We start from the raw sequence: 57,671 nt of genomic DNA on the forward strand, positions 1-57,671 counted from the left end.
CCACCCATCCACCCCCCCACCCATCCACCCATCCACCCCCCACCCATGCCCCTCACCCCCCTCAACCAACACGCCTGCTTCGGCGGCACCGTCGGCTACTACAGCCACCCTTCGAGCACCTGCAACTGCGACATGCGCTTCGCGGTGTTTGTGCCGCCCCAGGCTCAGGCTGGCCCGGTGCCGGTGCTGTTTTACCTGTCGGGGCTGACCTGCACCGAAGACAATTTCACCAGTAAGGCCGGGGCGCAGCGCTACGCCGCCGAGCACGGGCTGATGCTGGTAGCCCCCGACACCAGCCCGCGCGGTGAGGGCATTCCTGATGAGGCCGATGCCTGGGACTTTGGCACCGGGGCCGGGTTCTATGTGGATGCGACCGTTGCACCCTGGAGCGCTCACTACAACATGTACAGCTATGTAGTGAGCGAACTACCGGAGCTGATTGCAGCGGAGTTTGCGGTGCGGCGCGATCGCATGGGCATTTTTGGCCACTCCATGGGCGGGCATGGAGCGCTGGTGTGCGGGCTGCGCAACCCTGAGCTGTTTAAGTCGATTTCGGCCTTTGCCCCAATCGCTGCCCCCTCCCAGTGCCCCTGGGGCCAGAAGGCATTTTCAGGCTATCTAGGTGCAGATTCCAATAGCTGGAGGGCCTACGATGCGAGCGAATTGGTCAAGGAGCACGCTCAGAAAAACCGCACTATTTTGATCGACCAGGGCACCGCTGACACTTTTCTAAACCAGAATCAGCTGCTGCCCGAGGTCTTTGAGGCGGCTTGTAAAGAGGCTGGGCAGCCCCTAATTCTACGGATGCAGCCTGGGTACGATCACAGCTACTTTTTTATATCCTCTTTTATGGCCGACCACCTGCGCCACCATGCCGATGTGTTAACAAAAGGCTAGGCTAGGGAAGACTTTCCAGGCTGACGTTTCGCGTAATCAGGAGACCCGTATGGTGAAATATTGTGCTGCTGCCCTACTAGTAATGCTGGCGTGGCTAATGCCAGGAACGGCCTGGGCTAACCCTGTTGCTCCGCTGCTGGCCCAGTCGGCCAGCGTTGAGGTGGTTGACGTCACCCCAGCCGCGATCAGCGATAGCGAGATTCCTACCTTTGCCAGGGTTTATCAAAAAGTGCAGCTCCTGCGCCTGCGGGCCGAGCAGGAGATGGCCAAGGCGGTGGAGGACGAAGGGCTGAGTATTGAGCGGTTCAATGCGATCGCAGAAACCCAGCTGACTGGCGCTGCCGAAAGCCCCGACGACATGGCCAAGGTCGCCGAAAGGGCCAAAATCTCGAAAAAGGAAGACAAGCAGTTTAAGGCGGCCGTAGACCGTATTATTGCCATTCGCCAAAGCACCGAAGCCGAGATGGAAAAAGCGATTGAAGCCGATGGCCTGGCGATCGACACCTTCAACAGCATTCTGGAGCAGTCGGCCGACGACACTGACCTGCAGCGAAAAATTAGCGATGAGATTGTGAAGCAAACTCTGGTGACAGCAGACTCGGCTGCCCAGGCTGAATAAGGGGCTATTGCTGCCAAACCCTTGGGGTCAGATCCGAAGCTCAACCCTAGTTCAAAAACAGGTCGTCTTGCAGGGGCAAACGCCGTTTGCCCCGTCCACCCACGGCTCCTACCAATATTCGGAATTAGGAGTAGTTATCTCAGGTTTTATGAGGTTATGTAAACCTCGCCCTGAGCCTCAAGATTATGGCGTCACAATGGCCTCAAGCGCTTGCTTGCGCTCACCTTTTAGAGGGCTATGATCATGGTGCCTTTCTTTAAAGCCGCCGCCGAAGTCGATACCGAAACTAAGATTCTGCAGGCGGCGCTGAAGCTGTTTGCCAAGCGGGGGTACGGAGCCACCACCACTCGCGAACTGGCGCAGGTGGCGGGGGTAGCCGAAGGCACCCTATTTCGCCACTTTGAGAATAAGAAAGCCATTTTGGTCGCGGTCGCCAGCCAGGGTTGGGTTGAAATTCTCACCGATCTGCTGACCGAGCTGAGCGAAATGGCCAGCTACAAAGCGATTGGTCAGGTGATGCAGCGGCGCATGCTCAATCTGCAAAAAAATTCGGCCCTGATGCGGGTGTGCTTTATGGAGGCGCAGTTTCACCCCGAGCTGCGCGAGCAAATTCAGACCGAAGTGATCGGCAAGATGATCGACGTAGCCGAAGCCTTTTTTCAAACTGCGATGGATCGCGGCGTCTATCGCCCCATGAACGCTCGCATGGTAGCGCGGGTGTTTTTGGGTATGTTCACCGTCGCCGGGTTTAGCCAAGACACCCTCGGCGATGAAGCCGCCTCACCCCAGTCGATGAAAGACCTGGCGGAGTGCTTGACCGACATTTTCTTGAATGGAGTGCTGGTCTAAGGCAGTCGAAAGGATCTGAGGGTAAGGGGGCGTTTCCTGAGCGGAGTCGAAGGAAGTGCCCCCTTATTCTCTACCGTCTGCCTTGGCCAAACAAAATCTTTTTCGCCTCCTCGGTCATGATCGATTCGGAGCTGATGGTTTGGGCCATTTCGTAGGCTCGCTGCACGGCCGGGCGGGCTTGGATAGTCTCGAACCAGCGCTTGAGGTTGGGGAAGTCGTCTAAATTCTGCTGCTGAGTCTGGTAGGGCACAATCCAGGGGTAGCAGGCCATGTCGGCGATCGAGTAGTCACCGGCAATGAACTCGCGGCCTTCAAGCTGGGTGTTGAGCACGCCGTAGAGCCGCTCGGTCTCTTTGACGTAGCGGTTGATGGCGTAGGGAATTTTTTCGGGGGCGTAGCTGCCGAAGTGGTGGTTTTGACCCAGCATTGGCCCCAGGCCGCCCATCTGCCAGAATAGCCACTGCATCACGTTGGCGCGATCGCGCAACCCTGTGGGCAAAAACTGCCCCGTTTTCTCGCCCAGGTACTGCAAAATTGCCCCCGACTCAAACAGGCTCAGGGGTTCACCGCCATCGGCGGGCTCGTGATCGACAATGGCGGGGATGCGGTTGTTGGGGGCAATCTGCAAAAAATCAGGGGCAAACTGCTCGCCCTTGCCGATGTGAATGGGCTTGATGGTGTAGTCTACATCGGCCTCTTCGAGAAAAATGGTGATCTTGTGGCCGTTGGGAGTTGTCCAGTAGTACAGATCGATCATGGTAGGTATCCTTGCAGGCAAAGCACAGGGGTAGACCCAAACAGCCTAAACCAAGTCCTCTGTTGCTGAAAAATTTAGTACAATTGAACTATAAAGCTGTGCTCGGTGCTAGTACGCTGAACGTAAACTGTTCCTGATAAAAGCCAGGGAAGCCTGCGACCGCTCTGCGGTGAGGATGCATTATTTCTTTCGATTTTGTTTTTATCCGAATTCCCATCTGGCCTTAGAATCAAGCGATAATTTTGGACTCGCGCCCGTTTGTTAAAGCCTGGCCCACAAAAGCTAGCCCACAGCCCCAGAGGATGACTCGTTATGGCCATTATTGCCCTCAAAGCCTGGTATCTCGAAGCCTACGAGCCGGTACGGGATCTGGAAAAGCGTCCCCAAGACCTGCGGCTAAGCAAAAATAGCCTGCTGAAGTCGGCGCTGCGGGCTGACTTTTTAGACGACAGTGCCGATGTGAAGCAGTCGGCCTGGTTTCAGCGCTACCTGGATGGCGAAACCGTGGAGTTTTACGTTGAGGGCAGCGGCGGCTATGCGATCGCCAATATCGACTTGACCAGCCACGAGATCTACTTCACCAAGCTAGAGGTAATGGCCCACCTGGAGCCTATTATCTACTTCTGCTATCAGCAGGAGTACAGCCAGTCGGCGGAGGTGCTGCACCAGGCGCTGACCGACGCGATCGAAAGCCTGAATAAGCGATCGCGCGTTGCCCTTACGCTGGAAGTGTCAAATCGCCTCAGCGACGGCCCGGCGCGGCTAAACAGTGCCCTGACCCGCAAAATTCGCAAATCGCTATTGTTTGTGGCCGACGGCACCCCAATTACCTCGGTAGAGGGCAACACGAGTTTACTGGTGCCCAGCCCCAACGTGTGCGTAGAGATGGGCTACGCCCTTCAGGCCAAGCCCGCCGAGCAAATTTTGCTGGCCCAGATGGAGCGCCCTGACATTGTTGGGCAGTACCCCTTTGACCTACCCGCCCAAAATCGGCTCACCTTTAAGACCAAGGGCGACATTGGCAAGCAGCTGCCCAAGGCGCTGGAGCAACACTTATCTCGCTTTAATCTTTGGACCTAGGGCGATCGCTACTGTAGAGCCAGCAACAGCCACCCGGCTAACACTGCTGAACGCTACGACTGTTAAGCGGATGACGGCGCAGGTTTGGGCTGGTGGCTTAAAGTAAGGAAAAAATTGCCCTAAGCGCTTGCCCTAAGGAACCTCTATGCTAGACGCCCCCGACTTGCTGAGACTGCTGCACCCGTTTTTGGCCGTTACGGTGGTGATGCCGCTGATCGGTGTAGCCGTTTACTTTGCCGTACAAACTCGCCAGCGCCGACTGGCGGTAGTTAACAAAGCCAAAACCAACATTGCCCCGATTGTGGGCAAAGAGCACGTGCGGGTGGGGCAGTGGTTGGCTGGGGCGGTGGTGGGGCTGGTGCTGCTGGGGCTAGCTCATCCAATTTTTAAGACCATCGCCCGCGAAAATGCCTGGGCTTCAGACCCGTTTCGGGTGATCTTTGTGGTGGCCATGTACCTGCTTACCCTGGCGGCGCTGGTGCTGCTGTATCGCTCTAGTGCCCGCCACTGGCGAGCCATCTTCGCCACCCTAACCGGCATGGGCCTGTGGCTGTTGGGCATGCAGCCGGGGGTGTTTCGGCGCGGCTACGAGTGGCAGGTTTCCCACTTTTACCTGGGTATGGCGGCCGCGATGCTGATGATTTTTGCCCTGGCCACCCTGCCCGAAATCTATAAGTCAAAGCGCTGGCGGCTGACCCACGCGGCTCTCAACACCGTTGCGGTGCTGCTGTTTATCAGCCAGGGCATTACCGGCACGCGCGATCTGCTCGAAATTCCGCTGCACTGGCAGGAGCCCTTTATCTACCAGTGCGATTTTCAAAATAAGAGCTGTTGAGGGGGCGATCGCCCTACGTCTCTCCCAAGCCCGCCAGCACCAGGCGCAACAGCATGGGCCGCACGTTCTCGGGTTTAGGGACCTTGCTTTAAATTCGTGGTTGAAGCGGTAATCTGAGGAGTATGGTTGAGGCAATTTTTCCGGTTGACGAGGTGAACCAATGGAAAGAATCGTTGTCCAAGAGATTGAGGTTCCGAGTGCCAGCCTGGCAATGCGATCGTTGCCACGCCTCGATTTTGCTGATGCGTTTAGATGTCAGCTTCCAGATGATCAACTTCAAAACATCGATTCAGTGACACGAGCAATTTTCTTGACAATGCCGCGAGCGATCGCGCAGCTGTTGGAATTTCGCAATGTCATTGTTCGCCCCTTTGGTCTAAAGACATCGATTGATGCAGCTCCATCCAGTAGTCAGGAAGAACTTCAACCGGGAACAGCCGTTGGCGCATTCGAGATACTCGGCCGTAGGCAGAACGACGAGATTATGCTCGGCGAAGATGATAAGCACCTAGATTACCGAGTCTCGATCCAACTGGAACGTGGGGAGAAAAAATGCTGGGTGATTGTTTCAACTGTGGTCAAGTTCAACAACTGGCTGGGTCGGGTTTATTTTGCTCCGGTTAGGCCAGTACATAAAATTATTGTTCCAGTCATGATGAGGCATGGGTTGGAGCGTTCAAAAAGTAGGGCATTAGGCGAAATGGCATAACAATTTTGTTGCGCACTGCCCGCAATAAGTCTCCATGACAATCGCATTGGCAAATCAACGCATCGAGATTTAACCGATGTGTTCGTGGAGTTTCTGAATTAGGTCTGTTAGTCTGCTAGGCCTACTCCCAGCATCAGCAATAGAAACGAATAAGAGATAGAGCAGTAGACTAAAAGTCCTAGATTAACACTGGCTACAGCTCGCCCTATCAGCAGAGGTTGCCACCAGACCAGGGTTGCCCCGATTACTCCAATTCCTAACGCAAGCACCATTAGGATCAAAGGGGTAATGCTAGTTAGTAGCCAAAATCTGAGCATTACACTGAGTCCCAATAGCATTAGGCTCGTGCCTACACCACTGGCTAAACTGGCGATGGTTCGGTTGGCTCGCTCGTAGGTTTTCCAAGCGGTCAACTTACCCAAAAGAACAGCAGCTCCAGCCCCAGCACCAATGGTTAAGACTGTTGGCAACGGGGGGCCGTCAAACCATCCCAACCAACCAGAAAAACTCGGTAGCAGCACCAAAAATATGCCATAGCTTAAACTGGTTGTGGCCACGCCTGCGTTTAACCCGGTTACCTCGTTTATTCTGCGTTGGCTATTGAACCAGGCTACGAGACAACTCAGAATTGCCGAGGCGATCGCTACTTTTTGGGTTAACCCAAACCAACCCGATTCTCCTACTTGATCAAAGGGATAGGTACGCCGAATAGCTGCCATCTGTGTAGCGCTCAACCCCAAAGTAGATGAGAATCCAGCAATGGGCAGTGCCCCAGGTCCATAGTCGTAGGATGCGCCACATTCGAACGGATTACCGCCGTAGGTCGCCTGGCACGTCACACCGGATGCAAAGCTAACCCGCTCACTGGTGGGGTATTGCATGGAAATGTTTAAAGGTTGCCCTTCCACTGTGGCTGTGCATTGATCGAGCTTATCGCTTAGGACGCAGGTAAATGCACGTCCTGGCAAAGTAAGGGTTTCTGCTGGAGGAACGCCCAGTTGTGCGTAGGCAATTCCGCCTTCAAGAACCGCAGGCGATGCCGCCACCAGTTTTACTGTGACGCTAATTACAACAGCGAGTAGTACGCCAACTACAAGCCACGAACCATAGCGAATGATACGCATCTCGCGCCTCTGTTGACCGATATGAGTTAAGACACTAGATTCGTTTGAAGTGCAATGGAGGCAGAGTGTTCCCTGATAACCCGCATTCTCAATAAAATTAGCGGGAGTGCTGTGACAATGCCAGCTTGCTCTTTTTGATCTTAATTGTTTAAGGATTGTCTAAGAACCGCCGCCTACCTGACACAAGCTATGCCATGGGCCAGCGAAAGGTTATCGCCCCTGTGCAGCCGAGCCACTAAACCTATGGGGGAAAACCGATGGCAGCGATCGACGACCTGAGTTCGCCGCAGTTTTACCATGGCACCAAGGCCGACCTGAAACCGGGAGACCTGATTGGGACCGGCCATAGCTCTAACTACGGCAGAAGAAAGACGGCCGCCTACGTCTATTTGACCGCCACCTTGGATGCAGCCATCTGGGGGGCTGAGCTGGCCCTTGGCGAGGGACCCGGCAGAATCTACCTTGTAGAGCCGACTGGCCCGATCGCAGATGACCCCAATTTGACCGACAAAAAGTATCCGGGCAACCCGACGAAATCATACCGCTCTCGCGATCCGCTGCGGGTCGTGGGCGAGGTTACAGATTGGCAGGGGCACCCGCCCGAAGTACTCAAAGCTATGCAGGACAACCTTGAGCGACTTAAGCAACTTGGCATTGAGGCTATTGAGGACTAAGCGCGATCGCTTCACCGCCCCAAGTTACCAGCGCTGACGCCACAGGCCAGCAAAACAGACTAAACAGCCGATTTTAGTGGCTTGGCGCAGCGGCGCTACAATCTAGGCATTGCTGGGGTAGCTGTCTAGCCGTAGGGCTCATGGTAAGTAAGGCGATCGCAAAGAGTTTGTCTCGGTGGGGTCTGCCCCGGTGGGGGTGGTTGAGCATTGGGCTAGCTTTGCTGGCTCTGCTCTTTTTAGATGCGATCGTTAACCTTGAGGCCGAGCGCCTCTGGTTTGCTGAGGTCAACTACCTGGAGTTGTTTTGGGTGCGGCTCGGGTCGCAGCTGGTGCTCGGCCTGATCCCCATCTTTTCTACCCTGCTATTTACCTGGAGAAATCTCACCCTGGCCGATTGGGCCAAGCCCCTAGAAGCACCGAGCGATCGCGTCTCTCGGGCTCGCAGTCTGGGGCTGAGTGGTCTGCTGCTGGTGGGGACTACCCTGAGCTTTTTAGTCGGGGTGCAGCTCATTTACCAAGGTCAAATTGCCGGGGGCTTTTGGCAGCAGACGGCTACCCTTTATGACTCCAGTACGCCGCTGCCTCTATGGCCCAAGCTGCAGCTGTTCAACGTCATTGGCCAAATTTTTATTACCCAACCCTGGCTGGTCATTGCCATGGTTATCAGCACGGTGGCGTTTCTGATCTATCCCCGACAGCTGGGGCGACTGGCGGCGGTGTTGATGAGCCTGGGCTACGGACTAATTTTGGCTAAGCAGTGGCCCTCGGTGCTGCTGGCCCTCAAACCAGTGCCCTACAACCAGGTTGAGCCCATCTTCAACCGAGATATTTCCTTCTATATCTTTCGCCTGCCGGTGCTGCACCTGCTGGAGTTTTGGGTGGTAGGCACCCTGTTTTTTACCCTGGTTAGCGTGTATCTGGTCTATCTTCTAGCCCACAACACCCTTAGCCAGGGGCGGTTTTATGGCTTTTCGCAGCAGCAGCAGCAGCACCTGTACACCCTAGCCGGGCTGCTGTTTTTGGCCACCAGCTTTAGTCACTGGCTGGGCCGCTACGAGGTGCTTTTCTCCCGCGAAGGGGTAGTGTACGGAGCGGGCTACACCCATATTCACGTGCTGCTGCCCGCCAACTGGATGCTGGCCATTGTCACCCTGATTTTGGGCCTGGTCTTTTTGCTGCGGGGGCGGATGGGGGCACGGGGCTATGTTAACCCCATGCGGGAAGGGGCACGGGCGCGCGTGCAGGGCTCAACCCTGGGCTGGTGGACGGGGTTTGGGCGCACCAGCCTGCTGGTCAAGGGCATCTGCGGCTACCTGGTGCTAACGGTGCTGGGTCTGGTGCTGGCTCCCATGGTGGTGCAGCGGCTGGTGGTGCAGCCCAACGAGCTACAGCGAGAGCGGCCCTACATTACTAACTCCATTGCTCTTACCCGCTCGGCCTTTGATCTAGAGGCGATCGAGTCAGAGCCCTTCGACCCTAGCGGTGATTTGACAGCTGCAGACTTAGAAGAAAACGATCTCACCCTAGAAAATATTCGCCTGTGGGACTCGCGGCCCCTGCTCGATAGCAATCGCCAGCTCCAGCAGATTCGGCTGTACTACGAATTTAAAGATGCCGATTTTGACCGCTACAACATTCTGAACCAGCAGCGGCGATCGGAGCGCCGCCAGGTAATGATCTCGGCCCGGGAGCTGAACTATGAGCGGGTGCCCGAGATCGCAAAAACCTGGGTTAACGAGCATTTGGTCTACACCCACGGTTTTGGTTTCACCATGAGCCCGGTGAATACCGCTGGCCCCGACGGGTTGCCCACCTACTTTGTGCGCGGCATCGACAATATTCCTAGCAGTGAGGAGGTGCGCCAGAGCATTCCGGTTGGCGACCCGCGCCTGTATTTTGGCGAGCTAACCGATACCTACATCATGACCAACACCCAGGTGCTGGAGCTCGATTACCCCAGCGGCAACGAGAATATCTACACCACCTACCTGGGCCGGGGCGGCATTCGTTTGGGCAACCTCTGGCGGCGACTGCTGTTTGCCCGCCACCTGTTTGACTGGCGCATGCTGTTTACCGAAGACTTTACCGACAATACGCGGCTGCTGTACCGTCGCAACATTGCCGATCGCGTGCGGGCGATCGCGCCCTTTTTGCGCTTTGACACCGACCCCTACCTGGTCACGGTCGATATTGACGATGCCTCTAGCGGGTGGGGCACCGGCCCTGTCCACGGCAGCCGTGCCCCCGCCACCGTTGACTTCGACACGTTTCGCGATCGCGACCCCAACTTCATTGCCGAAAACTTTAATGCCCAGAGCGGCGAGAACTACCTCTACTGGATTATCGACGCCTATACCGTCAGCGGCCGCTACCCCTACTCCGACCCTGGCGACAACGATTTCAACTACATTCGCAACTCGGTCAAAGTTGTAGTCGATGCCTTTAACGGGTCGGTGAGCTTTTTTGTCTCCGAGCCCAACGACCCCATTATTCAAACCTGGACTCGCCTGCTGCCCAACATGTTTGAGTCGCTGGAAGCTATGCCCGACAACCTGCGCGCCCACATTCGCTACCCGCAGGACTTGTTCTCGGTGCAGGCCGATTCGCTGATGACGTACCACATGACCGACCCCCAGGTGTTCTACAACCGGGAGGACCAGTGGCGCGCCCCCAGCGAGATCTACGCCAGCGAGACTCAGCGGGTAGAACCCTACTACCTGATTATGAAGCTGCCCCAGGAGGACACCGAGGAATTTGTGCTGCTGCGGCTGTTTACCCCGGCCCAGCGCAACAACCTGATTGCCTGGCTGGCGGCTAGATCAGACGGCGATCGCTACGGGCTCAGGTTGCTCTACCGCTTCCCCAAACAAGAGCTGGTCTTCGGCCCCGAGCAGATCGAGGCCCGCATCAACCAGGACCCCGAAATTTCTCAGCGCATCTCATTGTGGGATACCCAGGGGTCGCGAGCGCAGCAGGGTAACCTGCTGGTAATACCGATCGAGCAGTCGCTGCTCTACGTCGAGCCGCTGTACCTGGTGGCCGAGCAAAACCAGCTGCCCACCCTGACCCGGGTAATTATGGTCTACCGCAACCGGATTGCCATGGCCCCCACCCTACAGGCGGTGCTGTCGGCAATATTTTTAGAAGAACCGGAGCCCGCAGTCCCTATTTTGCGCGATCTGGGCGAAGACGCCCCCGACGACAACCCAGTGCCGGGGCTGCTCGACATCGAAACCCCCTCCGGCGCACCGGCCAATGAGGGTGAAGACCTCGCCCCCACCGCACCCGATTCGTAGCCAACGGAGGATTTAGGGCTGTCTGAGGCTAGCCCCAGACGGCCGAGACGGCTATTCTACAAAACGATCGACACTCCCGTCCTGGGGCGAGTCGTCAATTTCAGCCGAAGTTCTGATGCCGTCAGCATTGCCACGACTGACCCAAAAATAGGCTAGGGGCTGTAACCCCTGATGGTTGAACCATTGACGGCTAATTGGTGACAGCCCCTAGGGGCGATCTAAAAACTGCTCGATCATCTCTTTGGCGGGTTCGACCATGGCCCAGGTGCCATCGGCCTGACGACGCAGGGTGGCAAAGGAAACGCTATCGCCGCTGCCGATGGGTTCGCCCTGGACGAGGTCGCCTAGCTTGGCCTGGCGCAGCCCGCAGACGCGAAACAGGTAGGCGGGCACATCGGGGCTCGACAAGATTACGCAGAGATCGCCCTTGCCTTCGTCGGGCTGCACCTGACCGTCGAAGGGCATAAACACACGCTTGCCCTGGATGTCGAGGGTGATATCGCCCAGGCCGCTCTGCACCTGGTACCCGGCCAGGCGATCGCCCGGCTGCAGCGCCCACTTCTGAGACAGCGTAACGTTGCGGGGGCCGGGATTGGCGCTAGGGCCGGAGCAGCCCCAAAGGCCGCCCAGTAGCACCAGGGCTAAGACTCCCAGGCGACGGTTTAACCGATTTTTCCCCTGATCGCGATCGCTCACCATGTGCCTTTGCCGTGCGCCCTGCCTAAACCCGTAAGTTGCGAACGACAGGTTGCAACCTGTTACCCGCAAAAATACGCTTGAACTAAAGTTCATACATACTGAATTATGCCACGGATTTTTAGGGGCGGTGCAGTTTCCCGGCCCAGCGCCGTGACGTAGGGCGAAGGGAAGGCGCTAGGATAATAACGCTCTCTGGAAGGCCCACCGTGTTTATCAGCGTTGTTACCCCCACCTATAACCGCCAACCCGTCCTAGAAAAATGCCTCCGTGCCCTGGAGCAGCAGGTCTACGACCCGGCGCTGATTACCGACTATGAACTGGTGGTGGTGGACGACGGCTCCATCGACGGCACCCAAGATTGGCTGCGGCAAAACGCCGCCGAGTTTCCCCATGTGCGGCTGTTTGAGCGCAACCACGGCGGTGCGGGGGCGGCTCGCAACTACGGGGTTGAGGTGGCTCGGGGCGACACCATTGCCTTCATCGACAGCGACGTAATTTTGGTACCGGGGGCGCTGCAGGCCCACGCCCAGGCCCTGAGCAATGCCTACCAGCGGCTGGGGGACGATCGCGCCTTTAGCGCCGGTCGCCTGGTCAACACCTGCAACTTCGAGCAGCCCACCACCGAACCGGCCAAGGTCACCGATTTTTCAAACGCCTTTTTCGATACGGCCAACGTGGCGATCGCCCGCCACTGGCTGCTCACCGCCGGCCTGTTTGACCCCGATTTTCGCCTCTACGGCTGGGAAGATTTGGAGCTGGGAGTGCGGCTTAAGAACCTGGGTGTTTCCATGGTCAAGGTGCCTGAGGCCCTGGGCTACCACTACCACGCCCCCTTTGCCCTCGATCAAATTCCTAAAATGATTGATCAAGAAATTCAGCGGGGCCGCATGGGGGCACTATTTTACCAAAAGCACCCCACCCGCGAAGTCAAGATGATGATTCAAATGACCTGGCTGCACCGCATTTTGTGGGGCGTGCTCACCGCTGGCGGCAGGCTCAATGAGAAAACCATGGCCCCCCTGCTGCGCTGGCTGATCGACCAGGGTAAATCCCAGCTGGCCCTGGAGCTGGCGCGAGTGTTCTTAAACTGGTACACGGTGCAGGGGGTGTATGCGGCCTACAGTGAGCTGCAGCGGGAAGGGTGAATGGTCGGGTAGATGAGTGGTTGGGGGGATGGGGGCAGGACAGACCAACTGCCCCCAACGGGTTTATAGCAAAAACATTTCGGCGGCGCTGGCGATCGCCATAGCCAGCAGCGCTACTGAAACGTATTGCATAACGGGTGTTTTGTGCTGGCGTCGCCGTTCGGCAGATCGCAGCGCGCCTGAAATGTGGGGAGCACCCAGCAGGAAAAAGAACAGTTGGAGGATATCGACCTTCCGCCGTTCCAGAGTCAAGGGGGGTTGGGGATGCATCGGTAGTTCTCCTTTGCGATTAACACAGGCTCAGCCAGATGTGGCCAGGCACAATGTAACACAATATTAAAAAATGTTGTGTTATGGCGCAATGTGATCGACTCAATCAAGTCGGCACAGGGCCAGTGGGCAGCAGCGGCTGCTACCAGAGGTCACTCAGGGGGTCGGGGGGTAGCGGTGAAGCAGCATCAGGGGAGCGGTGATGGCAGGCCGCGGCCACCAGTTCGGCCAGGGCCTGCCCCACCCAGCGGTTGCCCTCGGCGCTGAGGTGAATATGGTCAAAGTACAGCGGTTCGTAGCGGGTCTGCTGAAACCGAGGCAAAAAATCGAGGTAGGGCACGCCCTCGGCCAGGGCAAAGGCAGTGAGGCGCTGGCGGGCAACGCGTTCGTAGTCGCGGGGGCCGTCGTCTTGCAGCTCGCGGCGCAGGGGGGTCATGGCGATCGCCAGCCGCCCCCCGGCGGCCTCGACCACCTGCTTTAGCTGGCGAATAGCCTCTAGGTTGACGCCGACGCGATCGCCCCCCTGGTCGTGCAGGGCCTGCAACTCAGCGCTGGGGGTATATTTGCGGCGGCGGCCCAGGGCCTCCCACAGAGCTAACGGCSGSMRRYRKRYSSSSWRCKSKGRGTTGCNNMSSMSSTSMWMGMYSWGGGGGGCGATCGCAAACAGATCGTCAGTGTTGAGCACCAACAGCACCACCTGGGACTCAAAGGTGCCAAACCGCAGCACGTAGCCCAGTTCGTTGCGCGGCCCCCAGGAGTTGGCCGAGGCGTTGAGTACCTCCACCTGCTGAAACTCGGCGGGTTTGATCGGTTCCAGGGCGGCCTGCAGCTTGAGCGACAGCAGCTCGGCCTGGTCAGTCCACCAGCCACCATTGACAATCGAATCGCCCACCATCAGCACCCGCAGGGTGTCGGCGGTGCGGTGTGGCGCAATGGCTGGCCCCCGCATGGAGTAGGCGTTGACGGCAATGCGGTTGCCCCGCCGCCGCAGGTTCTGGTGGGGGGCCAGCCGGTAGCCGGTGCGGGCATCGGCCACATAGAGGGGTGGGTTGCCCAAGCCATACCTGACCCGCAGAAAAATTTCCGCGACGGCGAGGGTCAACGCCCCAATGGCCAATACCCAAAGCACAATTTTTACCAACGTTCTGCCGATCGCAGCACCAGCATTTTAGTCACAATCCTGACAGTTTGGGGCACTGGTTTGCCAGTCTAAGCCCCAGTCTAGGCCACAGATTGGCTTCGTCTGTCGGCAAGGCTTTCGATCATCAGCCTAATTGTGTATCTGTGGGCATCCAGGGTCATGCCATCCAAACCCAGGTAGTTAGGATCGGTACCCCAGTTGAGCACCTTAAGAATGAGTTCGACCGGCGCTTTAGCATACATAGAGCGGGCAACGGCTAGCACGCATTCTGCCAAGCTCGTTTTGAGGTTTGCCTCAGGGGTTTCAGGGTTTTCGAGCAGACGCTCCACAGCGGCTAGCCGAGTTTCGAAAGTTTGAGGACAAAACGGCATGGCCGGAGACACAATAAAATCTCCAGAACTATCAACTCGACTAGAAGCTTTTTCAATTGCGTTGACCAGCATGTTGGCTTCCGTGGGGTCATCCCAATCGACCTGTCCCCGAAAGAACCCTTCTTCATAACCCGCTGGAGAGCCTTGAAAATAAATGGGAAGCCGTTTGCCAGACTGAAGAATTTTATGCAGAGCAATTTCGAGGGTTTCTACCGGCCAGCCCAAGTTGCGACAAACCAGAAACTCTAACTGCTGAGGTTGAGCAATAGCCAAACTGTTCAGTAAAAGACTGACGGCCTCATGAACATTTTGTGCACAAATATATTTATCTGGGGCGTGGATATTGACAATTCCACCCTTTTCTACCTTGCGATTGTACTGCTCGCAAACGGAACTATTGTCTAGCATGTGCGTAAATCTGACCATGCCGTAGGTGGTAGAGCCATGCTGAGTTGCTTGGGTAAAGAGCCACTCGCATACTTTCTTTGTGGCGGCATAGACCTCACCGGTAATATAGCGAGAAGCTTTGCCGGTAGAAGAAAAAATGCACTGCTTTACAGCGTATTTTTCACACAGACGAATTACATTTCGTGTGCCAAAAATATTGGTTGTAATTGCCTCTCGAACCTGCTGTTCGGCTACGTATGGCAGGCGAATCGCCGCCAGGTGAAAAATCACATCGGGTTTTTCAGCAGCAAAAATCTGATCGAGTTGGTCAAAATCTCTAACGTCAGCTGTGTAGTGTACTTTTTGTTGTTTTGAAGGGGCTGCGGCGGAATGCGGTGTAGAACCCTGATCGGCAACATCTACAACGACTATCTTTTTGACCTTAAAGCCTTCAAGGGCCTGAATCAAATGGCTTCCTACACATCCTCGGCCGCCTGTTACGACAACTGTTGCGTCCTTGAGCCGAGCTTCTACAATGTCTTTGTGACAGTAAACTCTGCGATTCCACACGTCTTCAAAGGGATCGGCCTGAAGCTGGCCGGCCGCCTGGTAAGCTTGAATAAGCTGATCGGTTAGCAGGGTTAGCTTGCTGAGCACTAAGTCATCCTGGGGCTGGGGAGAACCTGCTGGTACCAACTGCTTAATTGCGTTAATAATCGCGCCTCGCTGATTAGCTGAGGAAATTAGATCGGTGTGATCTGAGCGAGTGTCTAATACTGGGACCATTTCTGAAACCGGGCTGCGATTAGAGTAAGGCATGGTAGTAATAACCTAGCAAGGTAAGACTAAAGCTATAAAAGGGGAAATAACAAAACTTTGATAACCTTTAAAGAGTAAGTAAACCTTGGCGGCTGTGTCGGTACAGGTCAATGGCTCACACCCATTAAATTAGAGTTTTGTCTTTTTCTGAAAAAGGATGGCTCGTGGTCATGGAAGCTAGGACATCAGGAACTCTAAAAACGTTCGCGTATTGAAATATTGGCACCAAGAAACAACCCACCTAAAATGGCAGCAGCCATACTAGATCAGCAAAGCTAACGTATCAGTAAACGGGAATCATAAAAGCTCAGCAAAATCTAAGAGAGTTCCTAGATTTTACTAAGCCAAGATTAACCTATGCGTGCCATCCAATTTTCAGAGCGGCTATAGAGCCGCAGAGATCTTTATTAGAAAAGAACGATGTGTAAAGACTTTATGCATGCGCCAGAACTCAAACAGGCCAAATATTGCGATCGCGCGTAAATTACGAATTTTTTTAGGGAGGGCAGAACGTTTGGATGAATGTAGCCATCGCCAGAGCGGTTAGGACATAACTTGGATCTCCTGAGGCAATGGCTACACGCCATGGCGCTATCCCAGCTTTTGCCACTGGAAGAGGCCGTTGTCCTAAGCGCGATAGCCATCGCTATATTTTGTCGTTTTACACTCACGAAGCAATTTGGCTTGTGACACCTCACTCATTGATGCTGAAAGCACTGCGGAGCAAACGCCGTTTGCTCTAGGCCTGAACAGCGGTGGTATAGCCCGTGGTAGGACATAGCAAAGGCTGTGCAGCGACGGCTATCAGCCGGTTCGCTAACCGAGTTTTGGCACCCGAGTTTTGGCTAAAGACGGTTGCCGATGGCCGTGAACTGACCAGCGCTGTAGATCTACGTTTCTACGAGTTCACGGAACCAGTTATCGCTCCACAGTTCGTCAAAGGCCGGTTCGGTGCGGGCCTCTTCGCGGTAGTCCGGGTCGAGGCGCACGGCCTGCTGTAGCGCTTCCATAGCGTTGTCAAACTGGCGCTGCAGGGCGTAGCAGAGGGCTTTGTTGTAGTGGGCTTTGGGGTAGTCGGGGTCAAGGGCGATCGCCCTATCAAAGCTCTTGATGGCGTCGTCGTCGCGGCCCAGCTTGACCAGGGCCAGCCCTCGGTTGTCCCAGGCTTTGGGGGCCTCGGGGTTAAAGCGGGTGGCCTTGTCAAAGCTGACGAGGGCATCGTCGTAGCGCTCTAGCTCGATTAGCGAGAGGCCTCGGTTGAGCCAGGCGATCGCATCGTTGGCCTGGTACTCGACCGCCTTATCAAAGGAGTTAAACGCCTCCTCGTGCTGCTGCAAAATACCGTAGGACACGCCGCGATTGACCCAGGCTTCGTGGTATTCGGGGTGAATTTCGAGGGCGCGGTCAAAGGCGGTAATGGCCTCTTCGCGGCGCTTCAAGCGGCTCAGCACCATACCCCGGTTGAGCCAGGCTTTGGCGTCGTCGGGGGTAACTTCGGTGAGCTGATCGAATACGGTCAGGGCGTCTTCGTGGCGGCGCAGCTCGCGCAGAACCAGGCCTTTCTGCATCAGCGCCCCGGTGTGTTTGGGCTCTAGCTCTAGGGCGTGGTTAAGAGAGTCGATCGCCCCCTCGAGCTGCTCTAGGGCCTGCTGGGCCTGGGCGCGGTTGAGCCACACCTGGGTGTTGACGGGCTGAATGTCGAGGGCTTTGTCGTACTCGGCCACCGCCAGGGCGTAGTCGCCGTCGGCCAGGTAGCGATCGCCCCGGCCAATGTACTCATCGGCGGTGAGAAACAGCTGGGGCCGGTTGGTCTCCAGCCGACCAATCTTGTCGGTAATTGTCTCGAACTGCTGCCGCGCCTCGCTCATAAACGAGTCGGCCAGGTACTGGGGCGACACTTCGCCCAGGCGGCGCATAATCTCATCTTTTTGATGCTGGGCCTCGGCCTGAATCGCCTCCAGCCGCACTCGGTAGCTCTGCTGCAGGTCGCCCAGTCGGCCCAGGGTAACCTCGCGACCCGCCTCAATGTCGGCTTCGAGCTGGGCAAAGCGCTCGGCCATCTCGGCCATTAGCCCGTCAAGCTGGGTGCGGGCGGCGGCCTCGCGCTCGGCGGTGGTGGTGCCCAGGCTGGCCAGGTCTTCGCTGAGGCGGGCATCAAAGCTGTCGATTTTGTCGAGGACGCGATCGCGGCGGGTAAAAATCGTCTGGCGCACCTGGTTCAGCTGCTCGGTAAAGGCGGCTTCCATCGCCCGCAGCCCGTCGAGGATCTGGGTCTGCTGCTCACCCGTGGCCTCCTGCAGCACCCGCGCCTGCTGGCGAAAGGCGCTGGCGGTGGCGTCGATATCGGCCAGCAGGGTCGATCGCTGAATTTCGGCCTCGGTGGCCATCTGGCCCAGCTGGTTCTGCAAGGCCTGGGCAGCGCGCTGAAAGTCGTCGAGGGTGTTTTGCTGGCGGGCATCGACCTCGGTGCGGGTGGCGGCAAAGCGTTCCAGGGCTTCGTCGGCGGCCCGGCGCAGGTCGCCCAGCAGCATGTCCTGTCGGTTTTCAATCTCGACTTTATGGCCGCCGAACTGGGCCAAAAACTCGTCGGCCTGGCGGCGCAGGTCGGCCAAAATGCGGCTGCGCTGGCCATCGACCTCGCTGCGCAGGTTGGCAAAGCGCTGGGTGAACTCATCGATGGAGCGCTGAATGGTTTGCAGGGCCAGATCGCGCTCGCCCAGGGCGCTGACCTGCAGCTCGCCCAGCTGACGGCCAATCTCGTCGGTCTGGGTTTGCAGGCGGCTGAGGCTGCTCTGGCGCAGGGCATCGAGGGCTTCGGCAATGGCAGCAGTCTGGCGCTCAACCTGGTCGCTGGCCTGGGTGGTGAGCTGCTGGCGCAGATCGGCCAGGGCCACCATGACGCGATCGCGCTCCTCCTGCATAGCCTGGGTCATGGTGCCCATCTGGTCGGCAAAGCTGGTTTCGGCATTGCCAATTTTTTGCAGCACCGCATCCTGGTGCACTTCCACATCGCTGCGCAGGCGGTTGACATCGCGCAAAAAGCCGGTCTGGTTCTCTTCTAGGGTGCGAAACACCACATCGCGCTGGAGCTGGGTATCTTTGCGCAGAGTGGTGATCTCGTCGTCGGCCGCGGCCCGTAGCCCGGTCAGGTGGCCGACAAAGTTGGCCTCGGTGCTCTCCAGCTTCACCTGCAGGTCGCTCAGGGTTGACTGCCAGTCGTTGATGGTGCGGGCCTTAAACTCGGCCAGGTCATCCACCAGCCGGTTGAGCACCTGCTTTTTGGTAACGGCTTCTTCTTGAAAGCGATCGGTGCGGCTGTTGAGTTCGGTGGCCCGCTCTTTGGCCTGGGTCAAAATGTAGTCGAGGTCGCGGGTGGCGGTTTGAATTTTGGTTTCTAAATCGGTGATGTCGTTGATCTGGTTGCGAACGACTACCGAGACCTCTTGAATCACCGATCGCCGCATCAGCCAGAGCATCACCACCCCCAGGCCCAGCAGCAGCACCAGGGTGCCCAGCATGACAAAAAACAGCGTGGTGGCGCGGCGAAAGGCCAGGTCGGCCTCGGTGCTGAGCCGCTCGATCTCGGCGGTGGTGGCCGCCTGGGCCAGCAGCACGGGCTCCTGGGCTGGGTCAGGGGTGGCGGTTTGGGCAGCGACCCGTTCCGAAAAACCGGGCTGAATCACCACCCCACCGCTGATTAACATCAGCACCAGCAACAGCAGGGGACGGGGGACATCGGCCAGGGAACGCATGGGCTGCCTCATCAGGACTTTCCTAATGGAATATGCCTAGGATACCTGATACTTCAGGGGGTGAGGGCAGCGGAAGCTAACATTCACCCCTGGGGGCAGGCCCTCTGCTGCCTTGCCAGCGGCCCTTTTGCTAGCGGCCATAGTTGTAGCCGCTGGGCAAGATGGTGGTGCGATCGCAGCAGCTCTGGTCTAGATCGACCCCGGTGGCGCGAAACAGGTTGCAGCGGCTGAGGGTAGCCTTGGTGAGGTCGGCCCCCTCCAGCCTGGCCCCGCTGAGGTTGGCCCCGCTGAGGTTGGCCCCGTGCAGGGTCGCCCCCTGCAAATCGGCCCCGCTGAGGTTGGCCCCAACCAGGCTGGCTCTGGTTAGATTGGCCCCCCGCAGGTCGGCGCGGCCCAGGTCGACCTCACTCAGCACCGCCCCGGCCAGGTCAGCGCCATAGAGGTTGATGTTGCCCAGGTGAGCTTTGATCAGGCTGGCCCCGGCCAGTTTGGCCATACTGAGGTTGCCGTAGGGAATGTAGCAGTCATCTAGGCAGCTGCCCTGCAGCTCAATCTGGCGCAGGTCTACCTCGAATAATTCAGCTCCGGTCAAATTGACTCTTGAAAAACACCGCTGACCGTTTCTATATGCCGCCAGTAAAGCCTCTTTGGTAAGTTGATCCATCGTGTGTTGAAGTAAGGCTGTGAGCCTAAGTATTTGTGCTCAACAAAAGAACACCTGCCAATGTAATCGTTTACGTTTCGCAACAACAAAGCGTTAATGATGTCTTCAGGTTTTTAGGAGGGCCGGGATAGCTATCCCCCTAGACTTCATTCCTCTCTCCCCCTGGCCCCATGCCCGATCGCCCAGGCTTGTATAGAATCTAGACAGCCGTCTGCAAGCTGCGATCGCCCAACTGGCCATGCCCGACGCTCTGGTTTCTATCGCTCAGCACTACCACAGCCGTACCAAGTACGACCCCAAGACCCTGGCCGCCCAGGCCCGTCCCCTCGACTACAGCCGCCAGCCCGTGACCTTTAAGACCTACCGGGTGGGGGCCGAGGTTGACCTCAAGCCCTACCTGGAGGAGGGCGGCTCTGGGTCAGGCGACAATGTGGCCGACTGGATGCGGCTGTCGCGGCTGCTGATCAATACCTACGGGCTAACGGCCAAGTTTCCCACCGAAACGGGGCAGACCTTTTACCTGCGATCGGCACCGTCGGCGGGCGGGCTATACCCGGCGGAGATCTATATTATTTCGCGCGGCACGCGGCTGCTGCCAGCGGGGCTCTACAACTACCAGGCCCGCAGCCACAGCCTCTGGCGCTACTGGGAAGACCACGTGTGGCAGGCGTTGCAGCGGGCCTGTTTTTGGCACCCCACGCTGGAGGCGACCCACCTGGCCCTGGTGGTGACGGGGGTGTTTTATCGGTCGGCCTGGCGCTACCAGGACCGGGCCTACCGGCGCATTTGTCTGGATATCGGCCACCTGTTGGGCAACCTGGAGCTGGCCAGCGCCGTGGTTGACTACCGCCCCCACCTGATTGCCAGCTTTGCCGATCGCGCCATAGCCGAGCTGCTCTACCTCGACTCCGCCGAGGAGGGTGCCTTGGCGGTGCTGCCCCTGGCCGACCTGCTGACGGTGGAGCAAAACCTGCCCTGTGCCCAGGTGGCCTTTGCCACGCCGCCCCAAACCCAGTTTTCGGCGGTGCCCGATGGCGAATTGCTAAACTACTTTCACCAGGTGACGGCGATCGCCCCCACCGCCGATGCCCCTAAGTGGGCAATGCAGCCCAGCGGCGACACCCCCCAGCCCGCCGACACCCTGGAAGATAAGTACAACCTGCCCTTTGGTCTGCGGGTGCCCACCGGCAGCGCACCCATCGATTGGGGGCCGCACCTGGAGCAGCTCGAAACCACCTTCTTCAAACGGCGATCGACGCGACGGTTCAGCGCTGGGCCGATTTCCCTGGGAGCGCTGAGGCAGCTTCTAGACTTTACCTACCAGCCCCGCCACTACCGCGACCAGGGCTTTGACCCTGCCCCCGACTACGGCGATCGCAGCCTGGTGCACACCTTTGTGGTGGCCTGCGCCATTGAGGGCCTAGACGATGGCTGCTACTACTACGCCCCCCGCAGTGAGGAGCTGCGCCAGGTGCGCTTCAAAAACTTTCGCCGCGAGCTGCACTACCTGTGCCTGGGGCAGGAGCTGGGCCGCGATGCCGCCGCCGTGGTGTTTCACACCGCCGATTTGGCCCGGGCGGTGGCGGCCTACGGCGATCGCGTCTACCGCTATCTGCACTTAGATGCCGGGCACCTGGGCCAGCGCCTAAACCTGGCCGCTGTGCGACTAGGGCTGGGGGTGAGCGGCATCGGCGGCTTCTACGACGACCAGGTCAACGAGGTACTGGGCATTCCACCCGACGAAGCGGTGATTTATATAACCACCCTGGGGCAGTCAGGGTAGTCTTAAAGGTACGTGGCTACTCCTGCACAGTAGTGGGTTGGCCGATTGCCCCATTCCAACGCCGCCTGTCTATGGCCCAGCTTTTGTCCCACACCTCGACTCACACCCAGCTTGCAGACAGCCCTTCGCCCCCTGTGCCGCCGCCTGACCCCGATCGCCTGAGCGTGCTGCTGCTGCTGGCGAGGGGCGATCGCCTCGCGCAGGCCGCCGCCGCCAACCACCTGTTTGAGGCCGACACGCTGCCCCAGGCTCTAGATCTGTGGCAAACTGCCCCCCCCGACTGGGCCGTGGTTGACCTGGCCTGGGCCGAGGGCGGTGGGCTGGCGTTTTTGGCCGCCCTGGGTGACATCTGTGCTCAGCGCCCGCTGCCGGTGGTCGTGCTGGTGGGGCCAGGCCAGGAGCGTATGGCCCTGGAGGCAATGAAGCTGGGGGCCGCCGACTACTTATTTAAGGGCGAGTTCGCCCCCGACGACCTCTGGGCCAAGCTGAGGCCACTGCCGCACCGGGCGCAGCCAACGGCTCTAGAGCAGGCTCACCAGCATTACCAAAACCTGGTCGAAAATTCTCCTGACATTGTCGAGCGGTTTGACCGCCATCTGCGCCACCTCTACGTCAGCCCGTCGCTGGCCAGGCTTACCGGGGTCGATACGGCCGCCTTTTTGGGCAAAACCTGCCGCGAGCTGAATTTAGACAGCGGCATGGTCGCCACTTGGGAGGCCGCCGCTGCCGCGCTGCTGGCTACCGGCGAAAAGCAGACGATTGAATTTACTACCCCAACCCTGATCGGGGTGCGGCACTTTGAGATGGCGATCGCCCCGGAGTGGTCAGCCACGGGTGAAGAAATAGAGTCAATTTTGTGTATTTCGCGCGATATTAGCGATCGCGTGATGGCCCAGCAGGTTCAGCAGCGGTTGCTCACCGAGGCGCAGGCGGCCCAGCGCGACGCCACGGCAGCCCGGGACCTGTTGACTCGCGTATTTGATCGCATTAACGACGGCATTATCGCCTTTGACTGCAATGCGTGCTGCGTCTACCTCAACCCCAGTGCTGAGCGCATTTTACAGCGCTCGGCGGCAGACTTAATTGGTCACAACGTCTGGGCCAAATTTCCCGAAGCGGTCGACACCTCGATCTATGAGGCTTACCATCGAGCGGTTGAGCAGCAGCAGCCCGAGGCTCTGGAGTACTACTTTCCGCCCCTGAACACCTGGTTTGAAATGCGGCTCTACCCCAATGCTGACGGGGTTACCGCCTACTTTACAGACATCAGCGATCGCAAAGTTGCCGCCGCCAGCCGCCAGCAGGCTCAGCATCTGCGCCGGGAGCTATCGCTGCTAGAGACCACCCTCGACTCTATTTTGGCCGGCTATTGGGATATCGACTGTGAGGCCAATACCGCCTACATGAGCCCTGGCCTCAAGGCCATGTTCGGCTATGCTGACCACGAACTGCCCAACCACCCCAATACCTGGCAAACCCTGATTCACCCAGACGATTTGCCCATTGCCTTGGCCAACCTGGAGCGCCACATTCAGAGCCACGGTCAGGTGCCCTACTACACCGAAGTGCGCTACCGCCACAAAAACGGCTCCACAGTGTGGATCATCTGCGCTGGCCAGGTGATCGCCTGGGATGCGGCCGGTCAGCCCCGGCGCATCGTGGGTTGCCACGTCAATATCACCCGACTCAAGCACACCGAAGCACAGCTGAGAAAAAATGAAGCCCACCTGCAAGCTGCCCAGCGCATTGGCAACCTAGGCAGTTGGGAGTTTGAGTTGGCGACTGAGCGCATTACCTGGTCTGAGCAGGTCTATCGCATTTTTGGTCTCGCCGTAGGCGAACAACTGACTAGCTGTGAGGCACTTCAGGACTACTTTCACCCCGATGACCAGGCGCGACATCATCAAACTATAGAGACGGCGATGGCCACCCATCAGCCCTTCGACGAAGAATTCCGCATTCTGCGGGCTGACGGCAGCCCTGGTCATATCCACATCAAGGGCGAAGCAGTGGTCAACGAGCTAGGCCAGCTGACCCATCTGACCGGCACCGTGCAGGACATTAGCGAGCGCAAGCAGCACGACGCTGAGGTGCAGAACCTATCGCTGCGGCTGTCCCTGGCCCTGGAGTCGGGCCGCATTGGCACCTGGAGCTGGGATCTCCAACAGGCAGTCCTATGGGATCAGCGCATGTACGAAATCTGGGGCTTAGAGAGCCTGGGCCGAGCCGTTATCTTTGACGACTGGATTGCCCGCGTACATCCCGACGATTTGCCCACCGTTGAGGCGGCTATTCACCAGGCTCTGCAAGGCAACGGGCACCTCGACATCGAGTTTCGGTTTTACCGCCCCAACGCCGAGCTGCGGTGGATACGCGCGGCGGCCATTGTGCAGGAATCGCCCGCTGGAGCGGCCCAGGCCATGGTAGGCATCAACTACGACATCACCAAGCACAAACAGGCGGCAATCGAGCTGGAGCGCCTCTCGCTGCGGCTTTCCCTGGCCCTGGAGTCGGGCCGCATTGGCAGCTGGGAAAGAATTTTAAGCACGGACGAGGTGACCTGGGACCAGTGCCTGGTTGACCTGTATGGCTTTGCTCGACTGGGCCATCAGGCCACCTACCAAGACTGGCGAGCCCAGGTCTATGCCGACGACTTGGCGTGGGTTGAAGCGGCCAACCAGGCTCTCCTCGACAGCAACACCCCCTACGATGTGGAGTTTCGCGTCTGGCGCGGCGATGGCAGCCTCGGCTGGATTCGCTCTAGTGCCCTGGTTCAGCGCGATGCCCACGCTCAGCCCGTCAGCATCATCGGCATTAACTACGATATTACCGACCAGAAACAGGCCGCCGCTGAGCTGCAGAATCTCTCGGCCCGGTTAGCCCTGGCCCTGGAGTCGGGGGGCTTTGGCTGTTGGGAATGGGATGTCGCCACCAATGCGATCAACTGGGATCAGCGTCTGATTGAGCTATACGGCTTTGAGGAGGGGCGGCCCAACACTTACCAGGACTGGTGCAGCCGGGTCTACAACGACGACCTGCAGGCGGTAGAAGCGGCTCTCCAGGCTGCTCTCGCCACCGATGCCCCCTACGACAGTGAGTTTCGCATCTATCGCAGCGACGGCGAATTGCGCTGGATTAAGGCCAGCGCGCTGGTCTATCGCACCCCCGAGGGGCAGCCCCTGAGCATGGTTGGCATCAACTACGACATCACTGAGAAGAAGCGGGCCGAGCTGCAGATTTTGCGCACCACGGCCCAGCTTGAAGCCTCGAACCGCGAGCTAGAGGCCTTTGCCTACTCGGTTTCCCACGATCTGCGAGCTCCGCTGCGGGCGATCGACGGCTTTAGTCGCGCCCTGCTCGAAGACTACGGCGACCAGTTTGATCAGGAGGGGCAGGACTATTTCGATCGCATTCGTCACAATGTCGGCCGCATGGGCCAGCTGATTGACGACCTGCTGCGGCTGTCGCGGGTGTCGCGCCAGGCGATGACCTACGAGACGGTAAACCTCAGCACCCTGGTGCAGGAGCAGATCGACGCGCTGCGATCGGCTGACCCCGATCGCAGCGTTACCGTCACCATTGCCCCCAGCATTGCCGTCAGCGCCGACCCCACCCTGATGCAGGTCGCGATCGCCAACCTGGTGCAAAACGCCTGGAAGTTCACCAGCCACCGCCCCAGTGCCTGCCTTGACTTTGGCGTGGTGGTGCAGGGGGGCGAGCCAGTTTACTACCTGCGCGACAACGGGGCCGGCTTTGATATGGCCTACGCCGACAAGCTGTTTGGGGTGTTTCAGCGGCTGCACAACACCCATGAGTTCCCGGGCACCGGCATTGGTCTGGCCACGGTGCAGCGGGCCATTCACCGCCAGGGGGGGCGGGTGTGGGCCAAGGCCGCCGTAGACCAGGGGGCCGTGTTCTACTTCACGCTCCCCCGTGCCTCGGGGGCAGAGGGGCCGCCATGACGCCAGTGCGCTCTATTTTGCTGGTCGAAGACAACCCCGACGACGAGCGGCTCACCCTGCGCGCCCTGCGCCGGGGCCACTTGGCCAACCCAATTGTGGTGGCTCGCAACGGCGAAGAGGCCCTGCAGCAGGTGTTTGGCTCTGGCCCGCTGCCCTGCGTGGTGCTGCTCGATCTCAAGCTGCCCAAGGTCGATGGGCTGGCGGTGCTGCGGCAAATTCGCGGCAGCGATCGCACCCGGCTGCTGCCCGTGGTGGTGCTCACCTCGTCAAGTGAAGACCGCGATATCATTGAAAGCTACAGCCTGGGGGCAAATAGCTATGTGCGCAAGCCTGTCAACATTGACGAGTTTACCGAAGCCGTGCGTCAGCTCGGCCTGTACTGGGCCTTGATCAGTGAGCTGCCACCCACTCTGCCATGACTGCCTCTGAACCCCTGCGGGCGCTAATCGTAGAAGACTCCGACGACGACCTGCTGCTGCTGTTGCGAGAGCTGCGCCGGGCTGGGTTTGCCCCCACGTGGGTTCAGGTGCAAACCGCCGCTGATTTCAGCGCCGCCCTTGACGCCCACGACTGGGATGTGGTGTTTTCTGACTATCAACTGCCTCAGTTTACCGCCCCTGTTGCCCTCGAAATCCTAAAAAACAGCCCCCATGATCTGCCCTTTATCGTCGTGTCGGGCACGGTGGGTGAGGCCACCGCCGTAGAGATGATGCGGGCCGGTGCCCACGATTACGTGATGAAGGACAACCTTTCGCGGCTGGTGGAGGCAGTGCGGCGAGAGGTGCGGGAGGCCCAAAGTCGCCGCGATCGCCGTGCCGCTCTGACTGAGCTAGAGCGCACCAAAGAACTGCTGCATTTGGCCATCGAAGGCTCCGGCATTGGCATTTGGGACTGGCAGGTGCAGACTGGGGAGGTGTGGACTAGCGATCGCTGTGCGGCCCTGATGGGCTATGTCCCCAGCGACATGGGGCCAGCCCGGATTGATACCTGGCAGCGGTTTGTTCACCCCGACGACTGGAGCCGCAAAAAGATCGCGCTACAGCGCCACTTTGAGGGCGAAACGGCCAGCTACGAATGCGAATTTCGCCTGCGCCACCGCCAGGGCCACTGGGTGTGGGTGCTCGATCGGGGCAAGGTCGTCGAGTGGGATGAGGCCTACCGCCCGCTGCGCATGAGCGGCACCTACACCGATATCACTGAGCGCCGCCTGGCCGAGGCCGAGCACCGCCGCGTCGCCGATCAGATGCTGTTTAACAGCCTTCACGACGCCCTCACCCAGCTGCCCAACCGCAACTTTCTTATGCAGCGGCTCGAGCTGGCGATTCGGCGCTGCCATCGCCAGCGTCGGCAGCAGTTCGCGGTGCTCTTTCTCGATTTAGACCACTTCAAAGTCATCAACGACAGCCTGGGGCATCTGGCGGGCGATGAGGTGCTGGTCGTGGTAGCCCAAAAGCTGCGATCGCTGATTCGCACCACTGACTTGGCCGCCCGTTTGGGGGGCGACGAGTTTGTGCTGCTGCTCGAAGACATCGGCACCATGCAAGAGCCCCTGCGCATTGCCGAGCGGCTGCTGCAGGAGATTCAAGAGCCCCTGGCGGTGGGTGGGCGCAACGTCTTTCTCAACGCCAGTGTAGGTATTGTGATGGGGGGGTGCGATTACCAAAGCCCCTCCGAACCCCTGAGAGACGCCGACATCGCCATGTATCGGGCCAAGGCCCAGGGGCGGGGCCGCTACGTGGTGTTTAACGAGTCGATGCACCTGCAAGCCCTGCAGCGGCTCCAGCTCGAACAGGAACTGCGCCATGCTATCGACCACGGCGAGCTGGTGCTCTACTATCAGCCCATTTTTCAGCTCGAAACTCGCGAAATCTCTGGCTTTGAGGCTCTGGTGCGGTGGCAGCACCCCGACCGCGGCTTCATCGCCCCCGATCACTTTATTCCCATCGCCGAAGAAACCGGGCTAATTGTACCCCTCGATCGCTGGGTGCTGAGTCAGGCGACCCGGCAGCTGGCCCTCTGGCACCAGCGCTACCCCCACCGGGCCGAGCTAACGGTGAGCATCAACTTCTCGGTCAAAGACCTGCTGCGCAGCGACCTGCTCAGCGATTTGACCAACATTTTGGCCCAAACCGGCCTGCAGGGCCACCACCTCAATCTCGAAATCACCGAAAGCACCCTGATCGAAGATATTCAGGCGATGGTCGTCATTTTGCAGCAGCTCAAGCCCTACGGGTTTACCGTCACCATCGACGACTTCGGCACCGGCTACTCCTCGCTCAGCTACCTGCACCAGCTGCCCGTCGATGCCCTCAAAATCGATCGCTCCTTCGTCATGGCGATGGAGGCCAACCGCCGCAACTCGGACATTGTCGAAACCATTATTACCCTCAGCAACCGCCTGGGTTTAGCGGCGATCGCCGAAGGGGTCGAAACCCAGGCCCAGTTTGAGCACCTCTACCACCTGGGCTGCGAACTGGCCCAGGGCTATTGGCTAGCCAGGCCCCTGCCCGCTGCCGAAGCCGATGCCCTGCTGGCCCCTATCCCGGCCCCTACGTCGGCCCCCCGCTAGCGCTGCCCGGCGGCTTTACCCCTGCCCCAGCCCTACTCAGGGAAGAAAAAGTCAGTCGGTTCTTCATCCTCTTCAGCGGCAATATAGCTGCGATAGTACTCCTCTAGATCCGCTGCGCCAATTGAGCGCTCTGAAGGGTTTTCAAAAAAACCCTTGACCTTGAGGTAGCGGCGCAGCCCCTCAGCTCCGGCGTCGTGCTGGGTGGCGGCCTTAAAGTCGTCCGGGAAGGTGTCGCTAATCTGCAACCACGCCTCTTCGAGAATGTCTTCCACGTCTTCGTTAGGGGCGCTCTCAATTAATGCCTCTAGCCCATCGAGAATGTCAATCAGCTTGAGAATCTCTGGAATTTTCTCCGAATCAGACATTGAGCCGTGCATGGATAGCGCTAAACAACCGCAAATGCTTAGAAAAATCTTAGTGGAGTATGGCCCCGATTGATCGACCGCGATCGAGACTTCAGCGGCAGGAATAGCCGAAAGCAGTAAGTATAGTCAGTTCGCCGCCCAGGTTTTCGCTAGTGACGGTTACCGCTATCCTCAGCGAACTGGCCATCGCTACAAATTACTCAGGCGTAGGTTCTAGGGCCTCTCAGTCAAGGCATGTTAATGGTGCCCTGGGGTTGGTCTTGGGCGGCGCGCCACTCGCGCAGGCGCAGTTGGGCCTGGGCATAGGCTTCGGTTTGAGCCGGTACGGCTTCGGCAATCGCGATCGCACGGCTGGGGTTGACCAGCGCTTCGGTTTCGGCCAGCCGCAAAATGTCCCAGCTCCAGCGGGTGAGGGCCTGGGTAGCCTCGGCTCGCTGGGAGCTGCCCTCGGGCACCTGCCGAGCCAGCCGCACCGCTTCGACCAGGGCGCTCACTGTGCCGGCCTGGGCGGCTTGGTAGGCTGCCTGCAGCTGCTGCTGCCCCTGGAGCTGCCCTCGCCAGGTTTGAATGCTGCTTTGAGCTTCGTCCGAAAGCGCTCGACCCGCGCCAATGCGTGAGGCGACGGCTATCGCTTCGGCCAGGCGACCCTGGGCCGCTAGCTGGCGAGCCTGGGCCAGCAGTGGCCCATCTTCGGCGCGCTGCAGGCTGCTCCGCCACTGGCCAATGTTTTCTTGGGCTTCGTCAGAAAGGGCGCGACCGGGGCCAATCTGGCGGGCGGTGGCGATTGCTCCGGCTAAGTCCCCTGTCTGAGCCTGGGCCTCGGCCTGGCTCAGAATGGGGCGGTCCTCGGTAGTTTCGATCTGGCTGCGCCAGCGACCAATTTGGGCCTCGGCGTCGGCCCAGGCGGCGTTGCTGCGCGAAATTTGCTGCGCTTCGATGATGGCGGCCTGGAGGTCGGCTGTGGTGCCGGGCAGCGCCACCTGCCGCGCCCACTCCAGCTGGGTGCGCCCCTTTACCTCCTCCTGCCAGCGGCTCATCAGGGCCTGGGCCTTGCCGTAGAGGGGGCGATCGGCGCTGACGCTCTGCAGCCGTACGATCGCCCCCTCCAGGCCGGTAATGCCACCCTGCCACGACAGCTGGCTAGCATCGATAAAGGTACGCATGTCGGCAATTTCGGCCCCCATGCCCAGCGAGTCTGGAATGGCCTCTAGCATCTGCCCTGCCGCCGTGGCATCCTGGCGATCGAGGGCAGCCTCAGCCATCTCCAGCAGGTCGCGGCCAAACTGGCGAATCACCGACTGGGCCTCGCCGTAAACCGGGCTCTGGCTGTCGATGCCCTGGGCCAGCTTGATTGCCTCCTGCATGGCCTTGAGGGTGCGCTGACGGGCCAGTTCTTTGGCTTTACCCAACGTATTGAGATCTTCGCGGGAGGCGGTAATTTTGGCCGTCAGCTCGTCGTACTTGACGGTTTCCCAGTGGGTATTGCCCACGTCGAGCAGCTGAATTGCTTTGGCAAAGGCATCCTGAAACGCCAGCGCCTTGAGGTCGGCCTCAGCCGCTTTGTAAATCGTTTCGGCCGCTTGCCAAATTTGGTTCCACTCGCCGACCTGTTCGTTGACCAGCTGGGCCGCAGCAGTGTGGTTGGGAATGCGCCGGGCGATCGCAATGGCCTCCGCCAAATCGCCTGACTGAAAGGTGGTTTCGGCCAGGTCGAGAATGTTTTCAGACCAGGTTTCGATGCGCAGATCGACCTCGCCCCGCAGCGGGTGGTCGGAGGGCAGCGACTCCAGCAGCGCGATCGCGTCTAGGTAGCCCTCCACGGTGCCCTGCTCGGCGTAGGCCTCGGCGCACTGCAGCCGGGTCGTTGCCGCTGCCGTTGGCCAAAAAATGGCCCGACAGTTGGGCAGGTTGGGAATCCGAAACAGGCTGACCGCTGACACCGCACCCACCCCCATCACCGTCACCAAAATGCCCACTGACCAAATCGGCCAGGTTTTGGCCAGGCGCTGGGTTAGAGGTGGGCGCGGCGGGCGCGGAGTGTTTTGGTCGGTGGGGCGATCGCCTAAACCATCGGGCGATTGGCTGGGGTGGTTGTCACTGTCGGCCCGCCGCCGCAGATCGGCCAGGGGGTCGTAGCGCGATGGCCCATAGGGTGAAGCGGGGCCTGACGGTGGATGTTCAAGTGCCGAAACCGGCGGCAGGGGAGTAGAACGGGCTGGCCCGGCGGGCAGCCCTCGGGGCGTCGGTCGTTCAAAGGTATCTGGATCTGAAGCCATACCCGCTGCCTGAGAGGTGAATCGCAGCTCCTCACCGACAAATTCTGCGAATCTGTGCGGCCAAGAGCGCGGCAAAAGTCAGATTTAGTATAGCCATGTCTTCACTAAACGCAATGCCCCCCGGCCTGCTCGGACCGCCCAAAGCGGGTCAAACGCCTAGCCACCCACCTGATCTTTGTACTCCTCGGCGGTGAGGGTGTCGTCGAGTTCTTCTAGATCACTGGCCTTAACTTTGACTAGCCAGCCGTCGCCGTAGGGGTCATCGCCAATTTGCTCGGGCGCTTCGATCAGAGCCTCGTTGCGCTCTAGCACCTCGCCAGAGACGGGCGACTTCAGCTCCTCTACGGCCTTCACCGACTCCACCGTGCCAAACTTTTCGCCTTTTTCCAGGCTGTCACCGATCTCGGGTAGCTCTAAAAAGACAATATCGCCCAGTTGGTCAATGGCGAAGGCGGTAATGCCCACGGTCACAATGCCCTCGTCTTCGTCGGCGCGGGCGTATTCGTGGCTGTCGAGATATTTCAGCGTTTCAGGATATTCAAATGCCATAGCGTAACCTCACATCGCCCCAGGAAAAATTATCTGTACCACAGCTATCGCGTAAAGCCGATGGAATCCAGTGCCAGTGTGCCACGAGTCGGAGGGTTTGGCGCAAGAAAGATGGGGGAGTGAACCGGAGCAATTCAAAATGAACAATTCAAAATTCAAAAAACCAGCATCGAGCATTGCACTCAGGATACTAATCCTGGCCCTAGGCACAAACTGGGGCAGCGCAACGAAGCCGCGATCGCGTCTACCACCCATCCACCCGCCTACCCATCCACCCATCCACCCGCCTACCCATCCACCCGCCTACCCATCCCCTCACTTCGCCCGATAAAAGGGCCGCTTCACCACCTTCGCAGGACGGGGTTCGCCGCGTACTTCGACCTCAAGCAGCTGGCCGACTTTAGCCAGCGGAGCGGCGACGTAGGCCAGGGCTATAGGAAGGTTGAGCGTGGGGGCCAGGGTGCCGCTGGTGACGGTGCCAACGCGATCGCCCTGGTGCAGCACTGGGTAGCCGTGGCGGGCAATGTGGCGACCCTCCATAACAAGGCCAACCAGGCGGCGGCTGACGCCCTGGGCTTTCTGGGCCTCGAGTTGCGATCGCCCGACGAAATCTCCTTTTTCGTCCAGGTGTACCAGCCAGTTCAGGCCTGCCTCCAGAGGGCTGGTGGTGTCGTCGATGTCCTGTCCGTAGAGAGCCATGGCAGCTTCGAGGCGCAGGGTATCGCGGGCACCTAGACCGCAGGGCATCGCTCCCTCAGCGCTCAGCAGTTGCCACAGGGCCAGGGCGGTGTCGGGGTCAGTCATGATCTCAAAGCCGTCTTCGCCCGTGTAGCCCGTGCGGGCAATCCAGGCCAGCTGGCCCAGCAGGGCCGTATCGCGGTGGGCAAAGCGGCCGAGCACGTCGAGGTTGTGGGGGGTGTGGGGCTGCAGCAGAGTGGCGGCAGCTGGTCCTTGAAGCGAAATCAGGGCGCGATCGCGCGACTCGTCTACCAGCTCAATGCCGGTGCCCGGCAGGTGATTTAGCAGCCAGGTTTTGTCTTTGTCGGTGGTGGCGGCATTCACAATCAGAGCGACGGTTTCAAAATCTGAGCCGGGGGGCGACTTGAGGTAGACAATCAAGTCGTCAACAATGCCGCCCTCGGGGTTGAGCAGCACGGTGTACTGAGCCTGCCCCTGACCTAGCCGTTCCAAGTTAGAGGGCACCAGCCGCTGCAGCGCCGCAATTACCCCTGGCCCTTTAAGCTCAAGCTTGCCCATGTGGGAAATATCAAATAGCCCGGCGCGATCGCGCACTGCCTGGTGCTCCTGCTTAATGCCGCCAAACTGCACCGGCATTGACCAACCGGCAAACGCGGTCATGCGCGCCTTTTGCTCAACGCAGGCCGAGTAGAGCGGAGTTTGCAGCAGAGTCATGGGCGGGAATCCTAAGGATCATCTCAGAGTGTACTGAGAAAAGCGCTGCTTTTTTAGGTTTTACACCGTTGTTAGCCCGTCTGGTTGAGGCAAAGGTAGAAGGGTTGTGGTTTACAAAACGTTACTTTGCCCTCTTAATTTGGCAACGATGACGCGGTGGTGGCGATCGGCGAGCCGATTCGTCGCGGGCTCTTGGCTGTTTCTCCTAGCTGTTCCCTGGCTGTTTCCCTGTAGTGTGTTCCCATGCTTGCTCTAATGCCCCATGGGTCCTGTTTTTTGTGGGACCCCTGGCTGACCTCCCTACACGCCATCAGCGATGGCGGGGTGCTAGTGGCCTACTTCTCGATTCCGCTGATGCTGTTGCTCAATCGGCAGCACATTGACGCGCAAATTCGCCCGGTACTGCTGTTGTTCGCGGCTTTTATCTTTAGCTGCGGCATCGGCCACGGCCTGCGGGTGTGGAATATTTGGCACGCCAGCTACTGGCTCGAAGGCGGCTGGTCGCTGCTCACCGCTACCGTCAGCTTATACACGGCCTGGCGGCTCAAGGAGTTGGTGCCCCAGCTGCTCAACACCCACCGCGACTTGGTTAGCATTCGCAGGGTGGCCGAGCACGACCCGCTAACCGGAATTGCCAATCGTCGGGGGCTAGAGGCGGCCCTGACCGCCCTGAGCTACCAGCCCAGCAGCGTAACTCATAGCCTTGTTCTGGTCGATCTCGACGGGTTCAAAGCCATTAACGACACCTACGGTCATGGGGTGGGCGACCAGTTGCTCCAGGCCGTGGCCAGGGTTTTGCACAGCCAAATTCGCGCCATCGACTTGGCCGCCCGCATCGGCGGCGACGAGTTTGTTCTGCTAATGGTGGGCTGCACCCCCCAGGAAGCCCGAGATAAGGTCGAAACGATTCGTCAGGAGATCCAAAAAGTTTCTCTCGCCGATCTGCCGCCTGGCCCAAACTATCCCTTGATTTCAGCCAGTTTTGGCATCAGCAGCTTTGACTGCGATCGCGGTTTAACCTTCAGCTATCAGCAGGCCGATGCCGCCCTCTACAGGGCTAAACACAGCGGCAAAAATCAGGTCGAGATCGCAACGTCTACCGTGGCCCAGTAGCCCAGTAAGGGCTTTGGTCCGGCTCTCGGCCAGATTCTTCACCTAGTTTCTAATGAAACCGCCCAGGTCAGGTCGATAGCGGGCTACAAAACCACCGTGGGCGTCGTAGATCGCCACCTGGCGCTCGACCTGGTGGCTGGTGGTAATAATTTGCTCGATTAGCTGTTGAGCACTGGAACTGAGCTGGTTGGTGAAGGCAAAGGTGCCGTCGGCGGCGGGGGGGGTAATGGCCTGGCGCAGGGGCTCAGCGTACTGGCTGGAGAGAATCACTCGAATCTGGCTGGGGTCKTCGCGCACGGTGCAGGGGGTGGCAGAATAGTCGCACAGCTGGGCCAGCGTGGTCGTTAGCGACTGTAGGGCGACGGCATTGCGCAGACGGGTTTGGGCGTTGGCCAGGGCGGGCTGGTAGGTCTCAAGCAGCACCGCACCTTCCTCCGCCAGAATAGTGTCAGCGGGAATTTGCTGGGCGCTGCCCACGGCCTGTCGCCACTGCTGCAGCGCCAGGGTCCATTGCCCCTTGGCCTCGTAGGCGGCGGCAGCCCGAGCGGCTTGAACCGCCTGGTGATAGTTTCTGGCTCCGGCCTCCTCGAGGGTGGCCCGGTTGGTCACCCGGTTCAGCTGCTGCTGGTAATCGTTGAGCTGGGCCTGGGCTTCGCTGTAGATCATGGTGCCCTGGGGAATCAGCGATAGGCCCTTGATGGCGGCCTGCCACTCTTTGGTGGCCAGCTGCCAGCCCGCCAGGGAGTTGGCGGTTTCCATGCGCTGGCGGGCCAAATCGCCCGTTTGAATGGCGGTGCTAAAGTTGGCCTCGGCCTCTTCTTCGGCCACAATGCGGCGACCAATGGCGCTGTAGTTAGCCCGATATTCGTACAGCTTTTGCTGGCTGTAGTCGTAGGCAGGGCTGTCGACAGGCACGCTGGCCAACCAGTCGATCGCCTGCTGCCAAAGCAGGTGTACCTTGACCCAGCGCTCGACCGGGTGGGGCGGGTTTTGGCTCAGGTTGGCGGCCTCGGTGGCGATCGCCTGCCCCTGAATAATGGCGTTGAGCGAGGCAATACTGCCCTGGTAGCGCCGCAGGTCGGCCTGAACGGCCTCATAGTGGGAGGACCAGGTGGGTACCGGCTCTAGTAAATCGATCGCGGTTTGCAGGTCTGTCTGGGCGGCGACTAGATCGTCGCCATTGGGGCTACCGACCAGAGTGGCCTGGGCCAAGTCGTAGAACTCGGTCGCCTGTTCGATGCGATCGCAGCTGCCCACCACGCAGGGCCGCGACAGGGCGTAGGCAAAGGCCCCACTGCCCACCAAAATCAGCGCCGCCAGGCCATAGCTCCAGTAGTCGCGCAGCGATCGCATCCCCAGCCCGGCCCACCGCTGCCCCCGGTGCACCCATCCCGGCTCCTTGGGGGGCTGCACGGCGGTATCGGGCAGAGCCAGGGCCGCATCGCTAAAGCCCAGCCCAGCCACCCCAGCCGTAGCGCCATCAGCGCCATCGCCGCTGGTGTCGGCAGCTGTTGCCTGGGGGGCAGCGGCGTCATGAATATCCCAATCAGCTGGATTAGCAGGCACGGGCATCGCCTCACCCGCTTCTGTGACCACTACCGGAGGCCCCGGCTGATCCAACAGTTGCTCTGGTGGCTGAACCCCCTCAGGGGCGAGCCCCTCGGCAACGGCCTCCGCCGGAAAGACGACTTTCACCGCATCCTCCGGTTGCCAGGTGAAGGTATGGATGGCGTAGGGCTGGGCCGCCGCCTTCAGCTTCAAATAGATGCGTACCGAGAGCACGCCCCCAATTGCCCAGGCGACATCGGGCAGCCCCACCGCAGGCACCAGATCGCGAAAGGCCGACTCTAGCTCCTTGAGCAAATCGTTGGGTTCGTTGACCTCGGGGGCTGCGTGCTCGGCCAGCAGCAACAGTCGCCCACCCCGCTCTGAGCAACCCAGACGGGTGAGCCCAGGGTAGAGATTGGTCTCCTTCAGATAGTTGGCAAAGGCCTGCTGAAGCGGCTCAAAGCCCACAGTAGTAGGCGACGACGTAGTGGTAGGCGACGATAGTGAGGTCATAGGGTACCGATGGATATTGCCCCAAACGTGTGATGCTCCACGTGATGCTTCAACGTGCAAACGGCCTAGCGCAGTGACCGGGTCAGCGTTTTCGGCGGCCTCAGTTAGCGGGATTGACCCAATGGTTTTTCCGCCCGTATCCTGCCCTGTCCTGTTGAAGGCCTGGCTGAAGCCCGCTTAGTGAGTATGCTAGTGCAAGGTTGATATTCTGAAACAAGATATCTTGGGGTGACGCGGGGGTGAGCAGGTCGCTGTGCTGATTCTAATTGTGGAAGACGAAGCCGAAATTGCCCGGCTCATTCGGCTCTATTTAGAAAAAGAAGGTTTTACCTGCGAAGTCTGTGAAGACGGCGAGACGGCGCTGCGCTACCAGCAGACCCTCCAGCCCGACCTCATTGTTCTAGATGTGATGCTGCCCAAGCTCGACGGGCTAGAGGTTTGCACCCGGATTCGGCAGGGGCCAGGGGCCAAAGATCCCTATATTCTCATGCTGACGGCGCGGGGCGAAGAAATCGATCGCATCATTGGTCTGTCTACCGGGGCCGACGACTACCTGGTCAAACCCTTTAGCCCCCGCGAGCTGGTGGCCCGCGTGCGCGCCCTACTGCGCCGCAGCCTGCGCCACAGCCAGGAGGCCCCCACCCAGACCTACCGCACTGCCCACTTTAGCCTCGACCTCGACCAGCGGATCGCCCACCGCCAGAGCGGCCCCGCCGATGCAGAACAGCTCGACCTAACGCCCCTGGAGTTCGATCTGCTGGCCACCTTCATGAGCTACCCCGGCCGCGTGTGGAGCCGCCAGCACTTGATCGAAAAGCTCTGGGGCGAAGACTTTTTTGGCGACGAGCGCGTGGTCGATACCCACATCGCCCGCCTGCGCAAGAAAATTGAACCCGACTCATCGCAGCCCACCTACGTCAAGACTGTGACCGGGGTAGGGTATCGGTTTGAGGATGAGGCGCTTTGAGCTGGCAGCTCGATCACATCCGCATTGTCCTGGTTGAGCCAGCGGGGCCGTTGAACGTGGGTGCGGCAGCTCGGGTGATGAAAAACATGGGCCTGCGGCACCTGGTGCTGGTAAATCCGCAGTGTGAGCCTGGGGATGAGGCGGCGCGACGTATGGCGGTGCACGGAGACGATGTGCTGGCGGCGGCAACCGTTGTGGCTACCCTGCCCGAGGCGCTGGTGGGATGTGAGCGGGCGATCGCCACGACCGGCCGTCTGCACCGCCAAGACCAGCCGCTGGAGCTGCCCGAGGTGGCGCTGCCCTGGCTGCTGCCCCCCGAGCCAGAAAAGCGCTTTGCCGCCGCCCTAATTTTTGGCCCCGAAGATCGCGGCCTGAGCAACGATGAGCTGATCTACGCCCAGCGCTGGGTGCGGATTCCGGCCAGCGATCGCTATCCGTCTCTCAATTTGGCCCAGGCGGTGGCGGTGTGCAGCTACCTGCTGCATCGCTATGCCCTGGCTGGTGCGCTAGAGGCCGCCTTTCCCGCAGTAGAAACAGCCGCCGTGGCGGGCCATTCGGCCTCCCTCGATCAGTTAGAGGGGTTTTATCGAGATTTAGAAATCGTTTTGCTGAAAATCGGTTATCTTTACCCCCATACCGCCGCCAGCCGGATGGCAAAACTGCGGCGATTGCTGCATCGAGCTGGGCCAGATAGTAAAGAATTGGCTATGCTTAGGGGCATTCTGCGGCAGGTTAGCTGGGCCGTAGACAATGCCCCCGGCCAAAGCTAAGCCAAGGATATAGAACAGCAGCGGCAGACGGGTGAAGGCACACAGGGCGTGAGTGAGTCAGAAGTGAGTCAGATGGCACAGTACGACGATCGCAATCCATTTTCGGCCCCCTCCGGGCGTCCCGAAACCAATTCTCCCTGGGGTGAGTCGGTCCCCGATCCTGGGGGCGGGCGCGGCGGGCTGCACCTGCCGGGCGAGGCGGATAGTGCTTGGGGCAGCGATCGCCTGCAGCGTCCGAACCCAGAGGCGCGGCGGCGCAACCAGTGGCGACAGCACCAGCAGCTCACCCCTGACTTTGGCGGTGCTTCCATCGAACCTGAACCAGTGCCAGTGCCAGTGCCCCGACCCTCAGCCCGCAACGCCTCGCTGCCCACCTTCAACCGTGGCCCCGTCTCGCCCCCTCAGCCACCGACTAGACCAGAGGGGTTTGGCCGCCAGCGACCACCGGCCCCACCCCGATCGCCCCAGCCCGGTGCCGCACCGCTGCAAATGCACCCCCACAGCATTCATCCCAGCACGCTTAACTCCGGCGGCATAGCCGTTCCCCCAGGCCAAGCTATCCTACCTCCGGGCGTATTACCTTCCAAAGTTACGCCTTTGCGACCTCAGTCCCGGCGCTGGTCGAAGACCGGCCCGCTGGGTCCGGCAACGGCAGCGGCCCAGGCGGCCCGCACGCTGGTGCCAGATCCTAGCCTTGCTCCTGAGTCGGGCGCTCCACCCGAGGGTGCGGCCCCCAGTCGGCGATCGCGGGCAGCCACGGCCCGACGGCGGCTGGCCAACCCACCCTTGCCCCTGCTCTACCTGATTCGACTAATTATTTTGGGCGTTGGGGTGGCGGCGATCGCAGGCACCCTGCTGTCGGTGCTCAGCCCCAGCAATGTGGCATCTCCGGGCAGTGCTACCCCCGCCCCGCGCGAGGCGACCCGACCCGCTGGGTCGCTAGTGCAGGGCGGGGCGGCAACCACCGTGGCTGACCTCAGACTCACCAGCGAGATTGCCCATCTCAAGGGCGAGCTAGAGAAATTGGCCACCCTTACGCCTGGCCTTACCCCCGTTGCCTTTGCTGTCGATCTCGACTCGGGCCAGTATGTCGACCTGGGCGGGGCTGAGCCAGTGGCGGCGGCTAGCACTATTAAAGTGCCGATTCTGGTTGCCTTTTTGCAGCAGGTCGACGCGGGCACTATGGCCCTCAACCAGTCTCTTATGCTGCAGGAGGAGTACATGGCTGGCGGCTCGGGCACCCTGCGCGGCGAGGCGGTGGGCAACGAATACACCGCTCTAGACGTGGCAACCCGTATGATTGTGGCCAGCGACAACACCGCTACCAACATGATGATTGCCGCCCTGGGGGGAATCGAGGCCCTCAACCAGACCTTTGCGGGCTGGGGGCTAGAGCACACGGTGCTGCGCAATCCCCTGCCCGACCTAGACGGCACCAATACGACTAGCGCCAAAGACATGGCGCTGATCATGGCCCTGATCGATCAGGGCGGACTGCTGACACCCCGATCGCGCGATCGCCTGCTCAGCATTATGCAGCGCACCGAAAATATTAGCCTGATTCCCTCCGGAATTGGCGACAAGTCGCTAACGGCCCACAAAACGGGTGATATCGGCGGCCTGCTCGGCGACGTTGCCCTTGTCGATGTCCCCAACGGCAAGCGCTACACCCTGGCACTGCTGGTGCAGCGCCCCACCAACGATGGCCGGGCCAGCGAACTCATTCGCCGCATGACCGAAACTGTACATGCTGAGATGGCCCAGCCCGTGGCCCCGGTAGGCAGCCCCAGCGTCACCCCCGTCGGCACCCCCGGCGCGGCTCCAATGGGTTCCCCCGACGCGACTGAAAATCCTTACACGATTGAAAACCCCGAGGCGGTGGAGCCAGTGGATATGAATCTGCCGGAGCGAGCACCCGCACGGGATGAGATTCCGCCCGGTTAGGTCGATAGATGGGGAGGGGAGGAAGGGGGAGTGCAAAGTTCAAAATTCAAAGTGCAAAGTGCAAAATTTTGCATTCCCAACTTTGAATTTTGCATTCATTCATCCCCTAGCCGCCCCGTCTCCCCATCTCAATACATAAACCGCTCGTGGCGAATCACGTCCTCATTCTCAAGCTGACTGTAGCTGCCGCTGGTGACCTGGTAAACAGCTAGATTGTCATCGCTGACGTGGTACTGATAGTTGCCGTTGATGGCAATATAGGTGCCCTGGTCCTGGCGCACGTCGGCGGTGGCCAGGGTTTCGTTGTTGGTTTTGTCAATGCCGATGTAGCTCAGACCCTGGGGAGTCTGGCACAGGTGAATCGCAAACGATTTGGTTTCAAAAAAGGCTTCGGGACGGCTGCCGTCGCCGCAGGGGCCAGTGCTAATTTCGGAGCCGGTGCCAACCCCAGAGCCAGGGGCCGGAGCCGCGCTGGCCACCTGCCCAGTTGTATCGATGAAGTCGCCGCGCACCCAGCCCTCCGCCTCAGACTGAGCAAACTTGACGTAGTACCAGCTAAAGCCGCCCTCACCCTCGGCCAGACGCAGCAGGGTAATTTGATCACCGCCGAGACCGTAGCCCTGGGCACTGGACTGAGTGGTGGGCTGCGATCGCAGATTGACCTGCGACCCCTCTCCCTGGGTCACCAGCTGAGCGGTGCGGGCGGGGTTGATCGGGGTCGAACGAAAGCCGCCGTCTTCCACGGTCTCGCCCAGTGCATCGTTAGAACCTGCGGTATCCTCACTCCCCTCGCTGGGTAGGGTAGCCTCCGCTGGCGCATTGGTATTGGCGCTGCGATCGCAGCCACCCAGGGCCAGCAGCAATACCCCCAAGCACAGCAGCATGGACGACTTCATAACTCCACTCCCAACCCCACATCGCCGCCAATAGTAGCGCAAAGCTTAAAAATGTGAAGCCCCAAAGCCACGAGTCGCGGGAAGCAAAAATTCTAACTATTCATCCAAGAACGCCACCTACCCGCCTACCCGCCTGCCCATCCACCCATCCACCCATCCACCCGCCTACCCATCCACCCATCTACCCATCCCACTTCACCTTAAACAGGCGAAACAACTCATAATCGCGGCTAGAGACTACCCGTGCCCCTTCGGTCTTCACCAGGGCAGGCCAGCGATCGAGGGCCTCCAGATACACTTCGGCCCCCAGATAGGTTTCGAGAATGGCCCAGGGTTCCGCTAGCTCGGCCTCGGGGTTGAGGGCATCAAAGAGAAACAGACCGCCGGGCTTGAGAATTTTTTTGACCTGCTGTAGCACCGTGGCCCAGTAGTCGGCGGGGTAATAGCAGCTCACGCCTGTAGCGATCGCCATATCAAACGAGTGCGGCTCATACTCTAGCCGGTGGGCAGGGCCCTGGGTGACCCCTTTAAACAGCTTGGAGTTAAGCTGTGGGCCTCGCGAGGTTAGGGCCTGACAGGCCACAGGGCTAATCTCATGACCGTGAAAGAGGGCCTCCCAGTCGCGCCAGGGATAGATCAAAAAGCTGATGCCGCAGCCAATGTCGAGACAGCGATCGCGCCTGCGGGGCTTGGCCGATTCCCAAAAGGGCGTCGAGATGCGGGGCGTCAGCGTACCCGCAATCCAGTCCTGAAACACCGGCATTTCTTCGACCTCGGGGGGCAGGTCAAAGGCTTTGCCGCTAAATTCGTGGTCGTAGCGTCGGGCCACAACCTGTAGCTGCGCTCCCCAGGGGGAGGGGTCGGCGGGCAGGCGGCCCCTCCCATCGTCTTTGGTCCCTGCGCCTTTCATCCCTTTAGGGCTCGGCTAAAGTTTTCGCGGTACGACTTGTTGAGGGCCAAAAACAGCGGCCATAGCAGGGTGAACTTCACCTTGCCCTCGGTAAAGTGGGTGCGATTAAACCCCGTCCAAAACTTAAAGGCCCCGCCGCCGTAGATGCCAGCCAGCAAAAGCGCGATCAATGTACTCATAGTCACTGCTCCTTTCTACCCGGGTCGCCTATGCTTCTACAATACCAACCTTGCTCTCGGTTGGTTGCCCGCCAAGGCCTCTATTTTCCTAGCGTTGACCTCTAAAGCTGGAGAAAACTCAGGCATACAGCGGCGCAAAACATATCCCACCTGCGGAAGAGATAGATTTGGTACATTTACTCTAATCTATCCTCGAGCAGGTCAATGCCGGGGTAAAGTAATAGATATATCCAAAGACGATATATCCGGAGGCAGAGCGATCTGTTCAATTCCACTCAATATTGATGAGCTGACGCCTCGCCATCGAGCGGGGTTCCCATCAGGAAGATGTTTTCAAGCAGGAAGGAGACAATATGCGTGCAGTGCTTATGGCTGGTGGTTCAGGGACTCGTCTACGGCCACTGACCTGTGACTTGCCCAAGCCAATGGTGCCAATTCTCAACCGCCCCATTGCTGAACACATTGTTAACCTGCTCAAGCGCAACGGCATTACCGAAATCATTGCGACCCTCCACTACCTGCCCGACGTGATGCGCAACTACTTTAGCGACGGGCGCGACTTTGGCGTGCAAATGACCTACGCCGTCGAAGAAGACCAACCCCTGGGCACGGCGGGCTGCGTTAAAAATATTTCTGACCTGCTAGACGACACATTTTTAGTCATTAGCGGCGACAGCGTGACCGACTTTGACCTCAAGGCGGCGATCGCGTTTCACAAGCAAAATGGCTCTAAGGCCACCCTGGTACTGACCCGAGTGCCCAACCCGATCGAGTTTGGGGTGGTTATTATCGACAACGAGGGGCGCATTCAGCGGTTTTTAGAAAAGCCCTCCACCAGCGAAATTTTTTCAGATACGGTCAACACCGGCACCTACATTCTCGAACCCGAAGTTCTCGACTATTTGCCCGTCAACGAAGAGTCCGACTTCTCCAAGGATCTGTTTCCGCTGCTGCTGGAGAAGGGCGAACCCATGTTTGGCTACGTTGCCGACGGCTACTGGTGCGATGTGGGCCACCTGGAAGCCTACCGCGAAGCGCAGTACGATGCCTTGCACCGCAAAGTTGTGGTCGATTATGCATACCGGGAAACATCTCCTGACGTTTGGATCGGTGAGAATACCCAGATAGATCCAACGGTTAAGATCAATCCGCCGGTGATAATTGGCAACAACTGCCGCATTGGCGCTCGTACGGTGCTCGAACCGGGCACCGTGATTGGCGACAATGTCACGATCGGCTGCGATGCCGACCTCAAGCGACCGATCGTTTGGAACGGTGCCATTGTGGGCGATGAGGCGCACCTGCGGGCCTGCTCCATCGCCCGAGGAGCGCGGGTCGATCGCCGCTCTCACGTGCTGGAGGGAGCGGTGATTGGCCCCCTGTCCACGGTGGGCGAAGAGGCGCAAATTAGCCCCGGCGTAAGGGTCTGGCCGAGTAAGCAAATCGAGTCAGGTGCAACGTTGAACATTAACCTTATCTGGGGCAACACCGCCCAGCGCAACCTATTTGGCCAGCGAGGGGTGGCCGGGCTAGCCAACATCGACATTACCCCCGAGTTCGCCGTCAAACTGGGGGCAGCCTACGGGTCTACCCTCAAGCCCGGCTCCCACGTTACGGTTTCGCGCGACCAGCGCAGCATTTCGCGGATGGTGTCGCGATCGCTGATTGCCGGCCTCATGTCGGTGGGTATCAATGTCCAAAACCTGGAGGCGACGGCAATTCCGGTGGCCCGCAGCGTGCTGGCTCAGATGGGAGTAGCCGGAGGCATTCACGTGCGCCTGCACCCCGCCCGCCCCGACTACGTGCTGATCGAGTTCTTCGACGAGCACGGCATCGACATTCCTAAGGGCAAAGAGAAGAAAATCGAGGGGGCCTACTTTAAAGAAGACCTCAGGCGATCGCCCATTCACGAAATTGGCACCGTCACCTACCCCACCGGAGTCGTCTCCACCTACATCACCGCCTTTGAGAAGCACCTCAACATCGAGGCCGTCACTAACAGCCAGGCCAAGATTGTCATCGACTACCTCTATGCAGTCTCCGGAGCCGTGCTGCCGCAGATTCTGGGCAAGTTCGACTGCGATGCGGTCGTGCTCAACGCTAGCCTGCGGCAGATGGCCCTCTCCAACGACGAGCGTGAAATCATGTTGGGGCAGCTGGGTCAGGTGGTGCAGGCGCTGCGGGCCACCTTTGGGGCGCAGGTCTCGGCCAACGGCGAGCAGCTGATCTTAGTCGATGAGGTCGGCACCACCATTCGCGGCGAGGTGCTCACCGCCCTGATGTCGCACATGATGCTGACCACCCACCCGCGCGGCACGATTGTGGTGCCCGTGCACACCTCCGGGGCGATCGAGCACATCGCCCGCCGCCACGACGGTCACGTCATTCGCACCAAAGCCAACCCCACCGCGCTAATGGAAGCCTGCCAAACCAACCCCAATGTGGTGCTCGGCGGCAGCGGCGAAATGGGCTTTATCTTCCCCGAGCTGCACCCTGGCTTCGATGCCATGTTCTGCATTGCCAAGCTGATTGAGCTGCTGACCATACAGGAGCGATCGCTGGAGCAAATCTGGTCAGAGCTGCCCCGTATGGCCTACCGCATGCAAACCCTGCGCTGCCCCTGGACCGTCAAGGGTGCCCTAATGCGTTACCTGGTCGAGGAGAACTCCCCCGAGCGGCTGGAGCTCATCGATGGCGTTAAAATTTTAGGTGACAACCCTGACGACTGGGTACTGGTGCTGCCCGATGCTGGCGAGCCGCTGGTGCACATCTACGGCAACAGCCAGAGCCGCGAGTGGCTTGACACCACCCTGGCTAAGTACCAGCAGTATGTGCAAAACTTCATCGAGAAAGAGCAGGGGATTATCAAGGAGACCGTGTTGCTATGAACAATTGCCTGCTAATGGCCGAGATCGTGCAGTCGCCCCAGCTGCGCTATACCTCTGACAATCAAACCCCCGTGGCCGAGTTTATGGTGCAGTTTCCGGGCCTTAAAGAAGGCGATCCGTCTTCTCAAATGAAGGTAGTGGGCTGGGGGAACTTAGCCCAAGACATTCAGGCCCAGTATCAGGCGGGCCAACGGGTGCTGCTAGAGGGGCGTCTGGCTATGAATGTGGTCGAGCGCCCCGAGGGCTACAAAGAAAAGCAGGTAGAAATGACCGTACAGCGCATCTACAGCGTAGGAGACCTGGGTACCATGCCCATGGCTCCCCCCGCTGCGGCCGCAGCCCCTGCCGCTACCCCCAGCCCCGCCGCCTCTCGACCGGCGAAAGCCAAAGCCCCCAGCGGCGCGGCCGAACCTGCTCCTAGCTATGACGACATTCCGTTCTAAGGAACATAAAAGGAGAAATGTAAAGCTGGTGCGTAAAACCACCAGCTAAAAGCAGTCTGTTCTATTGTTTAAACGATGGTTATGCCGGGCTCTGGCAACTCCCTGCCCAACTRAGCGTGCCCAAGGAGCAGAAAACGTTCTCGATTGGACTCATCCTGTTGAGAATCCGTACAGCGTTGACGGCTTTCTCAACAAGATCAGTGTCTACTGTAGGAAGGRCAGGTGGATGCGTTAGACTGCTTTGCCAAAGGGTAAACCAAGCTCTGCGCGGTGGTTTCGAGCTTAGTTAGAGACCTGTCGAGGCAGTAACCCCACTACTACTATCACTCAAGGAAAGGCTTGCTATCAGTTTTGGGCTGGCCTTGTTGGGCCTGCGGCAAGACGGCCTGCGTAGGGTTTCTTGGGGGTGGGATCAGGAATCAAACTTCAGGTCGTAGCGTTAAATACCTGCGATAATAGAGTTAGTTAAGAAGCCCTAAGAGGGCATCCTTAACAGAATAAGTTTGGTTAGACAGCCCCATGAAGTCCTTCGGTAAATGCCTCGAAGATGAATATCCCTGCGACTTAACGCCCCACCTTCAGTCGCAGGTAAGCTCAGCCTACCCCCGTCCTCAGCTACAGCGTTCTCAGTGGACTTCCCTGGATGGCACTTGGAAGTTTACCTACAACGACGACGGGCGCTACGCACGTCCCAGTGATGTTACAGCGTGGGACCAGAATATCGAAGTTCCCTTCGCTCCCGAATCTATCCGAAGTGGTATTCATGACCAGGGGTTTCACCCAAACTGCTGGTACGAGCGAGAGTTTGAGGCCTCGGCAGAGGGTAACCGCGTCCTGCTCCACTTTGGAGCCGTTGATTACCGGGCGCGGGTGTGGGTCAACGGCCAGTTCATGGTTGACCATGAGGGCGGGCACACCCCCTTTTCAATGGATATTACTTCCGTACTGCGCCCCGATGGTAAGCAGACGGTAACTCTCTGGGCAGAGGACGACCCCCACGACCTGGCAAAACCACGGGGTAAGCAGGACTGGCAGCTAGAACCCCACAGCATCTGGTATCCCCGGACCAGCGGTATTTGGCAAACGGTGTGGTTGGAAAAAGTTCCTACCACCTATATTGACCGCATCAAGTGGACCCCCCATTTTGAGCGCTGGGAGATTGGCTTTGAAGGGTTTGTCTCCGGCGACCTGCAGAAGGAAATGCACCTGAAGGTGCGGCTGACGGTGGGCCACCAGCTCCTGGTCAACGATATGTACGAGGTGCTGAACGGCGAAATTCACCGCCGCATTGCTCTCTCTGACCCCGGCATTGACGACTACCGCAACGAACTGCTGTGGAGCCCTGAGAAGCCGACGCTGATCGACGCCCAGATTCAGCTCTGGTGCCAGGGGCAGCTGGTGGATGAGGTGACTTCCTATACCGCTATGCGGACGGTGAATGTGCAGCGCGATCGCTTCATGCTCAACGGGCATCCCTACTACCTGCGGCTGGTGCTCGACCAGGGCTACTGGGAAGACACCCTGATGACCGCCCCCTCCGATGACGCCCTGCGCCGCGATGTGGAACTGGTGAAGCAAATGGGCTTCAACGGCGTGCGTAAGCACCAGAAAATTGAAGACCCTCGCTTCCTTTACTGGGCCGACGTGCTGGGGCTGCTGGTGTGGGAAGAAATGCCCAGCGCCTACCGCTTTAGCCCCAAGGCGGTCGAACGGCTGACCAAAGAGTGGACCGAGGTGATTGAGCGCGATGCCAGCCATCCCTGCATTGTGGTCTGGGTGCCCTTTAACGAGTCGTGGGGCGTACCTGACTTGACCGCCACTCCGGCCCACCGTCACTGTGTCCAGGCGCTGTATCACCTGACCAAAACCCTCGACCCCACTCGTCCGGTGATCGGAAATGACGGCTGGGAAAGCACGGCCACCGACATTTTGGCGATCCACGACTATGACACCCAATCCCATAGTTTGGCTAAACGCTATGGGCCTGAAGTGAAGCTGGCCGATCTGTTCGATCGCCAGCGCCCTGGCGGGCGGGTTCTGACTCTAGACGGCTACCCCCACCAGGGGCAACCGATCATGCTGACAGAGTTTGGCGGCATTGCCTGCACCAAACCCGACGAGCAGAACCATACCTGGGGATATGCACGCTCCGACAACGCGCTGGAGTTTCAGCGACAGTATGCGGCGCTGCTGAAAACGGTGAATCAGGTAGAGATTTTTAGCGGTTTCTGCTATACCCAGCTGACGGATACCTTTCAGGAGGCAAACGGGCTGTTATATATCGATCGCACGCCCAAATTCCCCATTGGGGCGATCGCATCTGCCACTTTGGGTAGGGGAATGGGAGAGGATGCCCCGTCTATGCTGCAGGAGTCTGCAAAAATAGCGCAGGCCAACATAGAACATGCATTCTCAGATTCTCTTGAAGCCAGATGGGCGCAACCTCACCCTGTACAGCCGGTTCCCCATTGCGGCGGGAATAACCGCACCTAGTCCGAGCAGCGATCCGGTCCAGGCCAACCCTCACCTCCGCTGGCATCCGCTGCGGGGGGAGTGGGTGGCCTACGCCAGCCATCGCCAGGGGCGGACCTTTATGCCGCCCCCAGAATACAATCCGCTGGCCCCCACCAAAGACCCGCAGTTTCCCACGGAGCTGCCCCAGGGCAACTACGACATTGCGGTGTTTGAAAATCGGTTTCCGTCGCTGATTCCATCAGCGGCGGATTCTCCGCGTGAAATTGTGGATACGGTGCCCGCCAATGGTGCTTGCGAGGTAGTGGTGTTTACCCAAAATCCGGAGGCGGCGCTGAGTTCGCTGCCGCTGGATCATATTGAATTGCTGTTTCAGGTGTGGGGCGATCGCACCCAGGCCATCAGTCAGCACTCCCAAATTCAATACGTGCTGCCCTTTGAGAACAAAGGGGTCGAGGTGGGGGTGACGCTACACCATCCCCACGGCCAAATTTATGCTTATCCCTTTGTGCCGCCGGTTCCGGCGCGGATGGGGGAGTGCCAGCGGGAGTACTATCAGCAGCACCAGCGAGGGCTGTTGCAGGATTTGATCCAGGCGGAGATTGAGGACAATCAGCGGATTTTGTATCGGGATGACTGGGCGATCGCCTTTGTTCCCGTGTGCGCTCGCTATCCCTATGAAGTGTGGATTGCCCCGATTCAACCTGTTGCCACATTTCAGGATTTGTCTCCCGACCAGCGGACGAGCCTAGCCAGAGCGCTCAAGACGGTGACCCTGAAATATGACGGCCTGTGGCAGCGGCCGTTTCCCTACCTGATGGCCTGGTTTCAGGCCCCGGTGAATGGGGCAGCGCACCCAGAATGGCACCTGCACGCCCAGTTTTATCCGCCCTATCGCACGTCGGATAGGCTCAAGTATTTAGCCGGCACAGAGCTGGCGGCGGGAATGTTTGCCAATGACGCGCTGCCGGAAGAAAAAGCCAAGGAATTACAGGCGGTTAACGTTGAGCTTGAGCAAATTGCGCATGTTTAATACTGAATCCTACCTGCCTACGCCCAGTTGGTAGGGGCATAGCACGCTACGCCCCTACGGGGTGCCTGTTTTGAATTCGGGGTTTCCCATGTCGGATTTTGTATAAGGAGATTTTCCCGAAAGAAGACACTAACTTCAACTCAGCAACTGTAGCCGCCGTAGAGTGGGCACTGCCCACCATTAGGGAAACTATTTTTCAGAAGTCGCCTAAGCAATGAATCACTATTGACCACTAAGCAGAGCAATTTTTGCCATGAATCGCTCAGAAGAAATTTCTGAAAAATTAGCCGTTCTGCGGCACACGCTCCAGGAGACGAACGCTGCCGGAATTCGCCTGCGGGGAACCGACTGGTTTGCCTGGGCAACGGCTGGGGGCTCGAATACCGTGCTGCTGGCCGCTGAAACAGGGGTCGCTGAAGTGCTGGTGACGCCCACCGATGCCTGGGTGCTAACCGATGAAATTGAAGCCCAGCGGCTCAAGGATGAAGAACTGCCGGAGGGTTCGCCCTACAAGCTTCAGGTCAATCCGTGGGCACAGGGTTCTGAGCGCCAAGCTTTTGTAGAGGAAGTGACCCAGGGCGGTCAGGTATTGAGCGATAGGCCATCGGGAGGCTCTACTGAAGCGGCCCTGCCTGCATCCCTCGTTCAGCATCGATGGGTCATGTTGCCCAGCGAGCTGGATCGCTATCGCGAAGTGGGACGGTTGGCCAGCGAAGCGATGACCGAGGTATTGACCCGAGCCCAACCCACTTGGACGGAAGATCAACTGGCGGGGGCAGGGGCAGAAGCGATGTGGGCTAGAGGGCTACATCCGGCGCTGACTCTGGCAGCGGGCGATCGCCGCCTACCCCTCTATCGCCATCCCCTGCCCAGCGGTGAAACCCTGGGGCGACAGGCGATGCTGGTGTTTTGTGCGCGGGGTCACGGGCTGATTGTGAGCCTGACTCGCTTTGTTTTCTTTGAGAAATTGTCTGAATCAGACCGGCAACGCCATCGCACCATTGCTGAGATTGAAGCCGTTGCCCTGGATCGCTGCCAGGTAGATACGCCGCTGAATGCCATCTTTCAGGCGTTGGCAACCGCCTACGAACAGCACGGCTACCCCAACGCAATTCGCGAACACCACCAGGGGGGAACCGCTGGCTATGGGGCACGGGAGGTGATCGCCACCGCCGAGACGGGCGATCGCCTGACTGCTCCCACGGCCCTGGCCTGGAACCCCAGCATTCCAGGGGCAAAGATTGAGGATACTTTTGTTTTGCACCCCGACAATCAGTTGGAGAATCTGAGTTTTGACCCTCAGTTTCCCCACCAGGAGATTGCCGGACGACTCCGAGCAATTCCCCTGGAGCGCTAATCATGGACTACAGGCAAATTTTCAATACCGCCCCCGAAGTTGAAGCCCGTGCCCCCGGACGAGTGAATTTGCTGGGTGAACACACCGACTACAACGATGGCTTTGTGCTGCCCACCGCCATTCCCCAACACACCACCGTTGCCATCGGCTTCAGCCCCGATGGTCGCCACCATTTCTATTCCGCCGAATTAGAGGAGCAGGTTGATCTCGACCCCGCTGGGGCCAATCCCGAAGGCTTTGCCAGCTACGTTGCTGGCTGCATTCGCGTTTTGGAAACGGCTGGGCATAGCATTCCACCCTTGAATATCTTCGTCACGTCGTCCGTACCCATCGGTTCCGGGCTATCCAGCAGCGCCGCGCTGGAAGTGGCCACCTTGAGGGGGTTGCGATCGCTCCTCCACCTCCCCTTAGACGATGTGCAAATTGCCCAATTCGGCCAGCAGGCGGAGATTCAGTATGCGGGGGTGAGCTGCGGCATTCTTGACCAGATGGCCTCTAGCCTAGCCGACACCGATCACATGCTGTTTCTCGATACCCGCACCCTCGATCGCCAGGTTTTGCCCTTCCCTACTGGTGCCGAAATTGTGGTGATCGACAGTGGCGTGGCGCGATCGCTCGCCACCAGCGGCTACAACCAGCGCCGCGCCGAGTGCGAAGCAGCAGCTAAGCAGCTGGGTGTTAAAGCCTTACGCGACATCACCGATCCCCAGCAGGCCGAGCAGTTACCTGACCCGCTGCGCCAGCGGGCTCGGCATGTGATCACTGAAAACAACCGGGTTTTGAAAGCCCTGGAAGGCATTACTGCCGAAGCCTTTGGGGAACTGATGAACGACTCCCACGCCAGCCTGCGGGATGACTATGAAGTTTCCGTCCCCGCCCTCGATGCCCTAGTAGATATTCTTCAAAACACCCCCGATGTCTTTGGTGCCCGCCTCACCGGGGCCGGATTTGGCGGGGCCTGCGTTGCCCTGGTTGCCAAAGGAAAAGGGGATGCGATCGCCCGCTCCACCCTCGAACAGTACAACCACACTGGACACAACGGTCGCATTCTGGTCGCCTAACTCCCAATCCCACCTCAGACCGTGTATTAAAGCTAATTTCCTATGAGTAGTGAATCGCCCCAAAACCCCTTAGAAACTCTACATTCATTCACAGAAGGAACCATAGAAGGAGCCATCAAAGAGGCCATCGAAGAAGCTCATCTGCTGCTCAATACTCTGGAGGATCAAATTAAATTGGGTTTCTTCACGGGGCCAGCCGCAACCGAAATCAAGCCATCCGACGAGCAACCATCGCCCCTCGAAGACGACAGCTTCCGAGCCGATTGACGCTGACTCTGCCAGCACTTTAGCCACTAACCGCTCAACCTTGTAACCAACCAGGAGAAAAGCTTATGCGCATTCATCACCTCAACTGTGGCTGCATGTGTCCCCTCGGCGGATCGCTCTTTGATGGCTTCAGTCGCGGCCTCACCGCCCACCTCGTCTGCCACTGTCTGCTGATAGAAACCGATCGCGAACTGGTGCTCATTGATACTGGCTTTGGCTTACAGGATGTTGAAGCTCCCTACTCGCGACTCAGCCCATTTTTCATTCATTTCAACAACATTCAGTTCGCTCGCAAATACACCGCCGTCGAGCAAATTCAGCGCCTCGGATTTTCTCCCAGCGATGTGCGTCATATAGTCTTGACCCACCTCGATTTTGACCATGCCGGTGGCCTAGAGGATTTCCCTGAAGCGACCGTGCACGTGATGCAGAGCGAGATGGAAACAGCCCGCGATCGCCGGGGTTTTATCGCCAGTCGGCGCTATCGCCCCAATCAGTGGGATGAGGTTAAGCAGTGGCAATACTACACAGCGGCAGGCGAGCCCTGGTTTGGCTTTGAGGCGGTTCGCGACTTGGCCGGATTGCCTCCAGAAATTCTGCTCATTCCTCTAGCGGGGCACACCCACGGCCATGCGGGAATTGCCATTCAAACCGCTGAGGGCTGGCTATTGCACGCTGGAGACGCCTATTTTTATCGGGATGAAATGAACCCATCGCAGCGGCGCTGCACACCGGGAATGCGCGCTTACCAGTGGATGATGGAAGTCGATCGCACCGCTCGGCTACAGAATCAGGATCGGCTATGGCAGTTGTCGTGCGACCAACCCAACGACGTGCGCCTTTTTTGTAGCCATGATGCCGTTGAATTGGACGCTTTCGCTCAATCTTCGTCTCCAGAATCTGCGTTGCGGTAGGAGCATCGCAGGCCATATCCCTACCGCCAGAATTGCTGGTAATAGGGTTGACGCAGAATAAATTGAGATTTTTGAAGAATCAGCAGAATCACAGGCATTCCGCCTCTACCAATGGGGAGAATAGAAATACATCGAGGGCTACATTTTGCTCTGCTTGTCGACCTTTAGCAGCACGATGTCATCCCTAACTCCCTCATTCAGCGGATTGCAAAATGGTTCAGAGCATTCAAGGAACAACGTTTAGCACGACCGATTTAGACCAACTTGCAGCAGACTTAAATCGAGACGGAATTTGCATCATTCGCGGATTATTCGATCGCGCCCTGATTGACGAATGGAAAGCCGCCTTTGATGCCCTATTTCACCAGCGGCAGCAACAGCCGGGCGGCGTTGCGCCCAGAGGCACCGCACGTGGCTACGTTACCCTGCCCTGGGTTGCTCCCTTTGCCAACCCTGACGTTTTTGCCAACCCAACCATTCTCGGCATCCTCGATCGCGTCTTTTACCAGGAATACAGGCTGGTGCAGCTGGCTGCCGATATTCCCATGCAGGGGTCGGAATATCAGGATATTCACCGCGACTTTCGCCCCCTGTTTTCTGACCAGATTGTGACCCCGCTCTACGCGCTGGCGGTCAACTTTCCCCTGGTGGAGGTCACGGCAGACAACGGCCCCTTTGAGATGGCGCGGGGTACCCACGTGATGTCTCGTGAAGAAGGGCTAGTCAAAGTTCGGGCGGGCGAAATTGCAATGGAGCAGTTTCACATGCAGCCGGGAGACGTGATGGTGCGATCGCCCCTGGCCCTGCACCGGGGCACCCCCAACCGCACGCCTGAACCTCGCCCCATGGTGGTGATGGGGTACGTCATGCACTGGCTTCACACCCACAAGGTAGATTTAACCCTGGAGCAAGACTATTACAATGGGCTATCGCCAGAGCAGCAGCAGTTGCTCCGGTGTAACACCGTAGAACGGCTGTCCGACAACGCTACGGAAACCTACGTAAAGTTCGAATATTAGTCGCGAGGGGTGCGAGGTTAGCGACCGAAGGAGGTGGTGGCTGAGCGCTACTTCCGATGGTCGCTAACCTTAGCCTCGGTTCAAGCATGGCTCCGCAAACCTATACCAATCCGGTTTACCCAGAGTATTTTGCCGATCCGTTTGTCTGGCAGTACCAGAGGATTTATTATGCGATCGGTACTGGGCCAGCGGAAGCGGCTGGAGAAGTGGATGAGCTGCACAAGCAGCGAGTCTTTCCACTACTGACATCTAAGGATTTGATCCAGTGGCAGCCTGCCGGAAATGCCTTAGTGCGCCCCGATCCCGCTTTGGGGGATAACTTTTGGGCACCGGAAGTGGCTTACCACGAAGGCATCTTCTATCTTTATTACTCCGTTGGACATGGAGATAAAAACCATCAGCTGCGGGTCGCCACCAGTATTGACCCCCTCGGGCCTTTTCAGGATTTCGGCGAGCCGTTAGTCGATCCCGATGCCTGTGCGTTTGCCATTGATCCCAGCCCGTTTCAGGATGACGATGGGCAGTGGTATCTCTTCTATTCCCAAGATTTTTTAGATACAGAAGCGGGGGTGCGGGCGGGCACGGCCCTGGTGGTCGATCGCCTTTCAACCATGACCACCCTTACCGGAGAACCCAGAGTCGTACTGCGGGCCAGGCACGATTGGCAGCGGTTTTTGGCCGATCGTCCCATGTATGGCGGCACCTACGATTGGCATACCCTAGAAGGCCCCTGCGTGCGCAAGCATGGCGATCGCTACTACTGCTTCTACAGCGGTGGCCGGTGGGAAACGGAGAGCTATGGCGTTGACTATGGCGTTGCCAATCACGTTCTGGGGCCATATTCAGACGCCGGGAATGAGCAAGGGCCACGGGTGCTGCGATCGCATCCCGGCTACGTTTTAGGCCCCGGCCACAACTCGATCGCCCTGCACCCTGACCAGGCTACGGAATACATGGTGTACCACGCCTGGGATCCAGCGATGACGGCACGACGGATGTGTGTCGATCGGCTGCTCTGGACCGCAGAAGGCCCTCGCTGTCATGGTCCAACCTGGACACCGCAAGGGATTTAAGAAATTGGCCTGAAACAGGGTATTGGGATGCTAACAAACGTAACCACGGGTAATGCCTACAGCGATGGGGAAGAACGGCGAGGATGGTTTGTGGGATCGTTTATCACCCCATCCATCAGCCCCCGCGCCACCTCGGCCGTGGAAGTGAAATGGGGTGTTCACAAGGCAGGCGACTGCCGCCCCGAATGGACAGATCCGGCTGAAACTACGACCCTCTCCGTTCTAATTAGCGGTCGCTTTTGCCTACAGTTTCCCGATGGTGAAACCGTGCTGGCATCCCAAGGAGACTATGCCCTCTGGCTACCCGGCATCGCCCATTTTTGGCGAGCAGAAGAAGACTCCGTAGTGCTGACCGTTCGATGGTAAGCGGACGAGGAGGCCCATTCCACCAGAGGATGGTCGTTCAAGCCCAGGTGGTGGGCAGTGCCCACCCTACAACGGCCATAGCTGCTGAATTAAAGCTGGTATCTTCTTTTCTGAAAATCACCTAAGGGCGATCGCTCCCGTGTCGTTTCTGGTGCCATTGCCAGGCATGGGTGAGAATTTTGTCGAGATCGGCATACTGGGGTTGCCAATTCAGAATGCTGCGAGCTTTGTCGCTGCTGCCAACCAGAATGGGTGGGTCACCGGGGCGGCGATCGCGCTCCACCACCTGAATCTCTCGCTGTGCCACCCGACGAGCCGCTTCAATCACTTCACGCACAGAAAAACCGCTGCCGTTGCCTAGATTAAATACATCGCTGTCACCACCGTTTTGCAGATATTGCAACCCCAAAACGTGGGCCTGGGCCAGATCCGCAACGTGAATATAGTCGCGGACGCAGGTGCCATCGGGCGTTGGATAATCTGTGCCGAAGATGGCGATGCTCTGCAACTTGCCCAGCGCCGCCAGCAGCACCAGGGGAATCAGATGAGTCTCCGGTGCGTGGTCTTCGCCCAATCGTCCTTCTGGGTCGGCTCCTGCCGCGTTGAAGTAGCGAAAGCGCACCGACTTTAGCCCATAGGCTGCGTCAAAATCGGCCAGCATCTGCTCCACCATTTGTTTGCTGGTGGCGTAGGGGCTCATGGGTGCTTGGGGATGGTCTTCGGTGATGGGCACAAACTTGGGCGTGCCATACAGCGCACAGGTAGACGAAAATACCAGTTGCTTTACCGAAGCCGCCACCATGGCCTCTAAAAGCGTTAGGGTTCCGGCCACATTGTTGCGGTAATACTTGCCGGGATCGGTGACCGATTCCCCTACGGCAATGTAGGCAGCAAAGTGCATGACGGCGGTGATGGGGTAGTTGGAAAAAAGGCGATCGAGGAAGGGGCGATCGCTAATATCGCCCACCACCACTTTTACCTGCAATTCCTGCTCCACCAGCTCCTGGTGCCCATTCGATAAGTTATCCAATACCAGTACGTCATACCCGGCCTGCTGCAAAGCCAGAGCGGCATGGCAGCCAATATACCCGGCCCCTCCCGTCACTAAAATCATCGATTGCTCAGGCATGGTACTTCCCACATTTTGAATGGCATTTTCAAGGATCGTTTGGAGATTATGTAACTCAAGAAATTATCTATTCGCTCCTAACGGTTGGGCCTTTTGAGAGCTAGGTGTATACGATTCGGATTTGCTACAACATGCGGATGTTTACGTTCACCCTTTACGTAGTAAAGGCTGCCAACAAGTTTCTGGACTTAACCCAACAGAGTAATAAAAAGTAGCTGCTTCTTCCTCTAACTCTAGAAGTAATTGCCTGGTTCAGTAGCCAATCGATCTGGGGCAAAGTAGGGAACGACAAGAGGTATTGAAGGCAAGGCTTTTTGACGGTTTTGCTGTCTCGATGAGCGATCGCACTTGAGCGAACGAGTCTGCCTCCCATTGGAAGCGAAAACCACGAGTCACTTTGCGAAAGACCGCGCTCTAGCAACTGCTGTAACCGTTGATCATCCAGCGCATCGCTTCAGCGCAGATAAATCACCAAACTTCCTGCAGGGGGCAACCTTCGTTGACCTGTTGGGGCCACTACCTCCCAAAAATGGCAGCTTAAATAACGTAGACACATTACTTTTGGTTTCCTAAACTTCTACCGAAAGAGATGCGCCTAATGGAAACAAACCCCCTAGTCTGAAGGGGTTAGCACTCACCAAAGATTTTCGGTGACATCTGAAGTGGCGGGTGAAAGTAAATAATTTTTCACAAAATTGATTGTCGTTTTAATGGTTGGCTTGAAAAGCATGGAGTTTTACCTAGGATTCCGTGTGTGTTTTAGCCCCAAAAAAACACAGTTTTGGAAACATTAGCCTGCTAAACCTGTAGTCGGGAGGTGAAAAATGTCGACCCATTATATTTCAGAGAGCTATTTTAACAAGAAAATGTCTGATAAGAATTCGATTGGTGATCAACCCTATGCAGAGCAAAACGATCTATCCATTGGGTTGAAGTGGCCTGAAGGTGCGAAATTAGAACCTCCAGTAGCTGGAGTACCAGACTTAATTTGCTTCTCCCATCTGCGGTGGGATTTTGTATACCAGCGGCCTCAACATCTGCTTAGCCGTTGTGCTCAGGCACGCCGCGTTTTTATCGTAGAGGAGCCGATAGTTGTTCCTGAGCAGGTCTCCTGGCTCGACATTAGCCGGCGTGAGAGTGGTGTGTGGATTGTTGTTCCTCACCTATCTGAGACATTGAGCGGTGAGCAGTTTATTCCTCAGCTGCAGTGTTTATTAGACAACCTGTTTGCAGAAGCTCAAATTCAAACGCCTATTCTCTGGTATTACACCCCGATGGCGGTACCCTTTACCCGTCATTTGCCGTCCTCCGCTGTAGTGTACGACTGCATGGACGAGCTTTCCGCCTTTAAAGGGGCTGATCCCCAACTGCAAGTCTGGGAAGCCCAGCTATTTAAGCTGGCCGATCTCGTATTTACGGGTGGACACAGCCTCTACGAAGCAAAACGGCACCAGCATTCGAGCGTTCACGCTTTCCCCAGCAGCATTGAGGCGGCTCACTTTGCCCAGGCTCGACGCGCCCTGCCAGAACCGACCGATCAGGCCGATATTCCCCATCCCCGTTTGGGATTTTACGGGGTGATCGACGAGCGCATGGATCTGGAATTGCTGGATGGAATTGCCCAGGCTCGGCCTGACTGGCACTTGGTCATGGTTGGTCCGGTCGTCAAGATCGATCCGGCATCCTTACCCCAGCATCCCAACATTCACTATTTAGGGGGTAAATCCTATCCAGAATTGCCCAGCTATTTAGCCGGTTGGGATGCGGCTCTGTTGCCCTTTGCCCGCAACGAATCGACCCGGTT

Annotated in this window: 45 protein-coding genes and 1 pseudogene (1 of these 46 running past the window's edge); 29 read left to right on the plus strand and 17 right to left on the minus strand. The window is 58.6% G+C overall.

The features are described from left to right. Window positions 1-45 precede the first annotated feature (45 nt). The 3 genes from fghA (at window position 46) to IQ265_RS22035 (ending at window position 2,365) form a co-directional block, all read left to right on the plus strand. The gene (fghA, locus tag IQ265_RS22025; RefSeq protein WP_194057580.1) at window positions 46-897 is read left to right on the plus strand and encodes an S-formylglutathione hydrolase; all 852 of its coding nucleotides are present in this window, start codon (window positions 46-48) and stop codon (window positions 895-897) included. A gap of 49 nt (window positions 898-946) precedes the next feature. Further along, window positions 947-1,516 (plus strand): DUF4168 domain-containing protein, encoded by a 570-nt coding sequence (locus IQ265_RS22030; RefSeq protein ID WP_194057582.1) that lies wholly within the window; start codon window positions 947-949, stop codon window positions 1,514-1,516. A gap of 243 nt (window positions 1,517-1,759) precedes the next feature. Then, entirely contained in the window at window positions 1,760-2,365 is a 606-nt protein-coding gene (locus tag IQ265_RS22035; RefSeq protein WP_106872490.1) for a TetR/AcrR family transcriptional regulator, read from the plus strand. A 70-nt stretch (window positions 2,366-2,435) separates the two neighbouring features. Here IQ265_RS22035 and IQ265_RS22040 read toward each other — a convergent pair whose 3' ends face one another. Further along, window positions 2,436-3,122, minus strand: a complete 687-nt coding sequence (locus IQ265_RS22040) for a glutathione binding-like protein (protein WP_194057584.1) — start codon at window positions 3,120-3,122, stop codon at window positions 2,436-2,438. Window positions 3,123-3,434: 312 nt separating this feature from the next. Here IQ265_RS22040 and IQ265_RS22045 point away from each other — a divergent pair, with 312 nt between their 5' ends. The 3 genes from IQ265_RS22045 (at window position 3,435) to IQ265_RS22055 (ending at window position 5,746) form a co-directional block, all read left to right on the plus strand. After that, a complete protein-coding gene (locus IQ265_RS22045) occupies window positions 3,435-4,202 on the plus strand; it encodes a hypothetical protein (RefSeq protein WP_194057586.1) in 768 nt (255 codons plus the stop codon). Between the two features lie 145 nt (window positions 4,203-4,347). Continuing rightward, window positions 4,348-5,037, plus strand: a complete 690-nt coding sequence (locus tag IQ265_RS22050; protein WP_194057589.1) for a DUF4079 domain-containing protein — start codon at window positions 4,348-4,350, stop codon at window positions 5,035-5,037. A 160-nt stretch (window positions 5,038-5,197) separates the two neighbouring features. Beyond that, a complete protein-coding gene (locus tag IQ265_RS22055) occupies window positions 5,198-5,746 on the plus strand; it encodes a DUF2867 domain-containing protein (protein WP_194057591.1) in 549 nt (182 codons plus the stop codon). Between the two features lie 107 nt (window positions 5,747-5,853). Here IQ265_RS22055 and IQ265_RS22060 read toward each other — a convergent pair whose 3' ends face one another. Continuing rightward, the gene (locus IQ265_RS22060; protein WP_194057593.1) at window positions 5,854-6,870 is read right to left on the minus strand and encodes a hypothetical protein; all 1,017 of its coding nucleotides are present in this window, start codon (window positions 6,868-6,870) and stop codon (window positions 5,854-5,856) included. A gap of 257 nt (window positions 6,871-7,127) precedes the next feature. Between IQ265_RS22060 and arr the strand changes: the two genes are divergently transcribed. After that, window positions 7,128-7,544 carry an NAD(+)--rifampin ADP-ribosyltransferase gene (gene arr, locus IQ265_RS22065; RefSeq protein ID WP_194057595.1) on the plus strand — a complete coding sequence of 139 codons (417 nt, stop codon included), beginning with the start codon at window positions 7,128-7,130 and terminating at the stop codon, window positions 7,542-7,544. 218 nt (window positions 7,545-7,762) lie between these two features. Next, a complete protein-coding gene (locus tag IQ265_RS22070; protein WP_255523804.1) occupies window positions 7,763-10,840 on the plus strand; it encodes a UPF0182 family protein in 3,078 nt (1,025 codons plus the stop codon). Between the two features lie 207 nt (window positions 10,841-11,047). On the opposite strand, the gene IQ265_RS22075 is transcribed toward IQ265_RS22070, so the two are convergent. Next, a complete protein-coding gene (locus tag IQ265_RS22075) occupies window positions 11,048-11,536 on the minus strand; it encodes a hypothetical protein (protein ID WP_194057598.1) in 489 nt (162 codons plus the stop codon). A 209-nt stretch (window positions 11,537-11,745) separates the two neighbouring features. Between IQ265_RS22075 and IQ265_RS22080 the strand changes: the two genes are divergently transcribed. Further along, entirely contained in the window at window positions 11,746-12,684 is a 939-nt protein-coding gene (locus IQ265_RS22080) for a glycosyltransferase (RefSeq protein WP_194057600.1), read from the plus strand. A gap of 63 nt (window positions 12,685-12,747) precedes the next feature. Here IQ265_RS22080 and IQ265_RS22085 read toward each other — a convergent pair whose 3' ends face one another. The 5 genes and pseudogenes from IQ265_RS22085 to IQ265_RS22105 all read right to left on the minus strand — a co-directional run bounded on the left by IQ265_RS22085 (window position 12,748) and on the right by IQ265_RS22105 (window position 20,016). Continuing rightward, window positions 12,748-12,954 (minus strand): hypothetical protein, encoded by a 207-nt coding sequence (locus IQ265_RS22085; RefSeq protein WP_194057602.1) that lies wholly within the window; start codon window positions 12,952-12,954, stop codon window positions 12,748-12,750. A gap of 142 nt (window positions 12,955-13,096) precedes the next feature. Further along, window positions 13,097-13,903, minus strand: a pseudogene (locus tag IQ265_RS22090) (SGNH/GDSL hydrolase family protein). Between the two features lie 272 nt (window positions 13,904-14,175). Beyond that, on the minus strand, window positions 14,176-15,672 hold the full coding sequence (locus IQ265_RS22095) for a polysaccharide biosynthesis protein (RefSeq protein ID WP_194057604.1): 1,497 nt from the start codon (window positions 15,670-15,672) through the stop codon (window positions 14,176-14,178). A gap of 890 nt (window positions 15,673-16,562) precedes the next feature. Continuing rightward, window positions 16,563-19,436: a tetratricopeptide repeat protein gene (locus IQ265_RS22100; protein ID WP_194057606.1), complete on the minus strand. Its 2,874-nt coding sequence runs from the start codon at window positions 19,434-19,436 to the stop codon at window positions 16,563-16,565. A gap of 118 nt (window positions 19,437-19,554) precedes the next feature. Then, window positions 19,555-20,016: a pentapeptide repeat-containing protein gene (locus tag IQ265_RS22105; RefSeq protein ID WP_347405002.1), complete on the minus strand. Its 462-nt coding sequence runs from the start codon at window positions 20,014-20,016 to the stop codon at window positions 19,555-19,557. Window positions 20,017-20,326: 310 nt separating this feature from the next. On the opposite strand from IQ265_RS22105, the gene IQ265_RS22110 reads away from it, so the two are divergent. From IQ265_RS22110 to IQ265_RS22125, 4 genes are all read left to right on the plus strand, one after another. After that, a complete protein-coding gene (locus IQ265_RS22110) occupies window positions 20,327-21,871 on the plus strand; it encodes a SagB/ThcOx family dehydrogenase (RefSeq protein WP_194057610.1) in 1,545 nt (514 codons plus the stop codon). Window positions 21,872-21,942: 71 nt separating this feature from the next. Beyond that, window positions 21,943-25,833 (plus strand): PAS domain-containing protein, encoded by a 3,891-nt coding sequence (locus IQ265_RS22115; protein WP_194057612.1) that lies wholly within the window; start codon window positions 21,943-21,945, stop codon window positions 25,831-25,833. Continuing rightward, window positions 25,830-26,252 carry a response regulator gene (locus tag IQ265_RS22120; RefSeq protein ID WP_194057614.1) on the plus strand — a complete coding sequence of 141 codons (423 nt, stop codon included), beginning with the start codon at window positions 25,830-25,832 and terminating at the stop codon, window positions 26,250-26,252. Before IQ265_RS22115 ends, IQ265_RS22120 begins: the two co-directional genes overlap by 4 nt. Continuing rightward, a complete protein-coding gene (locus tag IQ265_RS22125) occupies window positions 26,249-28,402 on the plus strand; it encodes a GGDEF domain-containing response regulator (RefSeq protein ID WP_194057616.1) in 2,154 nt (717 codons plus the stop codon). The genes IQ265_RS22120 and IQ265_RS22125 overlap by 4 nt, the downstream gene beginning before the upstream one ends. Window positions 28,403-28,434: 32 nt before the next feature. On the opposite strand, the gene IQ265_RS22130 is transcribed toward IQ265_RS22125, so the two are convergent. The 4 genes from IQ265_RS22130 to gcvT form a co-directional block, all read right to left on the minus strand. Then, complete coding sequence (locus IQ265_RS22130; RefSeq protein WP_194057618.1) at window positions 28,435-28,767, minus strand: hypothetical protein; 333 nt, start codon at window positions 28,765-28,767, stop codon at window positions 28,435-28,437. Window positions 28,768-28,994: 227 nt separating this feature from the next. Beyond that, window positions 28,995-31,043, minus strand: coding sequence for a chromosome segregation ATPase (locus tag IQ265_RS22135; protein WP_194057620.1), 2,049 nt, complete (start codon window positions 31,041-31,043; stop codon window positions 28,995-28,997). A 156-nt stretch (window positions 31,044-31,199) separates the two neighbouring features. Then, entirely contained in the window at window positions 31,200-31,592 is a 393-nt protein-coding gene (gene gcvH, locus IQ265_RS22140) for a glycine cleavage system protein GcvH (RefSeq protein ID WP_194057623.1), read from the minus strand. Between the two features lie 315 nt (window positions 31,593-31,907). After that, window positions 31,908-33,005, minus strand: a complete 1,098-nt coding sequence (gcvT, locus tag IQ265_RS22145) for a glycine cleavage system aminomethyltransferase GcvT (RefSeq protein WP_194057625.1) — start codon at window positions 33,003-33,005, stop codon at window positions 31,908-31,910. Window positions 33,006-33,248: 243 nt separating this feature from the next. Between gcvT and IQ265_RS22150 the strand changes: the two genes are divergently transcribed. Beyond that, the gene (locus tag IQ265_RS22150) at window positions 33,249-34,118 is read left to right on the plus strand and encodes a GGDEF domain-containing protein (RefSeq protein ID WP_194057627.1); all 870 of its coding nucleotides are present in this window, start codon (window positions 33,249-33,251) and stop codon (window positions 34,116-34,118) included. A gap of 42 nt (window positions 34,119-34,160) precedes the next feature. Here the strand turns inward: IQ265_RS22150 and IQ265_RS22155 are convergent, their stop codons facing one another. Continuing rightward, entirely contained in the window at window positions 34,161-36,179 is a 2,019-nt protein-coding gene (locus IQ265_RS22155; RefSeq protein WP_194057629.1) for a hypothetical protein, read from the minus strand. A 253-nt stretch (window positions 36,180-36,432) separates the two neighbouring features. On the opposite strand from IQ265_RS22155, the gene IQ265_RS22160 reads away from it, so the two are divergent. The 3 genes from IQ265_RS22160 to IQ265_RS22170 all read left to right on the plus strand — a co-directional run bounded on the left by IQ265_RS22160 (window position 36,433) and on the right by IQ265_RS22170 (window position 39,860). Then, entirely contained in the window at window positions 36,433-37,146 is a 714-nt protein-coding gene (locus IQ265_RS22160; protein WP_194057632.1) for a response regulator transcription factor, read from the plus strand. Continuing rightward, a complete protein-coding gene (locus IQ265_RS22165; RefSeq protein ID WP_194057634.1) occupies window positions 37,143-37,916 on the plus strand; it encodes an RNA methyltransferase in 774 nt (257 codons plus the stop codon). Before IQ265_RS22160 ends, IQ265_RS22165 begins: the two co-directional genes overlap by 4 nt. 72 nt (window positions 37,917-37,988) lie before the next feature. Continuing rightward, the gene (locus IQ265_RS22170; RefSeq protein ID WP_194057636.1) at window positions 37,989-39,860 is read left to right on the plus strand and encodes a serine hydrolase; all 1,872 of its coding nucleotides are present in this window, start codon (window positions 37,989-37,991) and stop codon (window positions 39,858-39,860) included. A gap of 128 nt (window positions 39,861-39,988) precedes the next feature. Here the strand turns inward: IQ265_RS22170 and IQ265_RS22175 are convergent, their stop codons facing one another. The 3 genes from IQ265_RS22175 to IQ265_RS22185 all read right to left on the minus strand — a co-directional run bounded on the left by IQ265_RS22175 (window position 39,989) and on the right by IQ265_RS22185 (window position 41,845). Further along, window positions 39,989-40,756: an SH3 domain-containing protein gene (locus IQ265_RS22175; protein WP_194057638.1), complete on the minus strand. Its 768-nt coding sequence runs from the start codon at window positions 40,754-40,756 to the stop codon at window positions 39,989-39,991. Window positions 40,757-40,937: 181 nt separating this feature from the next. After that, window positions 40,938-41,666, minus strand: coding sequence for a class I SAM-dependent methyltransferase (locus tag IQ265_RS22180; protein ID WP_194057640.1), 729 nt, complete (start codon window positions 41,664-41,666; stop codon window positions 40,938-40,940). After that, window positions 41,663-41,845: a hypothetical protein gene (locus IQ265_RS22185; RefSeq protein WP_194057642.1), complete on the minus strand. Its 183-nt coding sequence runs from the start codon at window positions 41,843-41,845 to the stop codon at window positions 41,663-41,665. Before IQ265_RS22185 ends, IQ265_RS22180 begins: the two co-directional genes overlap by 4 nt. 353 nt (window positions 41,846-42,198) lie before the next feature. Here IQ265_RS22185 and IQ265_RS22190 point away from each other — a divergent pair, with 353 nt between their 5' ends. From IQ265_RS22190 to IQ265_RS22240, 11 genes are all read left to right on the plus strand, one after another. Further along, complete coding sequence (locus tag IQ265_RS22190; protein ID WP_194057644.1) at window positions 42,199-44,733, plus strand: mannose-1-phosphate guanyltransferase; 2,535 nt, start codon at window positions 42,199-42,201, stop codon at window positions 44,731-44,733. Then, window positions 44,730-45,176 carry a single-stranded DNA-binding protein gene (locus tag IQ265_RS22195; RefSeq protein ID WP_194057646.1) on the plus strand — a complete coding sequence of 149 codons (447 nt, stop codon included), beginning with the start codon at window positions 44,730-44,732 and terminating at the stop codon, window positions 45,174-45,176. The genes IQ265_RS22190 and IQ265_RS22195 overlap by 4 nt, the downstream gene beginning before the upstream one ends. A 519-nt stretch (window positions 45,177-45,695) precedes the next feature. Then, entirely contained in the window at window positions 45,696-47,669 is a 1,974-nt protein-coding gene (locus IQ265_RS22200) for a glycoside hydrolase family 2 TIM barrel-domain containing protein (protein WP_194057648.1), read from the plus strand. After that, window positions 47,581-48,681, plus strand: a complete 1,101-nt coding sequence (gene galT / locus IQ265_RS22205; RefSeq protein ID WP_194057650.1) for a galactose-1-phosphate uridylyltransferase — start codon at window positions 47,581-47,583, stop codon at window positions 48,679-48,681. Before IQ265_RS22200 ends, galT begins: the two co-directional genes overlap by 89 nt. 253 nt (window positions 48,682-48,934) lie before the next feature. Beyond that, window positions 48,935-50,038, plus strand: a complete 1,104-nt coding sequence (locus tag IQ265_RS22210) for a M24 family metallopeptidase (protein WP_194057652.1) — start codon at window positions 48,935-48,937, stop codon at window positions 50,036-50,038. 2 nt (window positions 50,039-50,040) lie between these two features. After that, on the plus strand, window positions 50,041-51,099 hold the full coding sequence (galK, locus tag IQ265_RS22215; RefSeq protein ID WP_194057654.1) for a galactokinase: 1,059 nt from the start codon (window positions 50,041-50,043) through the stop codon (window positions 51,097-51,099). A 42-nt stretch (window positions 51,100-51,141) separates the two neighbouring features. Next, window positions 51,142-51,366 (plus strand): hypothetical protein, encoded by a 225-nt coding sequence (locus tag IQ265_RS22220; protein ID WP_194057656.1) that lies wholly within the window; start codon window positions 51,142-51,144, stop codon window positions 51,364-51,366. Window positions 51,367-51,431: 65 nt separating this feature from the next. Then, a complete protein-coding gene (locus tag IQ265_RS22225) occupies window positions 51,432-52,280 on the plus strand; it encodes an MBL fold metallo-hydrolase (RefSeq protein WP_194057658.1) in 849 nt (282 codons plus the stop codon). 212 nt (window positions 52,281-52,492) lie between these two features. Further along, window positions 52,493-53,299 carry a phytanoyl-CoA dioxygenase family protein gene (locus IQ265_RS22230; RefSeq protein WP_194057660.1) on the plus strand — a complete coding sequence of 269 codons (807 nt, stop codon included), beginning with the start codon at window positions 52,493-52,495 and terminating at the stop codon, window positions 53,297-53,299. An 86-nt stretch (window positions 53,300-53,385) separates the two neighbouring features. Further along, window positions 53,386-54,372, plus strand: a complete 987-nt coding sequence (locus IQ265_RS22235) for a glycoside hydrolase family 43 protein (RefSeq protein WP_228038305.1) — start codon at window positions 53,386-53,388, stop codon at window positions 54,370-54,372. Window positions 54,373-54,399: 27 nt separating this feature from the next. After that, window positions 54,400-54,738: a signal peptidase I gene (locus IQ265_RS22240; protein WP_194057664.1), complete on the plus strand. Its 339-nt coding sequence runs from the start codon at window positions 54,400-54,402 to the stop codon at window positions 54,736-54,738. Window positions 54,739-54,859: 121 nt separating this feature from the next. Here the strand turns inward: IQ265_RS22240 and galE are convergent, their stop codons facing one another. Further along, on the minus strand, window positions 54,860-55,867 hold the full coding sequence (gene galE, locus IQ265_RS22245; RefSeq protein WP_194057666.1) for a UDP-glucose 4-epimerase GalE: 1,008 nt from the start codon (window positions 55,865-55,867) through the stop codon (window positions 54,860-54,862). Window positions 55,868-57,009: 1,142 nt separating this feature from the next. Here galE and IQ265_RS30710 point away from each other — a divergent pair. Further along, on the plus strand, window positions 57,010-57,671 hold the 5' portion of the coding sequence (locus tag IQ265_RS30710; RefSeq protein WP_347405003.1) for a glycosyltransferase. 364 nt of this gene lie beyond the right edge of the window; only the first 662 of its 1,026 coding nucleotides appear in the window; it begins with the start codon at window positions 57,010-57,012; the stop codon falls past the right edge of the window.

This window comes from Nodosilinea sp. LEGE 06152 (assembly GCF_015207525.1).
In the GTDB taxonomy this organism is placed as follows: Bacteria; Cyanobacteriota; Cyanobacteriia; order Phormidesmidales; family Phormidesmidaceae; genus Nodosilinea.

Coding starts and splice junctions, on each gene's coding strand:
- IQ265_RS22135 (WP_194057620.1), bottom strand. CDS start 31,043: ATGGCTTCAGATCCAGATACCTTTGAACGACCGACGCCCCGAGGGCTG.
- fghA (WP_194057580.1), top strand. CDS start 46: ATGCCCCTCACCCCCCTCAACCAACACGCCTGCTTCGGCGGCACCGTC.
- IQ265_RS22170 (WP_194057636.1), top strand. CDS start 37,989: ATGGCACAGTACGACGATCGCAATCCATTTTCGGCCCCCTCCGGGCGT.
- IQ265_RS22115 (WP_194057612.1), top strand. CDS start 21,943: ATGGCCCAGCTTTTGTCCCACACCTCGACTCACACCCAGCTTGCAGAC.
- IQ265_RS22130 (WP_194057618.1), bottom strand. CDS start 28,767: ATGTCTGATTCGGAGAAAATTCCAGAGATTCTCAAGCTGATTGACATT.
- IQ265_RS22050 (WP_194057589.1), top strand. CDS start 4,348: ATGCTAGACGCCCCCGACTTGCTGAGACTGCTGCACCCGTTTTTGGCC.
- IQ265_RS22235 (WP_228038305.1), top strand. CDS start 53,386: ATGGCTCCGCAAACCTATACCAATCCGGTTTACCCAGAGTATTTTGCC.
- IQ265_RS22230 (WP_194057660.1), top strand. CDS start 52,493: ATGGTTCAGAGCATTCAAGGAACAACGTTTAGCACGACCGATTTAGAC.
- IQ265_RS22060 (WP_194057593.1), bottom strand. CDS start 6,870: ATGCGTATCATTCGCTATGGTTCGTGGCTTGTAGTTGGCGTACTACTC.
- IQ265_RS22200 (WP_194057648.1), top strand. CDS start 45,696: ATGAAGTCCTTCGGTAAATGCCTCGAAGATGAATATCCCTGCGACTTA.
- IQ265_RS22100 (WP_194057606.1), bottom strand. CDS start 19,436: ATGAGGCAGCCCATGCGTTCCCTGGCCGATGTCCCCCGTCCCCTGCTG.
- IQ265_RS22110 (WP_194057610.1), top strand. CDS start 20,327: ATGCCCGACGCTCTGGTTTCTATCGCTCAGCACTACCACAGCCGTACC.
- IQ265_RS22185 (WP_194057642.1), bottom strand. CDS start 41,845: ATGAGTACATTGATCGCGCTTTTGCTGGCTGGCATCTACGGCGGCGGG.
- gcvT (WP_194057625.1), bottom strand. CDS start 33,005: ATGACTCTGCTGCAAACTCCGCTCTACTCGGCCTGCGTTGAGCAAAAG.
- IQ265_RS22085 (WP_194057602.1), bottom strand. CDS start 12,954: ATGCATCCCCAACCCCCCTTGACTCTGGAACGGCGGAAGGTCGATATC.
- IQ265_RS22055 (WP_194057591.1), top strand. CDS start 5,198: ATGGAAAGAATCGTTGTCCAAGAGATTGAGGTTCCGAGTGCCAGCCTG.
- galE (WP_194057666.1), bottom strand. CDS start 55,867: ATGCCTGAGCAATCGATGATTTTAGTGACGGGAGGGGCCGGGTATATT.
- IQ265_RS22095 (WP_194057604.1), bottom strand. CDS start 15,672: ATGCCTTACTCTAATCGCAGCCCGGTTTCAGAAATGGTCCCAGTATTA.
- IQ265_RS22035 (WP_106872490.1), top strand. CDS start 1,760: ATGGTGCCTTTCTTTAAAGCCGCCGCCGAAGTCGATACCGAAACTAAG.
- galT (WP_194057650.1), top strand. CDS start 47,581: ATGCATTCTCAGATTCTCTTGAAGCCAGATGGGCGCAACCTCACCCTG.
- IQ265_RS22120 (WP_194057614.1), top strand. CDS start 25,830: ATGACGCCAGTGCGCTCTATTTTGCTGGTCGAAGACAACCCCGACGAC.
- IQ265_RS22030 (WP_194057582.1), top strand. CDS start 947: ATGGTGAAATATTGTGCTGCTGCCCTACTAGTAATGCTGGCGTGGCTA.
- IQ265_RS22175 (WP_194057638.1), bottom strand. CDS start 40,756: ATGAAGTCGTCCATGCTGCTGTGCTTGGGGGTATTGCTGCTGGCCCTG.
- galK (WP_194057654.1), top strand. CDS start 50,041: ATGGACTACAGGCAAATTTTCAATACCGCCCCCGAAGTTGAAGCCCGT.
- IQ265_RS22150 (WP_194057627.1), top strand. CDS start 33,249: ATGCTTGCTCTAATGCCCCATGGGTCCTGTTTTTTGTGGGACCCCTGG.
- IQ265_RS22040 (WP_194057584.1), bottom strand. CDS start 3,122: ATGATCGATCTGTACTACTGGACAACTCCCAACGGCCACAAGATCACC.
- gcvH (WP_194057623.1), bottom strand. CDS start 31,592: ATGGCATTTGAATATCCTGAAACGCTGAAATATCTCGACAGCCACGAA.
- IQ265_RS22045 (WP_194057586.1), top strand. CDS start 3,435: ATGGCCATTATTGCCCTCAAAGCCTGGTATCTCGAAGCCTACGAGCCG.
- IQ265_RS22220 (WP_194057656.1), top strand. CDS start 51,142: ATGAGTAGTGAATCGCCCCAAAACCCCTTAGAAACTCTACATTCATTC.
- arr (WP_194057595.1), top strand. CDS start 7,128: ATGGCAGCGATCGACGACCTGAGTTCGCCGCAGTTTTACCATGGCACC.
- IQ265_RS22225 (WP_194057658.1), top strand. CDS start 51,432: ATGCGCATTCATCACCTCAACTGTGGCTGCATGTGTCCCCTCGGCGGA.
- IQ265_RS22195 (WP_194057646.1), top strand. CDS start 44,730: ATGAACAATTGCCTGCTAATGGCCGAGATCGTGCAGTCGCCCCAGCTG.
- IQ265_RS22125 (WP_194057616.1), top strand. CDS start 26,249: ATGACTGCCTCTGAACCCCTGCGGGCGCTAATCGTAGAAGACTCCGAC.
- IQ265_RS22210 (WP_194057652.1), top strand. CDS start 48,935: ATGAATCGCTCAGAAGAAATTTCTGAAAAATTAGCCGTTCTGCGGCAC.
- IQ265_RS22180 (WP_194057640.1), bottom strand. CDS start 41,666: ATGAAAGGCGCAGGGACCAAAGACGATGGGAGGGGCCGCCTGCCCGCC.
- IQ265_RS22190 (WP_194057644.1), top strand. CDS start 42,199: ATGCGTGCAGTGCTTATGGCTGGTGGTTCAGGGACTCGTCTACGGCCA.
- IQ265_RS22240 (WP_194057664.1), top strand. CDS start 54,400: ATGCTAACAAACGTAACCACGGGTAATGCCTACAGCGATGGGGAAGAA.